The 57,671-nt window shown below is 32.2% G+C and carries 50 protein-coding genes and 5 tRNA genes (1 of these 55 cut by a window edge); 19 read left to right on the top strand and 36 right to left on the bottom strand.

Annotation, left to right across the window (positions count from 1 at the left end):
• A protein-coding gene (locus tag M2651_RS11375; RefSeq protein WP_252132469.1) for a hydroxymethylglutaryl-CoA lyase-like TIM-barrel protein crosses the window boundary here: on the top strand, positions 1-972 show its 3' portion. 390 nt of this gene lie to the left of the window's left edge; the window shows 972 of its 1,362 coding nt (coding positions 391-1,362); the start codon falls outside the window, past its left edge; the stop codon is at positions 970-972.
• 155 nt (positions 973-1,127) lie between these two features.
• Positions 1,128-3,059: an aconitate hydratase gene (locus tag M2651_RS11370; protein WP_252132468.1), complete on the top strand. Its 1,932-nt coding sequence runs from the start codon at positions 1,128-1,130 to the stop codon at positions 3,057-3,059.
• 88 nt (positions 3,060-3,147) lie between these two features.
• On the opposite strand, the gene M2651_RS11365 is transcribed toward M2651_RS11370, so the two are convergent.
• The 7 genes from M2651_RS11365 to M2651_RS11335 form a co-directional block, all read right to left on the bottom strand.
• The gene (locus tag M2651_RS11365) at positions 3,148-4,785 is read right to left on the bottom strand and encodes a SulP family inorganic anion transporter (RefSeq protein WP_252132467.1); all 1,638 of its coding nucleotides are present in this window, start codon (positions 4,783-4,785) and stop codon (positions 3,148-3,150) included.
• Between the two features lie 173 nt (positions 4,786-4,958).
• Positions 4,959-6,215, bottom strand: a complete 1,257-nt coding sequence (locus tag M2651_RS11360) for a glutamate-5-semialdehyde dehydrogenase (RefSeq protein ID WP_252132466.1) — start codon at positions 6,213-6,215, stop codon at positions 4,959-4,961.
• 17 nt (positions 6,216-6,232) lie between these two features.
• Entirely contained in the window at positions 6,233-7,360 is a 1,128-nt protein-coding gene (gene proB / locus M2651_RS11355) for a glutamate 5-kinase (protein WP_252132465.1), read from the bottom strand.
• A gap of 335 nt (positions 7,361-7,695) precedes the next feature.
• On the bottom strand, positions 7,696-7,842 hold the full coding sequence (locus M2651_RS11350; protein WP_252132464.1) for a YvrJ family protein: 147 nt from the start codon (positions 7,840-7,842) through the stop codon (positions 7,696-7,698).
• A 57-nt stretch (positions 7,843-7,899) separates the two neighbouring features.
• The gene (locus M2651_RS11345) at positions 7,900-8,796 is read right to left on the bottom strand and encodes an HD domain-containing protein (RefSeq protein WP_252132463.1); all 897 of its coding nucleotides are present in this window, start codon (positions 8,794-8,796) and stop codon (positions 7,900-7,902) included.
• A gap of 227 nt (positions 8,797-9,023) precedes the next feature.
• Positions 9,024-9,620: a DUF1836 domain-containing protein gene (locus M2651_RS11340; RefSeq protein ID WP_252132462.1), complete on the bottom strand. Its 597-nt coding sequence runs from the start codon at positions 9,618-9,620 to the stop codon at positions 9,024-9,026.
• 274 nt (positions 9,621-9,894) lie between these two features.
• Complete coding sequence (locus tag M2651_RS11335; protein WP_252132461.1) at positions 9,895-10,371, bottom strand: hypothetical protein; 477 nt, start codon at positions 10,369-10,371, stop codon at positions 9,895-9,897.
• A 248-nt stretch (positions 10,372-10,619) separates the two neighbouring features.
• Between M2651_RS11335 and M2651_RS11330 the strand changes: the two genes are divergently transcribed.
• The 9 genes from M2651_RS11330 to M2651_RS11290 all read left to right on the top strand — a co-directional run bounded on the left by M2651_RS11330 (position 10,620) and on the right by M2651_RS11290 (position 19,344).
• Positions 10,620-11,270 (top strand): PspA/IM30 family protein, encoded by a 651-nt coding sequence (locus tag M2651_RS11330; protein ID WP_252132460.1) that lies wholly within the window; start codon positions 10,620-10,622, stop codon positions 11,268-11,270.
• Positions 11,271-11,278: 8 nt separating this feature from the next.
• Entirely contained in the window at positions 11,279-11,935 is a 657-nt protein-coding gene (locus M2651_RS11325) for a DUF1292 domain-containing protein (protein WP_252132459.1), read from the top strand.
• 415 nt (positions 11,936-12,350) lie between these two features.
• Complete coding sequence (aroF, locus tag M2651_RS11320; protein WP_252132458.1) at positions 12,351-13,364, top strand: 3-deoxy-7-phosphoheptulonate synthase; 1,014 nt, start codon at positions 12,351-12,353, stop codon at positions 13,362-13,364.
• A 9-nt stretch (positions 13,365-13,373) separates the two neighbouring features.
• A complete protein-coding gene (locus M2651_RS11315) occupies positions 13,374-14,234 on the top strand; it encodes a prephenate dehydrogenase (protein ID WP_350338299.1) in 861 nt (286 codons plus the stop codon).
• The gene (gene aroB / locus M2651_RS11310; RefSeq protein WP_252132456.1) at positions 14,234-15,301 is read left to right on the top strand and encodes a 3-dehydroquinate synthase; all 1,068 of its coding nucleotides are present in this window, start codon (positions 14,234-14,236) and stop codon (positions 15,299-15,301) included. The genes M2651_RS11315 and aroB overlap by 1 nt, the downstream gene beginning before the upstream one ends.
• Positions 15,302-15,316: 15 nt before the next feature.
• Positions 15,317-16,600, top strand: a complete 1,284-nt coding sequence (gene aroA / locus M2651_RS11305; RefSeq protein ID WP_252132455.1) for a 3-phosphoshikimate 1-carboxyvinyltransferase — start codon at positions 15,317-15,319, stop codon at positions 16,598-16,600.
• The gene (aroC, locus tag M2651_RS11300) at positions 16,572-17,651 is read left to right on the top strand and encodes a chorismate synthase (protein ID WP_252132454.1); all 1,080 of its coding nucleotides are present in this window, start codon (positions 16,572-16,574) and stop codon (positions 17,649-17,651) included. Before aroA ends, aroC begins: the two co-directional genes overlap by 29 nt.
• Positions 17,652-17,670: 19 nt before the next feature.
• Entirely contained in the window at positions 17,671-18,780 is a 1,110-nt protein-coding gene (gene pheA / locus M2651_RS11295) for a prephenate dehydratase (RefSeq protein WP_252132453.1), read from the top strand.
• 42 nt (positions 18,781-18,822) lie between these two features.
• On the top strand, positions 18,823-19,344 hold the full coding sequence (locus M2651_RS11290) for a shikimate kinase (protein WP_286207990.1): 522 nt from the start codon (positions 18,823-18,825) through the stop codon (positions 19,342-19,344).
• A 139-nt stretch (positions 19,345-19,483) separates the two neighbouring features.
• On the opposite strand, the gene M2651_RS11285 is transcribed toward M2651_RS11290, so the two are convergent.
• The 7 genes from M2651_RS11285 to M2651_RS11255 form a co-directional block, all read right to left on the bottom strand.
• The gene (locus tag M2651_RS11285) at positions 19,484-20,494 is read right to left on the bottom strand and encodes a TRAP transporter substrate-binding protein (protein ID WP_252132452.1); all 1,011 of its coding nucleotides are present in this window, start codon (positions 20,492-20,494) and stop codon (positions 19,484-19,486) included.
• 10 nt (positions 20,495-20,504) lie between these two features.
• Positions 20,505-21,797, bottom strand: coding sequence for a TRAP transporter large permease (locus M2651_RS11280; RefSeq protein ID WP_252132451.1), 1,293 nt, complete (start codon positions 21,795-21,797; stop codon positions 20,505-20,507).
• Positions 21,798-21,800: 3 nt separating this feature from the next.
• Positions 21,801-22,280: a TRAP transporter small permease gene (locus M2651_RS11275; RefSeq protein WP_252132450.1), complete on the bottom strand. Its 480-nt coding sequence runs from the start codon at positions 22,278-22,280 to the stop codon at positions 21,801-21,803.
• A gap of 97 nt (positions 22,281-22,377) precedes the next feature.
• Positions 22,378-23,145, bottom strand: a complete 768-nt coding sequence (gene aroD, locus M2651_RS11270; protein WP_350338300.1) for a type I 3-dehydroquinate dehydratase — start codon at positions 23,143-23,145, stop codon at positions 22,378-22,380.
• A gap of 86 nt (positions 23,146-23,231) precedes the next feature.
• Complete coding sequence (locus M2651_RS11265; RefSeq protein ID WP_252132448.1) at positions 23,232-24,482, bottom strand: MFS transporter; 1,251 nt, start codon at positions 24,480-24,482, stop codon at positions 23,232-23,234.
• Between the two features lie 29 nt (positions 24,483-24,511).
• Positions 24,512-25,384 (bottom strand): shikimate dehydrogenase, encoded by an 873-nt coding sequence (locus M2651_RS11260; protein WP_252132447.1) that lies wholly within the window; start codon positions 25,382-25,384, stop codon positions 24,512-24,514.
• A 138-nt stretch (positions 25,385-25,522) separates the two neighbouring features.
• Positions 25,523-27,625 (bottom strand): oxidoreductase, encoded by a 2,103-nt coding sequence (locus tag M2651_RS11255; RefSeq protein WP_252132446.1) that lies wholly within the window; start codon positions 27,623-27,625, stop codon positions 25,523-25,525.
• Positions 27,626-27,896: 271 nt separating this feature from the next.
• Between M2651_RS11255 and M2651_RS11250 the strand changes: the two genes are divergently transcribed.
• Together M2651_RS11250 and M2651_RS11245 are read left to right on the top strand one after the other, a co-directional pair.
• On the top strand, positions 27,897-28,793 hold the full coding sequence (locus tag M2651_RS11250) for a LysR family transcriptional regulator (RefSeq protein ID WP_252132445.1): 897 nt from the start codon (positions 27,897-27,899) through the stop codon (positions 28,791-28,793).
• Positions 28,794-28,881: 88 nt separating this feature from the next.
• Positions 28,882-29,841 (top strand): YbgA family protein, encoded by a 960-nt coding sequence (locus M2651_RS11245; protein ID WP_252132444.1) that lies wholly within the window; start codon positions 28,882-28,884, stop codon positions 29,839-29,841.
• A 232-nt stretch (positions 29,842-30,073) separates the two neighbouring features.
• Here M2651_RS11245 and M2651_RS11240 read toward each other — a convergent pair whose 3' ends face one another.
• Positions 30,074-31,372 (bottom strand): ABC transporter substrate-binding protein, encoded by a 1,299-nt coding sequence (locus tag M2651_RS11240; RefSeq protein WP_252132443.1) that lies wholly within the window; start codon positions 31,370-31,372, stop codon positions 30,074-30,076.
• Positions 31,373-31,514: 142 nt separating this feature from the next.
• The gene (locus M2651_RS11235) at positions 31,515-33,218 is read right to left on the bottom strand and encodes a carboxylesterase/lipase family protein (protein ID WP_252132442.1); all 1,704 of its coding nucleotides are present in this window, start codon (positions 33,216-33,218) and stop codon (positions 31,515-31,517) included.
• 166 nt (positions 33,219-33,384) lie between these two features.
• Between M2651_RS11235 and M2651_RS11230 the strand changes: the two genes are divergently transcribed.
• Together M2651_RS11230 and M2651_RS11225 are read left to right on the top strand one after the other, a co-directional pair.
• Positions 33,385-34,902 (top strand): ATP-binding protein, encoded by a 1,518-nt coding sequence (locus M2651_RS11230; protein WP_252132441.1) that lies wholly within the window; start codon positions 33,385-33,387, stop codon positions 34,900-34,902.
• A gap of 55 nt (positions 34,903-34,957) precedes the next feature.
• Positions 34,958-35,635, top strand: coding sequence for a response regulator transcription factor (locus M2651_RS11225; protein WP_252132440.1), 678 nt, complete (start codon positions 34,958-34,960; stop codon positions 35,633-35,635).
• 158 nt (positions 35,636-35,793) lie between these two features.
• On the opposite strand, the gene M2651_RS11220 is transcribed toward M2651_RS11225, so the two are convergent.
• The 14 genes from M2651_RS11220 to M2651_RS11155 all read right to left on the bottom strand — a co-directional run bounded on the left by M2651_RS11220 (position 35,794) and on the right by M2651_RS11155 (position 51,729).
• Positions 35,794-36,315, bottom strand: coding sequence for an HD domain-containing protein (locus M2651_RS11220; RefSeq protein WP_252132439.1), 522 nt, complete (start codon positions 36,313-36,315; stop codon positions 35,794-35,796).
• Complete coding sequence (locus M2651_RS11215; protein ID WP_252132438.1) at positions 36,266-36,988, bottom strand: putative ABC transporter permease; 723 nt, start codon at positions 36,986-36,988, stop codon at positions 36,266-36,268. Before M2651_RS11215 ends, M2651_RS11220 begins: the two co-directional genes overlap by 50 nt.
• Positions 36,989-37,327: 339 nt before the next feature.
• Entirely contained in the window at positions 37,328-39,871 is a 2,544-nt protein-coding gene (locus M2651_RS11210; RefSeq protein ID WP_252132437.1) for a YhgE/Pip domain-containing protein, read from the bottom strand.
• A gap of 21 nt (positions 39,872-39,892) precedes the next feature.
• Positions 39,893-40,051 (bottom strand): hypothetical protein, encoded by a 159-nt coding sequence (locus M2651_RS11205; RefSeq protein ID WP_252132436.1) that lies wholly within the window; start codon positions 40,049-40,051, stop codon positions 39,893-39,895.
• Positions 40,052-40,065: 14 nt separating this feature from the next.
• Entirely contained in the window at positions 40,066-40,632 is a 567-nt protein-coding gene (locus M2651_RS11200; protein WP_252132435.1) for a TetR/AcrR family transcriptional regulator, read from the bottom strand.
• 35 nt (positions 40,633-40,667) lie between these two features.
• Positions 40,668-41,774, bottom strand: coding sequence for a glycoside hydrolase family 113 (locus tag M2651_RS11195; RefSeq protein WP_252132434.1), 1,107 nt, complete (start codon positions 41,772-41,774; stop codon positions 40,668-40,670).
• Positions 41,775-41,811: 37 nt separating this feature from the next.
• Entirely contained in the window at positions 41,812-42,783 is a 972-nt protein-coding gene (locus M2651_RS11190) for a LacI family DNA-binding transcriptional regulator (protein WP_252132433.1), read from the bottom strand.
• 109 nt (positions 42,784-42,892) lie between these two features.
• Positions 42,893-44,362 carry a sucrose phosphorylase gene (gtfA, locus tag M2651_RS11185; protein WP_252132432.1) on the bottom strand — a complete coding sequence of 490 codons (1,470 nt, stop codon included), beginning with the start codon at positions 44,360-44,362 and terminating at the stop codon, positions 42,893-42,895.
• 12 nt (positions 44,363-44,374) lie between these two features.
• Positions 44,375-45,331, bottom strand: coding sequence for a carbohydrate kinase family protein (locus M2651_RS11180; protein WP_252132431.1), 957 nt, complete (start codon positions 45,329-45,331; stop codon positions 44,375-44,377).
• Between the two features lie 101 nt (positions 45,332-45,432).
• Positions 45,433-46,896 carry a glycoside hydrolase family 32 protein gene (locus tag M2651_RS11175; protein ID WP_252132430.1) on the bottom strand — a complete coding sequence of 488 codons (1,464 nt, stop codon included), beginning with the start codon at positions 46,894-46,896 and terminating at the stop codon, positions 45,433-45,435.
• 11 nt (positions 46,897-46,907) lie between these two features.
• Positions 46,908-48,584: a glycoside hydrolase family 13 protein gene (locus M2651_RS11170; protein WP_252132429.1), complete on the bottom strand. Its 1,677-nt coding sequence runs from the start codon at positions 48,582-48,584 to the stop codon at positions 46,908-46,910.
• A 21-nt stretch (positions 48,585-48,605) separates the two neighbouring features.
• The gene (locus M2651_RS11165) at positions 48,606-49,439 is read right to left on the bottom strand and encodes a carbohydrate ABC transporter permease (RefSeq protein ID WP_252132428.1); all 834 of its coding nucleotides are present in this window, start codon (positions 49,437-49,439) and stop codon (positions 48,606-48,608) included.
• Positions 49,439-50,323 (bottom strand): carbohydrate ABC transporter permease, encoded by an 885-nt coding sequence (locus tag M2651_RS11160; protein WP_252132427.1) that lies wholly within the window; start codon positions 50,321-50,323, stop codon positions 49,439-49,441. Before M2651_RS11160 ends, M2651_RS11165 begins: the two co-directional genes overlap by 1 nt.
• An 89-nt stretch (positions 50,324-50,412) precedes the next feature.
• A complete protein-coding gene (locus M2651_RS11155) occupies positions 50,413-51,729 on the bottom strand; it encodes an ABC transporter substrate-binding protein (protein ID WP_252132426.1) in 1,317 nt (438 codons plus the stop codon).
• Between the two features lie 298 nt (positions 51,730-52,027).
• Here M2651_RS11155 and M2651_RS14465 point away from each other — a divergent pair, with 298 nt between their 5' ends.
• Positions 52,028-52,288, top strand: a complete 261-nt coding sequence (locus M2651_RS14465; RefSeq protein WP_350338298.1) for a site-specific integrase — start codon at positions 52,028-52,030, stop codon at positions 52,286-52,288.
• Between the two features lie 133 nt (positions 52,289-52,421).
• A complete protein-coding gene (locus tag M2651_RS11150; protein ID WP_252132425.1) occupies positions 52,422-53,615 on the top strand; it encodes a S8 family serine peptidase in 1,194 nt (397 codons plus the stop codon).
• 32 nt (positions 53,616-53,647) lie between these two features.
• On the opposite strand, the gene M2651_RS11145 is transcribed toward M2651_RS11150, so the two are convergent.
• A complete protein-coding gene (locus M2651_RS11145; RefSeq protein WP_252132424.1) occupies positions 53,648-54,856 on the bottom strand; it encodes a M23 family metallopeptidase in 1,209 nt (402 codons plus the stop codon).
• A 256-nt stretch (positions 54,857-55,112) separates the two neighbouring features.
• On the opposite strand from M2651_RS11145, the gene M2651_RS11140 reads away from it, so the two are divergent.
• Both M2651_RS11140 and M2651_RS11135 read left to right on the top strand, forming a co-directional pair.
• Complete coding sequence (locus M2651_RS11140; protein WP_252132423.1) at positions 55,113-56,099, top strand: DnaD domain protein; 987 nt, start codon at positions 55,113-55,115, stop codon at positions 56,097-56,099.
• Entirely contained in the window at positions 56,092-57,072 is a 981-nt protein-coding gene (locus M2651_RS11135; RefSeq protein WP_252132422.1) for an ATP-binding protein, read from the top strand. The genes M2651_RS11140 and M2651_RS11135 overlap by 8 nt, the downstream gene beginning before the upstream one ends.
• Before the next feature lie 82 nt (positions 57,073-57,154).
• On the opposite strand, the gene M2651_RS11130 is transcribed toward M2651_RS11135, so the two are convergent.
• The 5 genes from M2651_RS11130 to M2651_RS11110 form a co-directional block, all read right to left on the bottom strand.
• Positions 57,155-57,231: transfer RNA gene (locus tag M2651_RS11130), tRNA-Asp, on the bottom strand.
• A gap of 28 nt (positions 57,232-57,259) precedes the next feature.
• Positions 57,260-57,335, bottom strand: a tRNA-Val gene (locus M2651_RS11125).
• A gap of 4 nt (positions 57,336-57,339) precedes the next feature.
• Positions 57,340-57,414, bottom strand: a tRNA-Glu gene (locus tag M2651_RS11120).
• A 9-nt stretch (positions 57,415-57,423) separates the two neighbouring features.
• A tRNA-Thr gene (locus M2651_RS11115) sits at positions 57,424-57,498 on the bottom strand.
• A 5-nt stretch (positions 57,499-57,503) separates the two neighbouring features.
• Positions 57,504-57,580: transfer RNA gene (locus tag M2651_RS11110), tRNA-Asp, on the bottom strand.
• Between the last annotated feature and the right edge of the window lie 91 nt (positions 57,581-57,671).

Here is a 57,671-nt window from a genome sequence, read left to right as displayed (position 1 = left end):
ATGGAGATAAAAGAAACAGGTATTCTTATGTCCTGCTCTGATTATCACATATTTAAAAAGCTTAACATGACCAGAGAGGAAGCTATGAATAAATACTTATCTATTGCAGAGGACGCACTAGCTAATGGAATTACGCCAAGATGTCATCTTGAAGATATAACAAGGGCAGATTTTTTTGGTTTTGTTATTCCTCTTGTTCAAAAGCTTATGGAATTAGCTAAGCAATCTGGTAACAAGATAAAAATACGCGCCTGCGATACTTTAGGACTTGGGGTTTCTCATAGCGGAGCTTCCCTTCCAAGAAGCGTTCAAAAAATTATGCATGGCCTAAGACACCATGGAGGCGTTCCATCAGAATGGCTGGAATGGCATGGCCATAACGATTTTTACGGTGTGGTTTCTAACGCTTCAACTGCTTGGTTATATGGCTGTGCCTCAATAAACACTACCTTGTTTGGTATTGGAGAAAGAACCGGTAACTGTCCTCTTGAGGCTATGGTTATAGAGTATGGACAGCTTAAAGGCAACACAAAGAAAATGAAATTAAATATAATTACTGAAATAGCCGAGTACTTTCAAAGTGAATTTGATTACAATATACCTTCTAGAACTCCTTTTGTAGGAAGCGAATTTAATGTAACAAGAGCCGGAATACATGCAGATGGAGTTTTGAAAGATGAAGAAATATATAATATATTTGATACTGAAAAAATATTAGATAGACCTGTAGTAGTAGCTGTAAATGAATATTCTGGCCTTGCCGGTATTGCAGCCTGGATAAATACCTATTACAGGCTTAAAGATGAAAATAAAATAGATAAAAAAGATTTAAGAGTTAAACTTATAAAAGAATGGGTAGACGAGCAATACGAAAACGGCAGAACTACTATTATCACTAATGAGGAACTTGAACTTTTAGTAGAAAAGTATATTCCTGAAGTTTTTAACACTAAAGGAGAAAGAGCGAGCTAGTATTTTTAATCTACTGATATACTAAAGAAAATATGTTACACAAGCAGGACGTTTAACAAAAGTTTAAACTCCGGTTCACATATTTTCTTTATTTTCGCTGCTTTGGCAAATAATCTGCCATAACAATAATTAACACTAACATAGGGGGAGTAGCAATGGGCTTAAATTTAGCACAAAAGATTATTAAAGCACATCTTTTAGAAGGAGAAATGGTACAGGGCAAAGAAATTGCCTTAAGAATAGATCAGACATTAACACAGGATTCTACAGGTACCATGGCTTATCTTCAGTTTGAAGCCATGGGAATTGACAAGGTTAAAACCAAGAGATCCGTAGCATATATTGACCACAATACTTTGCAGACTGGCCCTGAAAACGCAGGAGACCATGCTTATATACAATCCGTTGCAAAAAAATATGGAATTTATTTTTCAAAGCCAGGTAATGGAATATGCCATCAGGTTCATTTAGAAAGATTTGGAGTTCCAGGAGAAACCTTACTCGGTTCTGACAGCCATACACCAACCGGCGGAGGAATCGGAATGCTTGCAATTGGTGCCGGGGGACTTGACGTAGCTGTTGCTATGGGCGGCGGTGCTTATTATATCAATATGCCTAAAATAGTAAAAGTAACTCTTAAAGGCAAGCTTCGTCCATGGGTTGCCGCAAAAGATATAATATTAGAGCTTTTAAGAAGACTGACAGTTAAAGGCGGAGTGGGCAAAATATTTGAATATACCGGCGAAGGCGTTAAATGCTTGTCTGTTCCTGAAAGAGCTACAATCACAAATATGGGTGCAGAACTTGGAGCTACTACTTCCATATTCCCTAGCGATGAAGCAACTTACGAGTTTTTAAAAGCTCAAGGAAGAGAAAAAGATTATGTAGAATTAAAGGCTGACGATGATGCAGTTTATGACGAAGAAGTAGTAATAGATTTAGACTCTTTAGAACCGATGATTGCTCTTCCTCATAGTCCTGATAATGTAGTTAAAGTAAGTGACCTTAAAGATGTTAAGGTAAATCAAGTTCTTATAGGAAGCTGCACAAACTCATCTTACATGGATATGATGAAAGTTGCAAAAATACTTGAAGGAAAGACTATCGCTGAGCATGTTTCCTTAGCAGTTTCACCAGGCTCTAAGCAGGTTCTAACAATGCTTGCTCAAAACGGTGCTTTAGCTTCTATAATTGCATCAGGAGCCAGAGTTTTAGAATCAGCCTGCGGACCTTGCATAGGCATGGGACAGTCACCAGCAGAAGATGCAGTATCATTAAGAACTTTTAACAGAAACTTTGAAGGAAGGTCTGGAACCACCTCAGCCAAAGTTTACCTGGTTAGTCCTGAAATTGCTGCTGCTTCTGCGCTTACAGGATATATAACAGATCCAAGAACCTTAGGAGATTCTATTAACGTAGAGCTTCCTAAAGAATTCTTAATCAACGACAACCTTGTAGTACCTCCTGCTGAAGACGGAACTACTGTAGAAGTAGTCAGAGGAAGCAATATAAAGCCATTCCCTCAAGGAAAAGCTGTTAGCAGCGAAATAGCAGGCAAAGTATTAACAAAGGTTTCAGACAATATAACAACAGACCACATTATGCCATCAAATTCAAAACTGTTACCATTTAGATCTAATATACCTTATTTATCAGACTATTGCTTAACTCCTTCTGACAAGGATTTTCCAAAGAAGGCAAAAGAACTTGGAGGAGGTTTCATACTTGGCGGAAGTAATTATGGACAAGGCTCCAGCAGAGAACACGCTGCACTAGTTCCTCTATATCTTGGAGTTAAAGCAGTTTTGGCTAAATCCTTTGCTAGAATTCACATGGCAAATCTTATAAACAACGGTATACTTCCTTTAGTTTTCGAAAACGAAAAGGATTATGATGATATAGATATGCTTGACGAACTTTTAATAAAGAATGCTGAAGAGCAAATTAAAGCTGGTGTAGTAGAAGTTGACAATATAACTAAGGGCAGAAAATACAGAATGCTTTTAAATGTTACAGAAAGACAAAAACAAATGCTTCTTGCGGGAGGACTTTTAAACTTAACAAAACTGCAGGGAGAAAAGAATTAATACTTACTTTGCTGAAATTTCCTATTATATAAAAACAGAGCTATGTGCTTATTTTAAGCCCATAGCTCTGTTTTGTGTATATTGAATTTTATACAGCTTCTCTTTCAAGCATTGCCTCAATAGCCTCATCTGTACTCCAAAATATATTTTCATCCCCTATAACGTTAGAAGGATCTGTCTTTTTAAGCATATCAGCAACCTTTGGATGTACAGCTGAAAAAACAACCCTGATACCTTTTTCTCTTAATTCCTTTATACATTCGTGAAGAACCAGCGCACCCGAAATATCTATCATAGGCATACCACGCATTGATAAAATCACGAGGCTTACATTTTCTAATTCAGACAGCATGACAGAAAGCCTTTCTGCTGTACCGAAAAACAGCGGACCTGTAAAATACACTACTTTTGCATTTTTCAACCTTTTCACATCAATATGTTTTATAGACAGTTTTTCAGGATATACATCGCTTATTGTTATATCAATATCTGAAATTCTCACAACAAATAAAATAAGTGAAAATATAATTCCAATAATTATTGCTAGAGTTAAATCAAAAACTATAGTTGCTGTCATGGTAAGAATAAACTTCCATATAGCTCCCCTGAATTTTTTGCTAAATATATTTTTAATACTTTCCCACTCATTCATTCTCCATGCAGTCATCATTAAAACTCCTGCAAGAGCTGAAAGTGGTACTCTTGACATTACTGGAGCTAATAAAAACATAGATATTATAAGCCCAACTGAATGAATTACTGAAGTTAACCTAGTCTGAGCCCCTGACTTTATAGCAACACTTGTCCTTGCTATAGCTGCTGTAGCAGGCACACCTCCGAAAAGCGGTATAATCATGTTCCCAATACCTTGAGCTATAAGTTCTTTACCTGCATTTAACTTTTCATTCTTCATCCTTCCCCCAGCTGCTCCGCAAAGAAGACTTTCTATCATTCCTAAAGCTGCAATGCTTATGGCAGGCATGATAAGCTCTTTTACTTTATCTATTGTAAGAAAAGATAAACTTAATCTATCGTCTAATATAAGCTTAGCAGGTATTTCTCCAACTACAGCTACATTAAGATTTGCTGCAAAACTTACAATAACTGCAGCTATTATCCCCGCAAGAGATGATGGAAAAACAGCATTTAACTTTTTAGGCCATATAAGCATAATAATTATAACAAGCACTCCTATACTTAGTGCTGAAAAATTAGGTTTAAACCCTAGATTAAAGTAAGATATAATCTTCTCTACAGCATTTTCACCTTTACTTATTGTTCCAAACAAGTTGTCTATTTGTCCAAGTGCTATAATAACAGCAATTCCTGAAGTAAAACCAGTTATAACAGGCATAGGTATATAATTTACTATTCGTCCAAACTTTAATAAACCTGCTATAAACAAAATAGCTCCAGATAAAAATCCTGCCACAAGTATTCCTTGTATACCATATTTCATTGCAACAGGTATAAGCACTGCAGTCATAGCTCCAGTTGGTCCTGATATTTGATAGGAAGCTCCTCCTAAAAGCGCTATAACTATACCTGCAAAAATCGCCGTTATCATTCCAGAAGCTGCAGTAGCACCACTGCTTACACCAAAAGCCAAAGCAAGAGGAAGTGCTACAGCAGTAACAGTAAGTCCAGAAAACAAATCCTTAATAAACGCAGTTCCATTGTAACCCTTAAATTCCTTTCTCAAATCAGATACAAAATCGCTAACCAAATCCCATCCTTCTTTCTATAAGTTTATACAGTTTTTTTACAACCCTTATAAAAATTGTAACATAGAAATTTCATATTTATATATTTGTAAAAAAAATTAAAATATTATTATAATTCTTATAATAATATTGCTTGTTAAAATAAGACAGTACACTTAAGCATACTGTCCTTTCATTACTTACGTATCTGTCCTTCTCCGTATATTATATACTTGTTAGTAGTAAGCTGTTCAAGACCCATAGGTCCTCTTGCATGAAGCTTTTGAGTGCTTATACCTATCTCTCCTCCAAAACCAAACTCAAATCCGTCTGTAAATCTTGTAGAAGCATTAACATATACAGCTGCAGCATCTACTTCCTTTAAAAATCTTTGAGAATTAAAATAGTTGTTAGTTATTATAGCTTCTGAATGTTTAGTTCCGTATTTATATATATGATCTAAAGCTTCATCTAAGGAGTCTACAACTTTAACAGCCAATATTAAATCAAGATACTCTACTCTCCAGTCCTCTTCACAGGCAGCTGCAGCTTCATTAACTAAAGCTTTTGTTCTTTCACAGCCTCTTATCTCTACTCCAAGCTCTATAAGTCTAGGTGCCAGACTTTTTAAAAATTCCTCATAGCAGTCTTTATGAATAAGCAGTGTTTCCATAGCATTGCAGACTGCCGGTCTCTGAGTTTTTGCATTTATAACTATTTCCTCTGCCATCTTTAAATCTGCATCAGAATCTACATACACATGACAGTTTCCTACACCTGTTTCTATAACAGGAACTGTAGCATTTTCTACAACAGTCCTTATAAGCCCTGCTCCACCTCTTGGTATGAGCACATCAATATATTCATTAAGTCTAAGCATTACATTAACTGCTTCCCTATCTATTATATCAATATATTGAATAGAGTTTTCAGGAAGTCCTGCTTTTATTGTAGCTTTTGAAATAACCTCTGCAAGAGCTCTATTAGAATTTACTGCTTCTGAACCTCCGCGAAGCAGTACTACATTACCTGCCTTTATACAAAGGGCTGCAGCATCTACAGTTACATTTGGTCTTGCTTCATAAATAATACCTATTACACCTAAAGGAACTCTAATTGAGCCTATCTGTATTCCATTTGGTCTTTTCCACATCTTTGTAACTTCACCTATAGGATCACTTAAGGAAGCTATCTGCCTTACTCCTTCTGCCATATCTGCAATTCTTTTTTCATTAAGCATAAGCCTGTCAAGCATTGCTTTTGATAAACCTTTTGCTCTGCCCGCTTCCATATCCTTTTCATTTGCAGCTAAAATTACCTGTGCATTTTCAAGAAGTGCTTCAGCCATATTAAGAAGAGCTTTGTTCTTTACATTTGTTTCGCAGCTTGCAAGTCCTCTTGCTGCTGCCTTTGCTAATTTCCCTTTTTCTGCAATACAAGCTTTAATATCCATTTATATTTGCCCCCTTTTTAGAATATTACCATATTATTTCTATGTACTGCTTCATCAAAATGTTTATGCCCCAATACCTTTTCTATATCCCTGGACCTTTTTCCTTGTATCAGTTCCAGTTCTGAAGAAGAATAATTTATTACTCCTCTTCCAATTTCTCTGCCGCTTAAGTTATATATAGACACTACGGAGCCATCACTAAAACAGCCTTCCACCTTGCATATTCCGCTTGACAAAAGACTGCACTGCTCCTTTATAAGAGCCTTTTCTGCTCCTTCGTCCACAAAAACTCTGCCGCTAATATCTGTACTATATGCAATCCAGTGTTTCTTAGCCTGCAGCGGATGCTCCTTAGGTTTAAATAAAGTCCCCACTTCTTTGCAGTCGATAATTTCCTGAAGTATAGACGGCTTTGCACCATTAGCAATAACCATAGCTGTTCCAGAAGCTGTAGCAATCTTTCCTGCACTTAACTTTGTAGTCATACCTCCTGTACCTAATTTTGTACCAGCACCGCTTGCTGCCTTTTCTATATCTGAATTTATAACCTCCACAAAAGAAATAAGCTTAGCAGCTGGATTTGTATTTGGATTATCATCATATAATCCATCAATATCAGATAAAAGTATAAGAAGATCAGCTTCTACCAAGCTTGCTACCAGAGCTGACAAAGTATCGTTATCTCCTACCTTTATCTCATCTACTACTACGGCATCATTTTCATTTATTATAGGTATAACACCTTGCTCTAAAAGAGCAAAAAAGGTATTTCTGGCATTTAAAAATCTATTCCTGTTTGAAAAGTCATCCTTTGTAAGAAGCACTTGAGCAATAGTTTTTCCATACTCAGAAAATATCTTCTCATACATATGAAGAAGTATTCCTTGCCCTACAGCTGCTGCAGCCTGCTTCTCCGGAATAGTCTTAGGTTTTATTTTAAGTCCAAGCTTTCCCATGCCTGCTCCTACCGCTCCTGAGGTAACCAATATAACCTCAAGGTTTTGATTATGTAAATCCGCAAGCTGCCTGACCAAGCTTTCTATACGGGCTAAATTTAAAAGTCCGCTGGAATGAGTAAGTGTAGAAGTTCCTACCTTAACTACCACCCTTTTCACGTTTCCTAAAAAATCTTTCCTGTAATTCACAGCCTAACCCCCTAGTATTTCTCGTTATACATAAATATATTTATAAATCGTTATAACTCTTATTCATATTTCGGAATTTTAAAATTATTAACTTTTTGATTTGTTATTCATTCATTATACAACAAAAAAAGATGCCAGAACAAGTCTAGCATCAATTTATTTTAGAAATTATATCTAAGGGGGATCTAACTTCTATGTTTAGTATAACAGGATAATATTAAGAAATTATGAATATACAGTTACTTATTCATGAACCTTGATTTTTCATAAGTTCCCCCAAATTCCAGCCTGCTTTTTTGAATTTTTTCATAAGTACAAGCTTCATTTTCAACATATTACTTTTGCATTGTATTTATGACGCTGGATAGATTATTAATACTGTTTGTAAGACTCTCAAGCTTGCTCTCTATCCTAACTAAAAGATATATAGACACAGCTATAGGAAATCCTACATTGCCTATTAAACTAACTATTGCATCCATAATTTATCACCTCAATAGGTATATATGCAGCAAATGCCAGATTTACTCGGTATATAATCAAATATATAATCTAGTTCCAATTCTTCTATCGTATTCCGACCAAGTTCCTGGTTCTGCTGTATCTTTTACCTGACCTATTTTATTAAAGGTTGCATCAACAAAATCCGCATAATGGACTATAAAAGCTTCCTCTGTATTTGGAGCCTTAGGAGAGCCATATTCTTCTTTGCCATGATGCTGAACAATGCAGCCTTTTATTCTGTGTTTAAAATCCTCACTGTATATATTGCCGCCTTTTTTAAAAGCTTCTTCTATCATAGTAACACCTATTACTATATGCCCTTCCATCTCACCTCTCATAGATACAGAAAATGGACCTTCTACACTATATTCTTCTATTTTCCCTATGTCATGAAGCTTTGCAGCAAGTATTGCCAAATCTTTATATCTGCAATCATATCTATAAGCCATTACCTTAGTCAAATACATAACATTTAAAGTATGCTCAGCCAAACCGCCTATATAATTATGATGCTGGTTAAGTCCCCCAATTCCTCTTACAAATCTATCAACAAAGCTTTTGTTTTTAAAAAAGTAGTCGTTTAAAGCCATACACTCTACACTTTTAAATTCTCTTAGGGATATATCTTCTATTTCATCCATAATATCATCAATTGGTTTGCTTAAAGCTGGCAGATAATCATTTAAATCAAATCCCGTTTCCTTTTTGTATTCACTGACCTGAAGTCCTGCCTCATTGACTCCCTTTATATATATTACATCCCCTACTTTAATCTCTTCTTCATTTTCCGGTATGTACGCTTTAATATCACCAGTTTTATCTCCAATAATAGCAACTATAGTTTTCCCTTCTCTAGCAAGCTTTTTCATTATCATAAAGCTGCCTTCTATATATTTATCATTTCTTATATCTTTAATAAATCTTTCCTTCATGCTTTTCCACCTCTCGTAAAACTATATCTCCCATATATAATTTATTTTTTTCACAGAAGTGGATTTTATCCAATGTTTTTATAAATCTTAACAAAGAATATTCAATATGTACATAAAATCTTCATATTTATAACTTAATATATAAATATAGAGAAGAAAAAAACCCCCTTTATAATAAAATAGATTTTTAAAGCAGTTGGTGTTCCCCTTTCCAACTGCTTTTTCTTTTATTCCTGATTATATCCATCCACTATTTTCTTAGCCAGCTTTTTAATAGCACTAGCCTGTGCAATTAAGGTCATAACCGTAAGAAATACTAAAATTCTCTCTTCATCTGTACCTTTTAAATTGCTTTCTTTTATTATCTTCTTAAGCTTTTCTTCTTTAAAGTTGTTTTCTGATAAGAAGTTATCAAATACTTCCTTTTGAAAATCAGAAAATATTTTATAAGCATTCTCCCAGGATAAAATATCATCTGCTCTGTTGTTTATATTATTAAAAGCAAGGGCAAAAACTTTTTTTATTTCCTCTGTAGTTAAAATAGGTCTCATATAACTTAAAAGAACAAGCTGTGCTAGATGCTCTTTTGTATAACCTCTTTTTTTACCATCATCAGGTTTTGAAATGACTTCACCTTTTATATAGTTTTGAACTATATTGCTTGTGTACTTTTCATCTTCAAATCTATCATTTAAAAAATCGATTACTTGAGATAGAAATAAATCATAACGGGGCAAATCTTCATAAGAAACTATGGCATTTTGTGCTATTTCTGCTGCTAAACTTTTAATAAAGTCAATATTAAATTTATTTTCCTTTTTCATTTAAATCCCTCCTGTATTCCTTAAAAGCACGTAAAGATTATCAATCTTTACGCCTCCTGTTAAGCTTTTATATTACATTAAAGTTTTGATAATATTTTACAATTTTAAACTTTCAATATACTTATATTATAAGGTATATATAAACTTATTACAAGTTATAACTAACGAAGAATTTTTGTAAAATATGAATCAATAATGAGCTAATTAAAGATTTATCGAGTTTTTGTTATATTTTTGTAATAAATAGTTGTAATTCATGCTATATAAGTTATTTTTAAATTTGTAATACAGTATTATATACTATATAATAAAAACATGATTTGATTAATACATATTCAATATAATTTTTTCCAGATAAGTTGTATAATATATATATAATTGTATTAATCTTCTTGGGGGTGTAAAAAATTAATAATAAAAAGCGCTTTTTATTTATTTTATTACTAGCTTTCTTATTTGTTTCTGTTGACTTTATCATACCAGGAACAATAAATACCTTTACAAGTGGAAGCACAAACAACATTGTATATGCAGCACCTAGAACAACCAGCAGCTTTAAATCTGGAAGTTTTAAAAGTACTACATCTAAATCCTCATCATCTAGCAGTTTTAAATCTGGAAGCTTTGGCAAACCAAAATCCTCCACCAGCTCTAGCAGCTCCAGCAGCAAATCTTCTTCAGGAGGATTTAAATCAGGTATTTTTAGTACACCAAAGTCATCCAGCAGTACAAAATCAAACAATACTAACACTAATACTACTACACCAAACTATAACTCAAGCAGCAGTAAAAGAAGTATTTTGCCTATACCAATACCTTGGGGCTCTCACAGATATTACGGTCCCTCATATTATGGAAGCTACAGCTCCGGAATAGGCGGTTTCTTTTCAGATTTATTAAGACTTATTTTTTTAATTATTGTCCTAATTATTATCTATAAAATAATTAAAAATTCAAGAAGAAGATTTTAAAAAATAAAAATTCAGGAGGAAAATAATAATGGGAGTATTTAACAGATTATCAAACATTTTTAGAGCAAAAGTTAATAACGCAATAGACAACATGGAAAATCCAATTGAGCTTTTAGATCAAAAAATAAGGGATATGGAAGAGAGCTTAAACAATGCTAAGCTTTCCTCTGCTCAAATCTTGGGAAACGTTCATGAAATTGAAAAGAAAATGCAAAATGCAGAAAAAGAATCAAAGGATTATGATGCTAAAGTTAGACTTGCTATGAGCAAAGGTAATGAAGAGCTTGCAAAAAAAGCCCTTGAAAAGAAGCTTGAAGCTGACAGAAGTTATAACAGTCTAAAGGTTAGCTATGATGATGCTCGCGCAAAAGCTGAAGCTGTTAAAGCTAAACTTAAAGACCTTGAAGAAGAAATTGAAAAAACAAGAAGATATAGAGATGAAGCTGCTGCAAGATATAACAATGCTGAAGCTGCTGGAAAGGTTAATGAAATACTTGCAAATGTTGATACTAAAAATAATAAAATTAACTTAAATGATATTGAAAGAAAGATTCAAAAAAAGGAAGCCTATGCTGAAGGCCTTGGAGAGCTTAAAGAAGACAACTCCTTGGAAAATGAGTTTAAAAAGCTTGAAGAGATTGACCTTGATGAAGAACTGAAAAAATATAAACAGCAGTAAGGTGAAATATGAGTAAGGCAGAAGATTTTTTAAAGAAAGAAAAAGAGCATTATGGTAAGGTCTATGTTGACCTTACCTATGCAATAGACAATGTTTCTCCTTTTTTAGAAAAGGAGCAGCTTAACAAAAGAAAATATGTAACTAAGCTTCCAGTTTTAAAAAAATATATTGATCTTATAGAAGCAGCTGAAAGAGAAGTTAATAAAAAAGGAGGCTTTTTAAGCTTATTTAGTGATGACGGCAAGTATATTAAGTTACTAAATTCTTATAAGCATGATAACAGTCATGCATTAAATCAACTTGAGCATTGCAGCAAATGTGTTCATATAAACTGCAGCGAAGATAAATTTGATGGCTGCTTAGGCTGCAGAGAAAACTCAAGGATTGTATACTGCGATCATGTAAGAATAAATGTAACCTTTCATGACAATTGGGTATTAACTTTAAATAATGACAGAACTTCTGAAACTGATAGATACAAAGTGCTTGCCACTCTTCAGGATATAACCAAAGACCAGAAGTATATAATCATTGAAAATATGAGAACAGATGAAAAATTTGTTCTATACTACTATCCAGGTATTTCTGAAGACAGCTATGGTGAAATTACTGATGCTGAAGAGTTTGATTTTATAGTTTTTACTTATCAAAGTGTGGAAGAATAAAATTCATGCAGCTTGTTAAAGCTGCATCCTTCATTTTTTGAAATTTTCTCATGTTATTTTACTAAAATCTATTGATTTTTTAAATGTGTGTGTTATAATAACAATAACACTTTGAAACATAAAATTTGGAATTTCTCAAAATGGAGGAAATCAAAATGGAAAACTTAATTAGAAAGGATTTTGTAGGACAATTTTATTTTAGCTTTTATTTTTACTGGGGCTTTTATTTTAGCGCTGGTTTATTGTCGTACAAAAAAATATTGAAGCATCCTTTTCTAATGAGTTTGAAAAGAAACACATACAGCTTGTGTGTAAACAGCTTTATATAATTTAGATTTAACGTATAAGCATATTAAAAGGAAGACTCATTGGGGTCTTCCTTTTTTATTTATAAAATATAAAGGGGGCTACATTTATGGTAATTATTATGAAACCTGAAGCTACAGAGGAGGCAATTGAAATGCTGAAACTTAAAGTAGAAAGCTTAGGAGTTAAAGTTAGCAGAACTCAAGGTGAAAACTGCTCCATATTTGGTCTGGTAGGGGATACAAGCAAGCTTGATCCAAATCATTTTTTAGTAGAGGAAATTGTAGATAGAGTTTTTCGTGTACAAGAACCTTTTAAACTTGCTAATAGAAAATTTCATCCTCAAGATACTGTTATTGAAGTTGGAAACAGCATTATAGGCGGAGATAAAATTGCTGTTATGGCTGGTCCCTGCTCCGTTGAAAGTGAAGAACAGATTGTTACTATCGCTAAACAAGTAAAGGAATCAGGGGCAACCTTTTTAAGAGGCGGTGCTTACAAACCAAGAACATCTCCTTACAGTTTTCAAGGACTTAGAGAAAATGGGCTTGAGCTTTTAAAACTTGCTAAAGATAAAACAGGTCTTCCTATTGTAACAGAGGTTATGGCAGTTAATCAGATTGAAGGAATGTTAGAATATGCAGATGTATTTCAAATAGGTGCAAGAAACATGCAAAACTATGATTTGCTAAAAGAAGTTGGAAAGACTGATAAACCAGTTCTTTTAAAAAGAGGTTTTTCTGCAACTATTGAAGAGCTCATTATGTCTGCAGAATACATTATGGCAGAAGGAAACCAAAATGTTATTCTTTGTGAAAGAGGCATCAGAACTTTTGAAACTTACACAAGAAATACGTTAGATATAAGCGCTATACCTGCACTCAAAAGATTAACACATCTTCCAGTAATTGTAGATCCAAGCCATGCCGCTGGTATGTGGTGGATGGTTGAACCTCTTGCAAAAGCAGCTATAGCAGTTGGAGCTGACGGTTTAATAATCGAAGTGCACAATGACCCTGCAAATGCAAAATGTGATGGTGAACAATCCATTAAGCCAGAAAGATTTGATTCTCTAATGAATTCTTTAAGAGAAATAGCAAAAGTAAATGACAGAAGTTTATAAAATAATGAGGTGATTGCATTGGAGGGCTTAGACTTTAATATCACTATAGTTGGCCTTGGGCTTATTGGCGGTTCTTATGCTATGGCTTTAAAGGAATTAAAACCTAAAAATTTATGGGCTGTTGATGTAGATGAAAACGCCCTTAATACTGCTTTAAATATGAAAATCATTGACAAAGGATATAAAGAAGCAGAAATACCATTAAAAAAATCTGATATAGTCATTATTGCCTTGTATCCTAAATTAACCTTAGATTTTGTGAAAAAACACATAAAAGATTTTAAATCCGGGGCAATTATAACAGACGTAGGTGGTATTAAAGAAGAAATAGTTAATAATATTAATTCCTTTATTCCCGAAGACTTGGATTTTATTGGAGGGCATCCTATGGCAGGGAGAGAAAAGCAAGGATTAAATTATGCTTCCAAGGATATATTTAAAGGAGCAAGCTATATATTTACTCCTGTAGAAAGAAACAAAGAAGAAAACATTCAGCTGTTAGAAAGAATAGTAAAGAGTATGGGCTGTAAAGCTACCGTTAGAATTGATCCAAAACATCATGATGAAGTTATAGCATTTACAAGCCATCTTCCCCATATACTGGCAGTTGCCTTAGTAAACAGTGATTTATTAGGCGTAGAAACTTCTTTATTTGCTGCAGGAAGCTTTAAAGACAGCACAAGAGTGGCACAGATAAATGCTGATTTATGGACAGAACTTTTAACTTCAAATAGAGATAATATTATTAATAAACTGGAGATTTTTGAAGAAAATATTAAGATACTTAAAAATGCTATAGCAGAAAATAACTGCAGCCTTATTAAATCTGAATTTGAAAAGGCTCACTTAAGGAGAAAGGAGATAGTTTAATGCTTAAACTTACCGTAAATCTTCCTGATAAATCCTATCCAATATATATAGAGAAGGGAATTATCCAAAATATTGGAGAAAATATAAAAAAAATATACAAAAATAAAAAAATAGCCATAATAACTGATTCTAATGTTGAAAAGTTATATGGCCAGAAACTTGAAAATAATTTAATTAAAGAAAATTTTATAACCAAAATGATTATAATAGAGCCTGGTGAAAAAAGCAAATCCTTTGAGGTACTTCAAAGGGTTTGCGATGAACTTTTAGAATTTAACCTTACAAGAGGAGATTTAATTATTGCTTTTGGAGGAGGAGTTGTTGGAGATTTAGGAGGATTTGCTGCTTCTATAATATTAAGAGGCATTCCTTTTATACAAATCCCAACCTCTCTTTTAGCTCAAATCGACAGCAGTATCGGAGGAAAAGTGGCTGTAAACTCAAAGCACGGAAAAAACCTTATAGGAAGCTTTTATCAGCCTGTTGCTGTATTTATTGACCCTGATTTGTTAAGAAGCCTTAAGGATAGAGTTTTCTATGATGGCATGGCAGAGGTTATAAAATATGGAGCAATAAGAAATAAAGAGCTATTTTATAACCTATTACAATACAAAACAAAAGAAGAGCTTTTGCAAAATATAGATATGGTTATTTATTCCTGCTTGAGTATTAAAAAGGATGTTGTTGAAAAGGACGAAAAAGATACTGGAGAGAGAATGCTTCTTAACTTTGGACATACCATAGGGCATGGAATTGAAAAATGCTTTAACTATGAAAAATTCACTCACGGAGAAGCAGTAGCAATAGGTATGGCTGCAATCACCGAAGCTAGTGAAGAACTTGAAATTACTGAAGAAGGTACTTCAGCCTTACTTAAAAAACTCATTGCTAAATACAATCTTCCTTATGAGCTGCCAGATATTAATAAAACTGAACTTTTTAAAGCTATGAATATGGATAAAAAAAATATAGGAAAAAGTATGAATATTATTTTACTAGAAAGTATAGGACAAAGCTTCATTAAAAATATTAAACCTGAAGAAATAGAAAAATATATTAAAAGCTAAAGGGGGAACTCCATTTTGAGCTCTATAAAAATTATACCCTCAAGACTTAAAGGCAGTATTAAAATTCCACCATCAAAAAGTCTTTGCCATAGAGCAATTATTGCTGCTAGTCTTGCAAATGGAAAAAGCAATATAGAAAATGTAATATTTTCTGAGGACATTACTGCCACCTGTAATGGCATGAAGTCCTTAGGAATAGAAATAGAAAAAAACTTAGACCGTCTAGACATTAAAGGAGCTTCCACACTTCAAGCAGTAGCTGAAGAAATTGACTGCATTGAATCAGGCTCAACTTTACGTTTTCTTATTCCTATCGCTCTCTTAACAGGAAATAGAATAACCTTTAACGGAAGAGGAAGATTGAAAAGCCGTCCTCTCACTCCTTACTATAAACTTTTTAAAACCCAAAATATTAAGTATTGTAATGAAGAAGGCTTGCCTCTTACTTTGCAAGGAAAGCTTAAACCTGGAGATTATGAAATAGAAGGAAATATCAGCTCTCAATTCATTACTGGTCTTTTGTTTGCCCTTCCCTTATTGGAAGGAGACTCCAGAATTATTGTAACTACAGAGTTAGAATCCAAAGGATATGTGGATTTAACCTTAGATATTTTACGTCAGTTTTCTGTAGAAATAGAAAATAACTCTTATAAAGAGTTTTATATACAAGGAAATCAGAAATATAAAGCTAAAAATTACAAAGTTGAAGGTGACTTTTCTCAGGCAGCTTTCTATCTTGCAGCCGGAATTCTTGGTGAACAAGTGAATTGCATGGATTTAAATATTAATTCACTGCAGGGAGATAAGGTTATTGTAGATATTATTAAAGAAATGGGCGGAAATATATCTGTTTCAGAAGATATAATAACTACAAAAGCTTCAAAAACAAAAGGAATTACAATTGATGCTTCCCAGTGTCCCGACCTTGTTCCTATATTAGCAGTTTTAGGAGCCTTAAGTGAAGGTACAACAAGAATTATAAATGCAGCAAGACTGCGCATAAAAGAATCTGACCGTTTAAAATCAACTACAACTGAATTAAATAAATTAGGAGCAGATATAAAAGAGCTTCAGGATAGTTTAATTATTCATGGTAAGAAAAAACTTAAAGGTGGAATAGTAGACAGCTGGAATGACCACCGCATCGCAATGGCACTTTCTATTGCTTCTATAAAATGTACAGAACCTGTAATTATTACAAACAGCGATGCTGTAAAAAAATCTTATCCTGAATTTTTCAAAGATTTTGCTACATTAGGAGGTAAATTGGATGAGTGGAGTCTGGGGACAGAGAATTAAATTTTCAATTTTTGGTGAATCTCATGGAAAAGGAATCGGCATAACAATTGACGGACTACCTTCTGGAATAAAATTAGATTTAGAAGAAATACAGTTTGAAATGGGAAGAAGGGCTCCAGGAAAAAATGAGTTTTCAACCCCAAGAAATGAAAAGGATAGTTTTGAAATATTAAGCGGGTATTTTAATGAGTCTACAACAGGCACACCTCTTTGTGCTGTTATATGGAATAAAGACCAGCATTCAAAAGATTATAGTGAGCTTAAAAATGCTATGCGTCCAGGCCATGCAGATTATACAGGATTTATTAAATACAAAGGTTTCAATGATTATAGAGGCGGAGGACACTTTTCCGGCCGCTTAACAGCACCGCTGGTTTTTGCAGGAGCTATTGCAAAACAGATTTTAGCTGAAAAAGATATTTATATTGGAAGTCACATATATCAAATAGGAAATATATATGATACTCCTTTTGATAAAGTAAATATTGAGCTAACCTCTTTAAAAGAACTTCATAAAAAAAGCTTCCCTGTTATAAACGAGCAAAAAGAAGAAGAAATGAAAAATGCAATTTTAGAGGCAAAAAAAAATTTAGATTCTGTAGGAGGAGTAATAGAAGCAGCTGCTATTAATTTACCTGCCGGTTTAGGTTCACCTTTCTTTGATTCTGTAGAAAGCACCTTAGCCCATCTTTTATTCTCTATTCCTGCAGTTAAAGGTGTAGAATTTGGAGCTGGATTCAGCATTTCAAGCTTAAGAGGCTCACAGGCAAATGATGAATTTTATATAGAGAACGGCAAAGTACAGACTCTAACAAATAACAATGGCGGTATTTTAGGCGGAATTACAAACGGAATGCCATTAATTTTCAAAGCTGCTTTTAAGCCTACTCCCTCTATAGGTAAGCCTCAAAAAACTGTTAATATTTCTAAAATGGAAAATACTGAACTTGAAGTTAGGGGCCGTCATGACCCTTGTATTGTTCAAAGAGCTATACCTGTGGTTGAAGCAGTAACAGCTATGGCTGTTTTAGATTTACTATATTCTAACTAATATCGGGGTGGTGTATAAAATGGACGATTTATCAAAATTAAGAGAAGAAATTGACAGCGTAGACAAAGATCTTGTTAGATTGTTTGAAAAGCGCATGGAGTATGTATTAAAGATTGCAGAATACAAGAAACAGCATAATTTAACAATACTTCATAAAACTAGAGAAGAAGAAGTTATTAAAAGAGGATTACAAAGCTTAAATAATAAAAACTTTGAAGGTGCTCTTGAAGAATTTTTAAATTCTCTTATGAAAATAAGCAAAGAACTTCAAAATCAACTTTTATCTTCCTATGAAAAAAATAAAATAGTTATCGGCTTTCAGGGAGTACCTGGCTCTTTCAGTGAAGAGGCTCTAATTGAATATTTCGGAGATGATGTTCAAAGAAAGGCAGTAGAACATTTTGAAGATGTATTCATAGAGCTTAAAAACGGCAAAATTGATTATGGAGTACTGCCAATAGAAAACTCTTCAACAGGAGCTATATCTGAGGTATATGACCTGCTAAACAAATATGATTTTTATATTACAGGAGAAGTCTGCTTAAAAGTAGCTCAGAACCTGCTTGGTATAAAAGGTGCAAAATTAGAAGATATTGAAGAAGTATACTCTCATCCTCAAGGTTTTAGTCAATGCAGCGAATTTTTAAAGCATTGTCCTAGTTGGACACTTATCCCTTACTTAAATACTGCAAAAAGTGCTGAATATGTAAAAAAACAAAACAATAAAAAATTGGCAGCAATAGGCAGCAAGAGAGCAGCTAAGCTATATGGACTTGATATTCTTAAACCAAGCATTAATTTCAACAGTAACAACACTACAAAGTTTGTAATTATATCAAGAGATATGAAGGAAGATTCATACAATAATAAAATTAGCGTAGTATTTTCCACTTCCCATAAGGTTGGTTCATTATACAATGTTTTAAGATGCTTTGCGGAAAACTATTTAAACCTTCTTAAAATTGAATCAAGACCACTTCAAGACAAACCTTGGGAATATTTCTTCTATGTAGATTTTGAAGGAAACCTTAAAGATGAAACGGTACAGTTAGCCATTGAAGCTGTAAAAAACAACAGCAGGTATTTCAAAATTTTAGGTAATTATAAAAAGTTTGACGAAAACTATTAAGGTTATATCCTTGAAGTGTTCTATTAAAAAGGGGGAATTAAAATGAATAAAAATATTGTTTTCATAGGAATGCCTGGGAGCGGCAAAACAACTATGGGAAAGGCTGTATCTGAAAGACTTGGACTTACCTTTTATGATGTAGATGAATATATCATAAAAAAAGAAGGATGTTCTATAAAAGATATTTTTAAGCATGGTGAAGATCATTTTAGGAAAATAGAAAGCGAAGCCATAAAAGAATTGGCTGAAAATTATCCTTGCGTTATATCTACCGGAGGAGGTGCGGTAAAAATTCCCTCCAACATGGAAGTACTCCACAAAAATTCAGTAATAATTTTTATAAATCGTCCTGTAGAAAAAATACTTGGAGATATTGATGCATCTACCAGACCACTATTATCCGGAGATGTATCCAGAATTCATAATCTTTTTAAAGAAAGATATCCTTTATACAAAAAATACTGTGATATTGAAGTTATGAATGATAAATCTTTTGATGAAGTTGTAGACAATGTAATACAATGCATTGAACAACAAGAACTGGTTAGTATAAGCTGCAAATAATAAATTAACAAACAATTAATAACTTCGTAAATTTTAAATTATTTGTTAAAACTTCAAATGAATATGAGATTTATTTTAAACTATAAAGCGATAACTGAAAAAACTTATTTTTCAGTTATCGCTATTATATTTAATATTATTATTTTTTACTTAAATATGCATCCACAATTTTATCCCCAGCTTGCTTACGAATGCTGTCATAAACAGGTTTTGAAGCTTCTTTAATTTCTTCTCTCAGCTTCTCATTAACTTCTATAATCTCTGTCCCCTTTGATTGTATACTCTTTATTTTTTCAGCAATACGTTTATCTGCTGCTTCTCTTGCATACTCTTTTGCACTTTCTGCTGCTTTATCAATAATCTCCTGCTTTTCCTTTGGCAGTTTTTTATAAAACTCATCACTTACTATAAGAGATATAAGATGAGGAAGATGATTTGTATCTACAGCATATTTCTGCTGCTCATAAATTTTACTTGATACAATAACTTCATAAGGGTTTTCCTGTGCATCTATAGTTCCTTGCTGAAGTCCTATGTAAACTTCGCTGAAGGTCATAGGTGTAGGATTTGCACCTAATGATTTCCAAAAGGCTATATGATTAGAGTTCTCCATGGTTCTTATCTTCTGTCCTTTAAAATCCTTTAAAGACTCAACTTTCTTATTTGTAGTCATAACTCTAAAGCCTTGATCTGCGTAGCCTAATAATTTATAACCTGCTTTTTCATATACCTTTTCAATCAAGCTGTAAAATTCTTTATTATCAATAGCCTGTCTTGCCTCTTCTATGTTGGAAAAAACTGACGGAATATCAAATACTGATATCTCTTTCATAAAAGTTACCTGCGGAGCAGTATTTTGAACTACAAAAGGTATATCCCCATCTTTACAGGTTTCAAGTAGCTCTCTGTCTCCACCTAGTACACTATTTGGATATACTTCTATTTTCATCCTGCCGCCGCTTAAGCGGTTTACTTCCTCTGAAAATTTCTTCGCATAAATATGTGTAACAGTATCCTCTGGACTTGCTGTTCCAAGTGGCCATGCATAACGCTGTACCTCTTCTTTATTTCCACTACTGCTGCATCCCGCTGCTGATAATAGGATACCTGTCATTAATATAAGAGTTATTATTTTTTTTGCTTTTTTCATATTCAGACACCTACCCTACTAATACTAAGCTGATTGATGGTATATATGTTATAAAAAGTAATGCAATTAAGAAATATATGATAAGAGGTATAGCCTTGCTTGCAATCTTTACAACAGGAATATCCATTAAAGAACTTGCCACAAATAAATTTACTCCAATAGGCGGTGTTACAAAACCAATAGCTAGGTTAACTACCATGATTACACCAAAATGAATAGGTGAAACTCCAAAACTTGCTACAATGGGCAGCAGTATCGGTGTTAATATTAAAATAGCTGGAGTTGTATCCATTACCATTCCAACAAACAGCAGTAAAATATTAATTACAATAAGCATAATTATCTTGTTTGATACATTAGCCGATATCCATGTGCTAATTGTCTGTGAAACCTGCATAAGTGTAAGAACCTTTGAAAAAGCTGCTGAAGCTGCAAGTATAAACAAAATTGGCGAAAAAGTTCTTACCGCTTCTACAAGTATAAGCCACAAATCCTTTAACTTTATAGTTTTATATACAAAAAGGCTTATAACCAAGGCATAGAATACTGATAATACTGCGGCTTCTGTAGGAGATGCTATACCGCTATAAATACTTCCTAAAATAATAACCGGAGTTAAAATTGCCCAAAAGCTTTCTGCTAATATTTTCTTTAACCCTTTTTTATGAAGTTCACATACAACAGCGTTTATCTTTTCTTTATCTTCACCATTTTTCCTGCAGTAATAATAAGCATAAACCATTAAAAGTCCGCCGATTAAAAGCCCTGGAAGTACACCAGCTATAAACAAATCTCCTATTGATTGACCGGAAGCCATTCCATAAAGTATAAAAGGAATACTTGGAGGTATAATAACCCCTAAGCCTCCTGCCACTGCTACAAGCGCCGTAGAAAAAACCTTATCGTATCCTAAACTATTAAGTACAGGAATTGTCATACTTCCCACAGCTGCTACTGTAGCTGGTGCAGAACCAGAAATTGCACCATAGAAAAGACAAGTTACAACAACAGCACAAGGCATGCCTGCTGTAAGCTTTCCTAAAAAATATGAAAAAACATCAAAAAGCTTCTTTGAAACCCCTCCTCTTGCCATTATTATTCCTGATAATACAAACATAGGAATAGCAAGAAGCGGAAAGCTATCCATTCCTCCAAGCATTGAACGAATAATATATTTACCGCTGGCTGTAAAGGATGGGTCAAAAGCTCCTGGAAGAACTGATGCTATTCCAAGAGATATAGATATAGGAATTGCTATTATCAAAAATATAAAAAATAACAAAAATACTACGTATGCTGACATAATTTATCCCTTCCTGACAATATTAAATTCAATAACCCATCTTTGAACTATTCGAAAGGCTGCTAAAGTAAAACTAAAAAGCGGTGCAGCTTGAACAAAATACATAGGAATTTTAACAGCTGGACTTAATTGTCCGCTCTGTATAGAAGATTGCAAATACGCCATGGCATAAGGTATCATATATATAAAAAATATAATTTCGATAGTATGGTTAATAAGTTTTATAAATGCTTTCCCTCTCTTTGACATTAATTCAGCCACTTGTTCTATTTTAATTGAAATACACTTTTTTGTACAATAGCTTACGCTCATAAAGGCTGACCATATAAACAAATATCTTGTCACTTCTTCAGACCAGGATAAAGAATAATTAAATACATACCTTGCACAAACTTGTATACCCATTATTATTGTCATTAGTGCTAAAAGAGTTACCATTAAAAATTCTTCAAAATTAGCATCCAGCCATTTTAATATTGCCACTATAACACCTCCAAAAAGGGCAGTTAACAACCTTAATCAATTATATAGTTTAATCAAGTCATTGTTAACTGCCCATATACCTTTACTATATCGCTATTTAGTTCATGCTTTTATGAAGTAACTGTAATACTCCATATAAATCTTCTACACCTATCTGTCCAGGTGCTGAAGCCTTCTTTGCTGCTCCAAAGGTTAATGCAGAACCAAATACTTCACCTGCCAGACGGCTTATAACACCTGTTCCTGCCATAGACATAGTGATTATTGGTCTGTCTGCATATTTTTCTGACATAATAACTGTAGCCTCTAATAATTCTAAAACATCTAATTTGGATTTTGGCATTACTGCAATTTTAGGTATATCTGCTCCTAAATCCTGCATCTTCCTTAAACGATAGATTATATCATCTTTAGAAGGTGTTTTACTGAAATCATGATTTGAAGCAACAACCTTTACACCAAAGCTGTGAGCACTTTCAATTATATCTTTTACAACATCGTCTCCTGTAAAAGCTTCAACATCTACTAAATCTACAAGACCAGTAGCTGCTACTGATTTATTAAGCTCTGCATAAGCTTTTGCATCTATAGCTTTTTCTCCACCTTCTTTAGAAGTACGGAAAGTAAATAATAAAGGAATACCATTTAAAGCATGTACCAAATCCTTTAAAACATCCTCAACCTTTTCTATGTCAAAAACATCTTCAAACCAATCTACTCGCCATTCTACTACATCTACATGTAAACTTGCAATACTTAAAGCTTCTTCTATTATTTCTTTTTTAGTTTTTGCTACTATAGGTACGCAGATTTTTGGTATACCATCACCTAATACTACATTTTTAACTTTTACTGTGTTCATAATTCTCTCCAGACTCCTTAATATATTTTAAAATATTATATTGGAAAAACAAGAAGAATACTTAAGCCATATTCTTCTTGCCTAAAATACTATTCTAGCACAGCTGCACCGCTATCTGCCTTAGCTGTAGCTTTAGCATAACTCATATTAACATATAATGCAAGTAAAACTCCCACAAATGTAATACCTATGTTAAGTAATAATACATATTTTGGACCTTCAACACCATAAGCTCTAGTAATAGCACCTGCTACTGATAAAACAGCATAGTTTGCAGCACTTGATGCTATCATAATAATGCTTGTGATAGTTCCTTTAATAGTAGGGAACATATCATTGATTGTTGCAGTAGCCATTTGAAGAACTCCGCCTGCTGCTGAATAACCAATTACAAATCCCCCAATTATAGTGATTTGCGGTGTCTTTACAACATAAACAATTACAAGCATAATTAATGCAATAAGCGGATATACAAACAAAATCTTAACAGGTTTTACTGATTTTCCTACTAATGCAGCTGTAACTAAAACCGCAATGATTGTACCTATTGAATAATATGACTGAATAACACTTGGGTTCTTTAGTCCTGTTGATTTAGCAAATTCCTGAATACAATTTAACCATAACTGGAAAGTTGAGGTACAAGTAAAACCAATTAATATTAATGCAATGCTTGTTGGTGTAAACTTAACTGATTTAATCTTCTTAAGCAATGATTCCTCTTTAACGCTGCTATTTTTAACAGAAGAAGATTTAGGCATTGGCATAATTGCTGTGAAAACAGCTATAATAACAAATAATGCAGGCATTACAAAGAATAAAGTTTTATAGGACATCTGGTTTCCTGCTACATAGCCAAGCATCATAGGAAGTACAAACTGTCCTAATGATACTCCAAGCTTTGTTAAAATAGTTGCAAGTCCAGTTGACTTAACTAATATTTCCATACAAGCAGGTATAACTCCTGTATCAAGGAATGAGTTAGCAATACCACCCATTAAAGCAAACAAATAAGCAACAGATGCACTTGGAGATAATGCAATACCTACGAAGAATATAATGTAAGATACAATACCTATTAAAGAAGCTATTCTTCTTCCAAGTTTATCTGAAAGAGGTCCTGCAATAGGAAGAGCAATTAAACGTCCAAGACCTAATGCAGCAATAACCATAACAACTGAACTTACATCAAAGCTGCCATTTGCTAGTTTCTTTGCTCCCCATTGCATGGCAAACTGCTGCTTATATTGAGCTAATATAGAAACTCCAATACCGTGGATAAAATAGTTTAAATAAAGTACAAATGCTGTTAAATAGTATTTCTTATTATTCTGTTCCATTTTGTTCTCCCCCTCAGTTTTTATTAAAATTAATATTTAATATTCATAACTTCTTTAATATGAGCAATAGGCATAGGCTGTCCTGTCCATAATTCAAAAGCTGCTGCTCCTTGGAAAAGCATCATGCCAAGACCATTCATTGTTCTGCATCCAACTTCTTTTGCCATCTTAAGCATAGCTGTTTCTGTTGGTGAGTAAATAATATCTACTACAACTAAGTCAGGACGGAAGAAAGATTTATCTGGAATATAAGTCTGTCCTTCCAGCGGCTTCATTCCAACTCCTGTTGCATTTGTGAATATAAAGCTGCTCTCTATTTCTCTCTTTAATGCATCTAAATCAGCTAAATCATATAATGTAGCTTTACAGTTTGTCTTTTCATTTATGTCTTTTACTGTTTTTTGTGCTCTTTCAAAGAAACTGTCCTTAACATTGAATATAGATATTTCAGCTACTCCATCTAAAGCCGCCTGAACTTGTATAGCAGTTGCAGCACCGCCTGCTCCAACTATAGTCATTTTCTTTCCTATTATATCAATGCCTGCATCTTTTAAAGCTGACATAAATCCAATTCCGTCAGTAATATGTCCAGTTAAAACTCCATTGTCATTTACAATTGTATTTACTGCTCCGCAAAGCTCAGCTGCAGGTGATAATTTATCAAGATACTTATGAACAACTGTTTTATTTGGCATAGATACGTTGCATCCTCTTACCTTCATTGCTCTAAAGCCTTTAATAGTATCTTCCAATGTGCTGTTATCAACTTCAAATGCTAAGTATGCATAGTCAAGTCCTAGCTTTGCAAATGCTTCATTGTGCATTCTAGGTGAACTTGAGTGTCTTATAGGATAAGCAATTAATCCAATAAGTTCTGTGTGTCCTGTTATACGTTCTGCCATAATAAATCTCTCCTTTTATAAAAATATTACTTCTATGAAACCTTTAGTGTGTTAAGTTATTAACTTAACATATAATGTTATTATTCTTGCTATTCTGCTGCAGCTTATGCAAAGCAGAATAGCAAGTTATTATAAATATTATATTGCTTTTATGTTTTGAACGGCTATTGAATTATCTTCTTTTGTCTTTCTAGGCTTTACAATATTCCCTATATTAATTACATGAACTGCTGCATCTGTATTATATTCCTGCAATGCACCTATCTTTTCTAATGTAAGTATTATATCTCTGCCTTCTGCCATACCGTCTATTATCTTTCTTGTTCTGGCACTATCACCGATATTAATTATTTCTACATTTTTATCTCCAAAATACTCAAGCAGTTCATTCAGTCCTGAATTTTCAGATCTCATACCAAGACATACAAATCCATAATCAAACTCTAAGTTTAATTCTATATCATCTTTCTTTACTTTAAAATGATCTGAAGCTACTTCAACTAGTGCTGTACTTGTATGGACATCTACATTATGTTTCTTAATAATATCCATCATTGAAAGCTTAGTTATTACGTCTAAGTCTCTTCCAAGCATAGGCATCATTTCAACTATTGAAACCTCTGCTCCTCTTTCTGCAAAGAACTCAACAACATCAAGTCCTACAGCTCCTCCGCCTACAACTGCTATTTTCATGCCTTTAACATTTTCAAACTTATCAATATTATTTAAAAGTCCAATAATTGAGTATATCTTTTCTCCTTCTTTATCGATACGTTCTAACAGACCTTTAATAGGAGGCAGTAATGGTTTGGAACCAGTAGCATTTACTATAACGTCAGGTTTAAGATTTTCAATAGCTTTTACATGTGCTTTTGTATCGGTATAAACAATTAAATTATTTAACTTTCCAGCTCTATTTATTAAATATTTAGGCAGGCATGAAATTCTATTCTTGTCTGGAAGCTTGGAGATTTCTCTTGCAAGTCCGCCTAACTCTTTCTTTTGTTCAAATAAGAAAGTTGTACATCCTACTTCTGCAGCAGTGCAGGCTGCTTCAAGTCCAGCAGTTCCGCCACCGATAACTACTACATTTGTTGGCTTTTTAACTCTTCTGCTCTTATAAGCATCTTCATATATAGTATCTGGATTCATAGTACATCTTATAGGTCTGTTTAAACCTATTCTATGCCCAGCACATCCTATATTACAGGAGATACATTTTCTTATCATATCTTCCTGGTTAGTTCTAACTTTTAAAACCCAATTAGGATCTGCAATTAATCCACGACCAATTCCTATTAAATCAGCATGTCCTTCAGCTAAAAGTTTCTCAGCAACTTCTGGATTTCTTATATTTCCTGTTGTTATTGTTGGTTTATTGAATTTTTCTCTTACTGCCTTAGACATATATGAACGCCATCCGTCTTCAAGATTCATGTTGTCTATTTGATATTGAAGAGAATCATTAAGCCCTGCTGAAACATTAAATACGTCTACTTCATCATTTAAGTACTCTAATATTTTTAGAATGTCTTCTAAAGTGTTTCCTCCCTCTAGAAGCTCATCTGCACTAATTCTAAGGAAAATCGGAAACATTGGTCCTACATTTGCTCTTACACTGTCAATTACCATTCTTGCAAATCTAGCTCTATTTTTAAGACTTCCGCCGAATTCATCCTCACGCTTATTATAAATAGGGGATAAGAATTGACAAATCAAATATGAGTGACCAGCATGTATTTCTACCGCATCAAATCCGGCTATCTGCACTCTTCTTGCTGCTTTTCCGTACTTTTCAACTATATCTAATATTTCTTCTTTTTCTAATGGTCTTGGAACTGCTCCTCCAGTTTTAGAAGGAATATTTGAAGATGAAACCGGCTGGCAGCCTATTCTGTCTGGAACTGCAGAAGCACCTGAATGGTTAATCTGCATTGCCACACAAGCACCATATTTATGAAGTCTTTCTGTAAGCTTATAAAGTGCTGGTATAAAACTGTCATGGTCGATTCTAAGCTGTGTTGTACCATTTGATCCTAAAGGAAAATCAACTGCTGCATTTTCTACTATTATTAATCCTGTTTCCCCTTTAGCTCTTTGCTCATAATACTTAATATGTTCAGCGTTAATCTCGCCATTTTGTCCTGCATAATTTGTACCCATTGGCGGCATTATTATCCTATTTTTTATTGTCATGTTTTTAACCTTAAATGGGCTAAAAATATTAGGGTATTTTGTCATATTTTTACCTCCATATTTAATTCTAACTAATATGAAACTTACTATATGTTACTGATTTTCACGTATACAGCTTACTTTTATTATTCTATAAATCAGTTTAGAAATTGAACATCTTTATCAAAACCATTTTATGTTGTTAAATCATTAACGCAATTCTATTATAATATGAATTTTATTATAAATCTAATCGATATTTTTAGCTTAATTAATAGAATTTTTCTATGAATTTTGTTATACTATTGATATATAAAAAAGGAAGGAAGGAAATTAAGTGAACTTAAAACATCTAGAGTATTTTAGAGTTTTAGCAAAACTTGAACATTATACACTGGCAGCAGAAAAGCTGTCTATAACCCAGCCTACTTTAACTTATGCTATTTCTGAACTGGAAAAAGATTTAGGAACTTATCTCTTTGAAAAGCGGGGAAGAAACGTTCGTTTAACAAAGTATGGCCGTTTTTTTCTTAATTATGTAGATAATGCACTAAGCGAACTTGAAAAAGGTGAAAAAGAACTAAGAGAGCTTATTAGTCCCTCTCATGGTACTGTTGATTTAGCTTTTATTTATACTTTAGGCCCGCATTTTGTACCTAAAATGATACAAAAATTTTTCAGCAACAAGGACTTTGAAAATATATCCTTTAACTTCAGCCAGGGAACTACCCAAGCTATTATTAAAGGTCTTAAAGAGGAAAAATTCGATTTGGCATTCTGCTCTTTTGCAGCAAATGAACCTGATATTAATTTTATACCTTTAATTGAGCAGGAACTTGTACTCATTGTTTCAAATAAACACCCTCTTGCAGCTTATGACAGCATTGATTTAAAAGATACTGCTCCTTTCCCCTTTGTATATTACAGTAAAGAAAGCGGTATTCGCCCCATAATAGACAATCTTTTTAACAAAGTTAATATTACTCCAAAAATTATATGTGAAGTTGAAGAGGACAGCGCTGTTGCGGGACTTGTCTCTATAAATTACGGCATTGCTGTTGTACCGCATATATGGATGCTGAATCATTTTGATGTAAAAGTTCTGCCAATTTTAAATCCGCCTCATGAACGTTTTATTTATATTGCTTATATGAAGGATAAATATATGAGTCCTACTGTTCAGCTTTTTCGTAATTTTGCAATAAATTACAGCAAAACCTATACAGAAAATTAATAATTCCATAGAATTATTACCTAAGATTGCATATATTACTTAAATTTTGGTAAAATAAAATCATTAAAAAAATGCACGAGGTATAGCAATGGAAAATAATTTAAAACCAACTGTAGTTGTAAGCAGATGCCTTGGATTTGACTACTGCAGGTATAACGGTGATATAAAGCCTGATAAATTTGTCCAAAAATTAGGTAATTTTGTTAACTATATAACAGTTTGTCCCGAAGTAGGCATAGGGCTTCCAATTCCAAGAGACCCTATTCGTGTTGTTTCAGAAAAGAATAATCTTATTCTCTATCAGCCTTCTACTGGCAAGGACTTAACTGCAGATATGAACAAATTCTCAGAAGATTTTTTATCCTCTCTGCCTGAAATAGATGGCTTTATATTAAAGGGACGTTCACCTTCCTGCGGTATAAAAGATGTAAAAATATTTTTAGGAAAAGAAAATACCAGCGGCTCTGTAAAAGGTTCAGGCCTATTTGCCAAAGCTGTTTTAGAAAAGTTTTCTGAAAAGGCTATTGAAGAAGAAGGAAGGTTAACCAATTTTAAAATAAGAGAGCATTTTTTAACTAAGCTTTTTCTTTTTTATAGGTTTCGCCAAATAAAAAAATCAAACTCTATGGCAGAATTAATAAAATTTCAAAGCGATAATAAATATTTATTCATGGCTTATAATCAAAAGGAGCAGAAACTCCTTGGAAGGATTATTGCAAATCATGAAAAAAATAGCTTCGATGAGCTGATAAAAGATTATGAAAAGCACTTATCCTCAGCCTTTGCTAAAACTCCAAGATACACAAGCATAATCAATGCTCTTCAGCATATATTCGGCTATTTTTCCGATAAGCTTTCTTCTAAGGAAAAAGATTTTTTTCTGAACACTTTAGAAAAATACAGAGAAAATAAAATTCCGCTGAGCGTATTAATTCATCTTTTAAAAGGCTATGCTATTGAGTATAACGAAGAATATATATTGCAGCAGACTATTTTATCTCCATACCCTGATGAATTGGTAGATATAAGCGATTCGGGGAATAGTTAAAATTATATTTTCCAAAATTAACAGCAAAGAGAAAAAGCACCCATCCTCCAATGATTAGTGCTCTAGTCTCTATTAATTAAATACCTATTCAATTCGTCCAATAACCCTAAAACAAAATAAATGTTCTTAGGATGCTTAGTGTTTTACCAGCACTAAGCATTTCTTATTTATATAATATCATAATTTATTTAAAAATAAACAATTTTTTATAATTGATTTAAGTTGCTGTATTTTATTTCATTAATTCCTTCCGCCGTTTTTCTACTGCACGTACTGCTTCTTCTGGAGTTTTTATTCCATTCATTGCAAGTTGAAATTCTTCTTCAACTAATTTTGAAAGCTGGCTGGATTTTGGAAATACCGGCATACAAGGCTCTATTACGGAATTTAAAAATGCTCCTATATTTTTAGGATCTTTCGTGTTATCACCTACGTATATCTTTTTCACATGAGATGTTACAGCTCCAGGAATACTGCCATTTTCAGCATATATACAAGCCCCTTCTTCACCACAATAATATTTAAGAAATTCCCAAGCTGCTTCTTTATTTTTAGAATTAGCATAAATACCCATTAAAGTTGATGAACCTATAGTCACATTTGGACTGCCTCCTTTAGGATATGGCATTGGGGCAACATCCCATTGAAAATTTTCTCTGTTTTTCATAGCCCGAAGCTGCCATGCTGTCCATTCCCCCATAGGCATCATTGCAACTTTATTACCTCCAAACATAGTAACCGACCCCCCTTTAATCAGCCCCTGTTCTTTAATTTGTGCTGCTGTAAGCACACTGCCGTCATTTTGAAGATCAACAGTAAACTGTAAGGCATCTATAAAAGGAGTCAAATCATCATCTAGTAAGCTTTTTCCATTTTGAAGTGCAGAAATCGTCCATAAATACGGATATGCTTGAATAAAAGCTCCCCAGATTTTATCCTTTCCAGAACCTTTGGTCAATTTTTTAGCAGTTTTTCTAAAATCATCCCAGGTAAAATTTTCTGTAGGATATGGTATACCTGCATTGTCAAATATAGTTTTATTGTAATACATAAGAAATACATTATTTCTATAAGGAACAGCATAATATTTTCCTTCAAAAGTTAAATCATTTATAACATTTCCATATGGAGACATATCAAATTTATCTCTGTAAACAAAATCATTAAGTGGTTCTAGTTGTTTATTATCTGCAAGCTGAGAATACATATCGGGAGAAACTATGCAAATTAAATCTATATTCTCCTTATTAGCAAGAAATTTATTTATACTGTCTACATAATCTATTGATGATATTATAGTACATTCAACAGTAATATTAGGAAATTTTTTATTAAATTCTGTAATTATTTTTTCCATTGGAATCTTTTCGTCAGTCCAAGTAATTACTTTCAATTTTACATTTTTTTCAGAAAATTGAGCCTGTCTATCAATTAATTCTTTTGATTCATTCGTTAAAAAATTACTACATCCTATGACTAATAAAATAACAATAAATAATAAAGTCATATATGCAATATATTTTTTTACCATTAAAATTCCCCTTTTTAAAATATTTATTTTAAGCAATAGTTTACATTTTATTTACATTATAACATAATCAATATAAAATTGTGTAAAATTAAAAACAACAGGAATATATTCAATCCTGCTGTTTTTATAATATTACTTATTATTAATACTCCCAAAAGAAACGGCCTTTTAATAGTTTTTCAATAATTATATCCTTTTCGTTCTTTGGTAAATTATCATTCATTTCTTTTATTATTTCTTCTTTTACCAAATGTTCTTTTGACATAACAGCTGTTGCTTTTGTAGTATCAGCATCAAGTCTTAAAATTTTATCTGAATCAGCAGCAGTCTGCCATTTTGTCCATTTAGGCAAATTATCTCCATTTGGATCTCCTGTGTGTAAAAAATTCTTTATATAAGTCATCATCATATTAGATAATTCTGTTCTTCCTGGTTTATTTTCCTCTGTATAAAAACCTTTAAAGTAATTTCCAAAAGCATAATTTGCTGTTATTAAATCTACATCAACACCATGAGCAGCCGCAAATAATTTAGTATTATTCGTAATAACTCCTTCCTGAGTTCCCCATGCACATCTATATGCATATACAGATGGTTGATCTTTATTAACAATTAATAAATCTGCTACTTTATCAGCGTTAAATCCTGCATACATCTTACTGCCATATGTTACAGCATCGTTTAATATTTTAAGTTTTTCTGGATCACTATATATTTTTCCATTTAAAACAGCTCCTTCAAAATAGGGATCCATTGCAGCAAAACCAGCAAATTCATTTGCCATACTTCCTATTATAATTGGAACCTTATTGTAATTACCTGTTTTTAACAATTCAAAACCTTCTTTAGGAATTACATTTCCGTCTTTGTATAAATGAGGGAATTGACCCATTTTTATAGCCACAGTACCATATAAAGGTACAATTTCTTTAGCATCTTTTCCTCTTAAATAAGCAGCTAAATCCTTTGAAGACTGTGATTCAATCCATTTTTGTGCTTCTTCATCATTTGAAGCTTTACCATCTTTAATTACTAACTTTTTAATTATCTCTTGAGTGAATTTTTTACCTTCTTCTGGTTCTGCTAAAGTTAATCCTCCGCTTAAAGGTATAGCTTTTTGATACAAACCTTTTGAATATGGAGAAATTAAACTAGCTAACACATCTCTTGCTCCTGCAGATTGACCAGAAAGAGTAACATTTTTAGGATTTCCTCCAAAGCTTGCAATATTATTTTGTACCCATTCTAAAGCTTTAAAAATATCTAATAATCCATAATTTCCTGAATCATTAAGCTTATCACCGTCTTTTAAAGCGTCATTTAAAAACCATCCCATAGGTCCTAAACGATAATTTATTGAAATAATAATACTGTTAGATTTTTGAGCAAGTACATCTCCTTTAAAAGATTCACCAGAACCTGTTATATTACCTCCGCCATGTACAAAAACCATTACAGGAATATTTTCATCTTTAGTATTTGGTCTCCAAATATTTAAATAAAGACAATCTTCACTTCCTATAACCTCTTTCCCTGATAACTGTACAGCTTTATTTTTATATTGTTTTGTTTCTAATGTATTATTCCATTTTTCTGGATTTTGAGGTGCTTTCCATCTCAATTCCCCAACAGGAGGCTTCGCATAAGGAACTCCTAACCATTGTAAAGTATTTGTAGTATTATCAAGTAATCCTTCAACTGTACCATACTGCGTAACTTGTAATACAGTACCTGAGTACTTATACTTTTCTTGATTTGAAGAATTATTACTTGGAGTATTATTCTTGCAGCCTGCTAAGTTAAAAAGCATAAATACTGCAAGAATAAAAAGACAAATTTTTTTCATCACTTTTCCCCCTTACTTTATACTTGTTGCTAAAGACAATAAAACATTTTATAATTAAATTGTCCTATCGTCTCCAACTGTTTTGTTCAATGTAATTATAGTTTTTATTATACACTTAATAAAGTTGATATTTTTAAACCTTTACAAAATTCAGAGGTGCAAATCTATGCTTTTTATATCTATTTTATTTCTTATTTTCTTTATGTTGGTAATATTCAATGATAATGAAAAAAATCTATTTTTATGGTTTTTATTATTATCGGTTTTAGGATGGTTTTTATCTATATTAAGCTTAATCTTTTATATTGGAAAACTTAATTACTATAGATTTATAGCTTTTCATCTTTTTTCAATACCTAATGACTTATGGAAAATTGTCAACTCTTTAAATCCAGATATTATTTTAGTAAACCGTTTCATAAATGCCGGAGTTTTATTATTTTTATACAGCATACTTAGCTTTGCTTTAACATTTACTAATATTTTTCCAAAAAATAGAACTAAAAAAATATTAATTTATCTTCTTATTGCTCCTTTTTTTCAATTTATTATATATGATCCTATTATATATAAAAATGTTTATCTATTTTTATTTAGCAGAGAATATATTTTAATTTCATTTCACAATTTTTATATAATTATTAATATATTACATACTGTTACATCAATCATTAACGCCTGTTATCTTATTGCAACTTTAGGTATTTTTATATACAATGCTCATTTACAGCGTAATTATTATTTTCTGAAAAATTATGCTGTTTTTCTTATTATTGCTATGACTTCAATCATAATTCCTTATTTTGTTATTTTTTCATGGGCACCTAAAATACTTATTAATATTTCTGCTATCGCAGGAACTATAAAATTTATTCGAATAGATTTAGTAAAAAACAGAGCTATATACAACATATTCCCTTATTTTGTTATAGTGTCATTTATTATTACTATTTTTTCAATATATAAATTAAAAAGAATTGATGATGCTTATAAAAATCACACTATTCAAATTTCAAAAAGTATAGAAACTGCAAATATTGGAGCTAAAATTTTTTCTCACTCTATGAAAAATCAGTTAATATCCATACTAAGTGACGCAGAATATCTGAAAGAAACTTATGAAAATTACGATGAAATTAAAAAAATTACACAAAATATTATTTCTACTGTAAATCAAAGTATTGATAGATTAAATACCCTTCATCAGCGCTTTAATACAATATACATAAACATGAATGCTGTCAAATTATCTATGCCTGTTGAAAACGCGTTAAATTATCAATGTAAAATACCATCTAATATCTCTTTAATAAAAAAGTATGACAGTAATTTACCAATATGTCTTATAGATATAGAACATATGACAGAATGCATATGCGTTATTCTTAATAATGCTATTGAAGCTATAAAAGGAAAGGAAGGAACAATAACAATTACTTTACAAAAATTAAATAACTGGGGTATTATATCAATAGAAGATACCGGCTGCGGAATAGATAAAAAAATTTTAAATAAAATTTTTGAACCTTTTTTTACAACTAAATCTTCACGATTGAACTGGGGCATAGGTTTATCCTATGTTCATAAAATTGTATGTGCTCATAAAGGGAAGGTAATCGTTGAAAGCGAACTTGAAAAAGGAACTATATTAAAAATCTTTTTACCTGTAATGAAACATGGTTGATAAAATTTCAACCCTATATGGCAATCATTTTCATTAAATTCAAGAGGTGAAACATTTGAATAATACTTATTCTATAAAAGTCTTAATAGTTGATGATATTGAAACAATATGCCGAAGAATAGAAAACATTTTAAAAAAGAATGAAAATATTAAAGTTGTAGGTACTGCTAATAATGGGTATGAAGCAGTAATAATGACTGCTATACATCAGCCTGATGTAATCCTTATGGATATTGATATGGAGGACAGCCATGCTGGTTTAAGAGCTTCAAAAGAAATATTAGAAAAATTCCCAGATATTAAAATAGTTATCCTTACAGTCCATGAAGAAGATCAAACTGTTTTTTCAGCTTTTAAATTAGGTATAACTGATTATGTATTAAAAAATGCTAAACCTAGCGAAATTATAAATGCAGTAAAAGATGCATATTTTGAACAGTCCCCCATTAGACCTGTCATTGCTAAAAAAATACGAAATGAATTTGTACGTGCAAAAACAAATGAAGAAAATTTAATGAATTATATTAATATAATAAGCCGTCTCACTCCTGCTGAAACGTCAGTTATAAAACTTTTTATAAAAGGAATGACTCGTCTAGAAATATGTAACCATCGTCATATTGAAATATCTACTTTAAAAACTGAAATAAATAGTATTTTAAAAAAATTTAACTGCCGAAATATTAATGAAGTAATTTGTAAAATAAAAAATATGAATCTGCCTGATTTTTAATTGAGTAAATTTTACAAACAATGCCTATTTCCCTTTGAAGATAGCTTTATCATCAGGTACTATTGCTTTAAATTTAAGTCATTAGACTTCTAATTAACAGCAATAGTACCTTATAACAATGCAGCATTTTCACTTAAAAATACTTAATACTTACAAATTCAAATTTCTAATATATTTTTTAGTTTATGAACTGTTCTTATACTTCCAAGTTTGATAATCTCTATGGATGCACAATATTTATCCACCATTAGCACAACAAAAGCTTCTTTATACCTTGGCAATCTAAAGGTTAAAGGCCACATATGCTTATGTATTATGTCCTTTTCCCTATTATTCAAATTGAAATATTTGTTTGCATTTTGTAATGCAATATATGGATGAATAAATCCATGTAATCCTTTATATGGCTTCCCTATATGCCAGTCATACAGGAAAAAGTCATGCAGCAGTCCACCTCTGGCTGCTGAACGGTAGTCAAGTCTCAGCTTTCTGCATATCATAAAGCTGATATATGAAACATATAAACTGTGCTCAAGACAGTTTATATCACCATGCTGTATAAAATTTTTCATTGATTTTACCATATCGTGTTGAATCAAATCACAAATACATTCTTTATATTCTTGTTCACTAGCGGAATCTGCTTTTAATTTCAACTTTGATTTTATCAATTTTATCATTCAGAATGCTCCTTATATCACGGTTTAAAATACCTGCATTTAAAATTAACAGTCGTGGAAATGCAAGGAAAAACCTTTTATATTTAATAATTTTTTCATAATATTTATTCACCGGTAAATCTGTATAATTAATAATCACTTTCCTTAAATCCAAAGCTTCAAGTACCGACTTTGTAGTATCTATAAGAAAGTATAAGATTATAACTGCTGCAATATAGCCCTTTGTTGACACAGGTACGGAAAAAATCAATTTTGAAAAAGTAGGATGTACCACCTGTACTAATAAAAACGCCAGAATACCCCATAGAAGTGAATATTTCAAACATATATATCCCTTAACATTCATAGCATTATTGCTGTAATCCCACCATTTGCAGTTAAATACCTTCTCTAAAGCAAATCCTGTAATATATTCCAATACAGTAACCAAAATAGTAGAAAACACTATGCTTATTAATAATGATGTTGAATAATCTTTAAAAACAAAAATAATCCACTTTGAAAATTGAACTATCAGTATAGCACCAAATCCATAGATTGGACAAAAGAATCCATTTAAAAACCCTCTATTGATAAACTTTCTTTCATTTATGCTTGCAAATATTGTTTCCATCAACCACCCTAAAAATGAATATATTGCAAAAAACAATACCAAATCCCAAAAACCATTCACTTTTCTAAACCCCTTTCATTTATAATTTACGCTCTCATAAACTCCATTTAGAAAAATTTAAAGCTATGTTTAAAACGAAAACCTATGTGAAGCATTCAAACAAATGTTTGAAGAAATTTCCGTTGCTTTTAAGTTACCTTCTATTTTTATTATTATAATATCACATATATACTTGTATAAAAATATATATTCCTTAACAAAATAAGCTGAAAATATAAATGCATAGTTTGTAATTAAATTCAACATAAAAATAAACAGATTGTATATAAAATAAACTATTTCATACAATCTGTTTTTTTAATTAAAAATATAATAATTTTATTAAAATATGCTTTTTATCTATACTATTGCTTCTTTTTTCTCTTGTATTTTTAATTGAATTTTATCAGCATGCCCTTTCATTAACACAGATATTACTAAAAATACAACTAAAAACCCTGCCAATATACCTATATCATATCCATATATAGAAATATCTAATCCAGATATAACTTCTCTTAAAGCTGATACACAGTAAGTAAATGGCATAAATGGATTTAGCACTTTAAACAACTTAGGCACCACTTCTAATGGGAATGTTCCTGCACAAGAAGTTAATTGTAATATTAAAAGTACAATAGAAAGTAATCTTCCAACTTGACCCATTAGGAATATCAAACTTTGAATTATTGCTATAAATACAAAGGACATAAATATATTTGTTAAGAAATATAAAAGAACATTATCCGGCTTAAGCCCTAAAGTCATTACAACTACACTAACTAAAACTGCCTGTAGTATACCTATATATCCATAGGATAAGAATTTGCCTATAACTATTGAAAAATTACTTGCCTCTATATCATCGTCTATCTTATCTGTAATTACGAAAAACATCATTAATGCACCAACCCACAATGAAAGAGGTATAAAATATGGCGCAAATCCTGTTCCATAATCCTTTACTGGATTCAATGGTTTTTCGTCCATAATTAATGGTTCAGAAACAAATTCACCCATAGTGTCGCTATCATTAATTAAATTCTTTGTTATTTTATCTGCACCTTCCTGCAGCTTATCACTTAATTTAGAAGCCCCATCAGTAAGCTCTACAATTCCATCAGAAAGTTGTATTGAGCCATCTTGAAGTTTATTAACACCATCTTGAAGTTCTGGTAGTTTACTATTAAACTCTCCTAATCCATTACTTAACTGTAAAGCTCCGTCTTTTAGTGCGGTAATACCCTCAAATAGATTTTTTCCACCACTTGTACTGCTCGATTGTAAGTTTTTAACTTGTTCAGGTTTAGCTATAGCCTCCTTTAGTCTAGCAGAACCTGAGTATAATTGTTCTAACCCTGAAACCAGATTCTTTGATCCATTACTTAGTTTAACTACACCTGCTGATAATTCTGGTACTTTACTATTCAATTGTCCCAAGCCATTATTAATAGCTTTTGCACCGCCTGCTAAAGCATCTAATCCATTTGATAATTCACCAGAACCTTTATAAAGTTTATCTGCTGCTACTTTTACGCTAGGCATATTAGTATTCAGACTATCAAGACCTGTTTTGAAATCTCCATTAAGATTACTATAAACTAATTTTAATCCATCACTAACCGTCTTAGCACCTGTTTTTAATGCATTTACTTTTTGTTGATTGTCTGGTGTGTTAGAAGCATTTAATATTGTTCCTATTGATGTTATGATTTTTTCCACATCATCTGCTGTAGCAGTACCCTCAACTACTTTTTGTTGATAAACTGCTAATACATTTGCCATTGATGTCTGAGAAGCTGTCATATTACTTATTAACTCATCAATTCCTGCAGAAACCTGTGCTGCACCATCATTTATTTTTTTCATGCTAGGCAGTACTTGATCATTTAATGCTCCATCAAGTTGCCCTATTCCTGACGCTACAGGAGTTAAGCCCTTATCAGAAAAATCCTTTATTCCTTGATTTACCTGAATTGCTCCGTTAGAAGCTTTATCTATACCAACTTTCAAATCTTCTGAACCTTTGTAAAGATCAGATACTCCTTTCTCAAGCTCTGGCATTTTTCCATTCATAGCATTTAATCCATCGCTTATTTGTATTGCACCAGACTTGGCATCTTGAAGTCCTCCATTTATCTGAGTTACCCCTCCATATAATGACCCAACTCCTGCTTGAACTTGCCCTAGTCCATCCTTCAACTTGATTGAGCCATCATACAACTGCTTAATACCACTTTTCATCTCAGGAAGTTTTCCATTAAGAGTTTTTACACCATCACTCAATTCCTTACTTCCATCTTTAGCAGTAATCATGCCATCCTTAAGTTTTTTACTGCCATCTGCTGCATTTATCATTCCATCCTTTACTTCGTAAAGACTATCGAAAGCACCGATAGTATATTCCTTAGCGATGTTTTTGTTTAATTCTAATTTTAATTCACCTAGTACTTTACTATTTATTTGGGCGGCCAAAAAGTTTTTCTTATCATTTTCAATAAAGGTAATTATTGCTTTCTCTGGTTTTCCATCCTTTGCACTTATAATCTTTTTAGAAAAATCCTCTGATATTATGAACATACCATAATACCCATCTTTTTCTTTAAGCTTTTGCTCTGCCTCTTCCAGCGAAACAAATCTCCATCCGATTTTATTATTATCCTTTAGTTTTTCTACCAAATCATTGCCATAGTTGACAGCTGTACCATCTTTAGTAGCTCCAGCATCTAAATTAACTATAGCTACTGGCAAGGAGCTCAACTTGCTATAAGGATCCCAGAAGGCCGCAAGATAAAGTAGACTGTATAAAAGAGGTACGACTATTATTGCAGTTACAGAAACTCTAAGTATTCTGTTTTTAAATATACTTGATATATCTCGCCAAGCTATTTTTATAAAATTCATGCTACTCCTCCTTTAAATTTACTAACCAGTCATTATGAACTGACCAGTCAGTTTATTTATACTCCTTTTTTCTTCCCCTGTCAATATATATAATTCATGAAATTCTTTCATTTTGTATAAAATAAAAAGATTATGGCAAAATATCTGACTGATACTTCCATAATCTTGAATAAAAATCATTTAAATCCTCTTGATTATAACTGTATTCCCTTTAGAACATACTCCATAAGGCTCTCTATAACATCATCAACATTATTTAAATCATTATTTATAAGTTCATACACAGCAGCTGAACATAATGTTCCGAAAAAAGCATATGAAAAAAATGATGGTTCACCTTTTTTAATAACGCCTTTTTCCATAGCTTCATTAAGATATGTCTCAATTACTGATATATACCGCTTAATACTTTCACGCAATTCTAGATGCCTAAGTTCCTGGCCCCAAAGCTGGCTCATTACTACCTTAAAAAAATCTCGGTTTCTATGTACCATCTCTAGTTGAACTTTACAAATAGCTCTCAATTTATTAAGAATATCTTCTTGGGAATCGGCTGCATTTTTAACTTCCTCGTTCATTAATCCCATTCCTGCTGTAATAATATACTTAAATATTTCCTCTTTACTTTTAAAATGATAATAAAGAGTACCTTTTGCTACACCTGCACTTTCAGCAATATTATCCATAGTAGCTCCACTATACCCATTTTGAGAAAACTCCTTAATAGCAGTCTCAAAAATAACTTTTTTAGTTTTATTCATTAGAATCACTCCATTAAATTATTTACAACTACAAATCATCTCTCGCTTATATTATTATTTTTATACCACTTCCTGATTATATCTATGCTCTCTTCACTTGGATAATAGTTTTTATTTTCACTAGTCTCCCCGATTGCAAAAACAGAAAAACCTAAATGCCAAGGCTTATCTTCAAAAATCCTTCTGTAAGCTTCAAAACAGTTTGCCTGCTCTAAAACATTTTCTATTTTTGTAGGCTCAGGATTCCACGGCTCTCTTGCAGCCCCATTTCTTCTTGGAAACCCAAGTTCTCCAAAAAATATAGGCTTTTGCCACTTATCATGAAACTCCTTTAGCTGCTGTTCTATATTTTGTTTTCTTTTATGAGCAGTTGTAGATTTTATTGCCTCTGTCAGCTCGTAAGCAGTATTTATATCTTTATTTGAAAGCTCAAAATAAGCAGCAATGGAAATAAAGTCTACTTTTGAAAAAAGCTTATTATTAAGCTTTTTATTAAAATCCTCAGTTTTATACCACCAATTAGTTCTATAAGTTATAAGCCCCTTATAATACTGTCTTACATAATCTATTATATCTATCCAGGAAGCTTCATAAGATTCCATATTTATAAAATTTGACGCTACATTAAGTGCATCCACATGATAAGGTACTGCTATATCATCAATAAGATTTTTAATAACCTTACTTTTCCAGTTGTCAAAAAACTTATTTATATCCACAGGTTTCCACTCGGTTTCATACTGCTTTCCATTGTCTATCCAGGGATACGCTTCTAAAATAATATTTATCTTTTTCCATCTTAATCTTTTTATAAGCTCTACAGCCTTTTTCTTACTCTCTTCATCAACTGTCATATCCGTTGCTTTCAAATCCTTAATATGTATAACCACTGGTATATTAACTGTATTTAACTGAAGTTTATCAATATCCCTAAGTGCCTGTTCAATTAAATAATCAGTGCTGAGATTTCCTGCTTTTATTTTTGTTTTAAATTCCTTATTTAAAGTTTTTCCATAAAATTTATTTTTAAGGTCATTCACTTTTCCATTAAACACAGGACTTTTGTTTGATAAAGTTAAGCTTATTATAAAAATTGCAACTAAAATTATAAACATGAATAATACTTTATTAATTCTTCTCATGGCCTTTTCCTCCATGCGAACTAATTATTTTATACCTTTAAGTAGTTTTTCTTTCTACTAACCTTATAGGCAATATATTTTCAATTTCTACTTTTTTCCCTTCTATTTCATTAATTAATAAGCTTACAGAAAGCTCAGCCATTTCTTTAATGGGTTGTTTTATAGTAGTTAAGGAAGGTACAATTAAAGAAGCCAAATTAATATCATCATAGCCCACTATTTTTAAATCCTTTGGAATTTCTTTGCCAAGCAAACTAGCAACATGTATTATTGAAACAGCTATCATATCACTGCTGGCAAATATACCATCTATATCAGGATACTCCTCAAACATTTTATAAACAAGCTTTTCATAGCTTTCAAATATATCCAATTTTGCTTCTTTAATAACATAATCAACCTTTCTTTCATCTGCTGTATCAACAAAAGCCTGATAACGATTATTTGCTGGTGTACTTAATTCAAGAGGCCCGCTTATATGTGCAAGTTTTCTGCAGCCTTTATCTATTAAAAGATTAGTTGCAAGCCTGCCACCTTCATAGTTGTCTGAAGTAACAAAAGGTATACCGTTTAAAAAGTCTCTATCAAGAGCTACAATAGGCAGGTTTGGAATAAGATAATCTGAAGTCTCCATTGTATGACTTCCCATTATAATACCGTCAACCTGATTTCTTTTAAGCATTTCCACGTAATCCTTTTCCTTAACGCTATCTTGATAAGAATTACATACTAATACCTTATAACCTGATTGATAAGCATAAAATTCTACATAATTTGTTAATTCCGCAAAAAATGGATGAGACACATTTGGTACTATAAGCCCTAAAATATTAGACTTTCTTCTAAATAAGGAACGTGCTATTTCGTTAGGTTGATAATTCAATTCTTCCATAGCATCATATACCTTTTTTCTAGTTGCCTCGCTTATATATCCTCTGTTGTTTAACACTCTTGAAACCGTAGTTACAGTAACTCCGGCTATTTTAGCTACATCCTTTATTGTCGCCATAAAATCATTCCTATTCCATTTCTAAATACAAATTTATTATATTATATTAGTAAAAATTTGTCTATAAACGTAAAACAAAACCAAGGGATTAAGCCCCTTGGTCATACCGCTATACTAAATATTCAGTTTCTTTACCATTATTATCTATATAATTGATTACAGATTTATTAGTTTTTAAATCTATAAACAATGTACACTTCTTATCCTCCTTTTCCCAAGAAAGACTGACTTCATCTTTAGCACAATCTAAAACCTTAAATTCTCCATTAAAAGCAGGATATTCGTTTCTAAATCGTATAAGCTCTAGAAGTCTTTGAACAACTGGCTTTTTTATCGACTGTTCAATTTCTTCAAGAGTAAAGTTATGGCGGTTTATCTCTCTGCCTTCTCCAGTTCTTTCTACAGCCTCAATATCATTTTCTCCTGCCAGTAGTCCTACATAATATACTTGAGGTATTCCAGGAGTAAAGAATTGAATAGCTCTTGCTGCTAAGTATGCATCATCATCCTTGTTAAGTACAGAATAATAAGTACATCTTATTTGATGCACATCAAAACCATCTGGTGCCTTATGCTCATCTGATACTATAAGGCTAAGGTTTGAACCTCTTTCTAAAGCAATGTCAACTAGCTTTCTAGCTTCCTTAGTATCTATTAAATCATCCATATCTGGTTTTACAGGAATACCATCGTGACAGTCAAGCATTGTAAACTGCTTGCTGGGACGATTTTTTAAATATTTGCAAAGCTCTTGGCTATTTTTATTTATTAATGTGTCAAGAACTCTATATGGCAATATAAAATCATATATAAAAAAGCCATGCTCTGCAAGCTTATATTGAATTGTGTAGTGTGAGTGAACCTCTGGAAGAAGCTCTATTCCTAAAGAATCTGCCAGTCCCTTAATAAAGTCTAGGAATTCATATATTTCTGGTTCTACAAAAAAGCAGCTTGTTCCCAGCTTTTTAATAACATAGCCTACAGCATCTAATCTTACTATTTTTACGTTATTTTTACTAAAATTAATAAAGAAATCCGTAAGGAGCTGCTTTACTTTTTCTGATTTCACATCAAGGTCAATCTGCTCTGAAGGATCAGTCTTTCCAAAAGTAGTCCATACTTTTTCTTCTTCACCAGTTTCTTTTATTGTAAAAGCAGAATAAGGCACCTGCCTTCTAAGAAACATCTTATCTATATCTTCTTTAACAGGCTTTCCATCTTTCCAAAGTTTATCTAAAGTAATAAATAAATCAGCATATTCTGATTTTCTGCCCTTTAAAAGAAAATCCTGAAAATACTTAGATTTTTGAGAAATATGGTTAACCATTAAGTCTACCAGCACATCAAAATTTTCGCCAATAGCCTTTATATCCTCCCAAGTACCAAACTCAGGCTCTATTTCTAAATAAGTAAGCGGCGCAAACCCTCTGTCTCCTGAGGATGGGAATGGAGGAAGAATATGAACCCCACCTTTAAAAATATCAGAAAAATACTTTAATAATACGTTGTTTAAAGTTTTTAAATTTCCACCAAGTGAGTCTGGATAAGTAATAAGCTGTACTTGATTTTTTACTGCCATAATTGCCGCCTCCTATAAACCATACATCTTTTTTATTTCTTCAAGCTTTGGTAAATCAACCACTGCTCCAGTATACTTTAATTTGTATGCACTAACTGCAAAACCCAATTTTAACGCATCTTTAATAGTATACCCTTTTATAATGGAAGCATAAAAACCTGACCAAAAAGCATCTCCTGCTCCTGTAGTGTCTGCTACTTCTGTTGCCAAAGTGTTAAATTTAATAGTTTCTACCCCATTTGAAACTATTGCTCCGTCTTTTCCAAGAGTCATAATTACAAGCTTAGCACCAAGCTTTAAAAACTTTTCTATCTGATTCTCATTTGTATCTTTTCCAAACAATCTTTCTGCATCATCCTCCGATGGTTTTACAATATCAACCTTACTTACTATTGACTTAACATATTCAATCCCATTTTCACCTTTCTGCCATATCATCGGATGATAATTAGGGTCAAAACACACTAACATATTATTTTTTCTCGCCTGCTCAATAACTTTTAAAATAGTATTTCTAACTGGCGTTCTTGATATTGGCCAGCAGGAAAAATGAACTATTTTAGAATTTTTTAAAGCCTCTTTAAGCTCATTTGTATATTCCATATAATAGTCTGCTTCTCTATAAAATATAGGGATTGGTGTTGCTTTACTCTTTGTAACTACAACCATGCTTGTTGAGTAATCTACTTGCTGAATACAGCCAGTATCAATATTAAACTGTTTCAAATGATTTATTAAAAATCTTCCAAATCCATCTTTACCAACTGCTGAGGCAACGAGTGAATTTATTCCCAGCTTTTTTACATTCATAGCAATATTAGCTGGAGAACCACCAAAAAACTTATTATAAGTATTGCATTCAAAATTATCACCGTAATCTGCTGAAATCATATCAATTAAAATTTCTCCTACGGTTAGAATATCATTTGACTTATCTTGAAACTGTATCTTATCTTCAAACTTAAACATACTATCCCTCCAAAGCGTTTATGTAAACCGATTGACATATGCAGTGTTTATATAACAAGCCAGTTGTACAATATTTACATACAGCTTGTTACTTATAAACTCTATTTTATATCCCATTTTATAAGGGATAATATATTACAATCACCTTTTGAGAAAACCTTCAAGTTAATAGACTCTCTGCTTGGATATATTCTTCCTGTCATAACCTTCTCTCCTTCATTGATAAACACTTCAACGGAAGATTTATCAACAAATATTTGCAAATTTAACTTATTGTCTATAAGCTCTACTTCTGTTTTTCTTTCTCCCTTAGGACCTATTCCTGATTTATCACGATTAAATATAAATAACTTATCTTCTACACTATATGTCAATACTGTTTCTTCAGTCTCAGAAGTTCTAAGTTTTATTCCGAACTCTTTTGAGTGCTTCGCATCAAAAATTATTTGAAGCTCATAGCTGTCTCCAGTTATAGGAAGCAAGTTTTCTCCATTAACGCTTATATTTTCTAAAGAAACTTCATTCTTTCTATAATTTTCTATTTCAGAAACGGGTTTAAAAAATAGTTTATTATCTTTTAATACAACCTCTCTTGGAAGAGTCATAGCTCCACACCAATTATCTCCTCTCTCTTGAGTGGGAAACTTACTTTCCCACATTTCCATCCAAGCTACTACTATTCTTCTGCCTTTACTATCTAAAGCAGTTTGTGGAGCATAAAAGTCAAAGCCGTAATCAACTGGATTATAACCATTTATATTAAATATACCTTTTTTTAAATCTAAATTACCTGTTATATAAACTGTAGAATGGATATTATGATAATTATTCCCCTGTGGCTTCATGTATTGCGGTGAAACCATCAATATATCCTTACCGTTTATCTTGAATAAGTCAGGACATTCCCATGTTGTTCCTATGTTTCCATCACTTTTAGCTAATATATTTACAAAATCCCAATTTATTAAATTCTTAGACTTATACAAAAGAACTTGACCATTTCCTTTTTCATCATTTGAACCTAATACCATATAATAAATATCATCTATTTTAAAAACCTTAGGATCACGACAATCTTTTTTGTTAGCTGCTTCTGGAATTTGATTACTATTTATTACAGGATTCCCATGGTATTTTTCAAAAAAAATTCCGTTTTCTGAATAAGCAATTCCCTGAGTTTGCTTATAATCTTTTGATTTATCCACTCCAGTATATACATGGCCTGTATATACAAGATAAAGCTTTCCGTCCTTTTCAATAGAAGTACCTGAAAAACAGCCATCTTTATCAAAGTTTGTATCCGGAGCTAAAGCTATAGGTTCATAGCTCCACTTAACTAAATCCTCGCTTACAGCATGCCCCCAGTGCATAGGCCCCCAAACCGCTTCATAAGGATAATGCTGATAAAACAAGTGATATTTACCCTTATAATATATAAATCCATTTGGATCATTAATCCAACCATACTCACCCATTAAGTGGTAGTTCAATCTATATTCCTTATTTAACTTATGTTTGTTATTTTTTATAAATTCATTAGCTTCCTGTAATTTATCTCTTACCATTAAAAGCACTCCTAGACAAGCTCTAAAACCACTGCTTCATAAGCTTTTAGTTCTATATTTTTGTTATTTAAATCAATATTTTCATAATTAGATATAATGACTTCTCTTACATTATAATCAAGCTTTAACTGAATATTTTTATCAGTAAAATTAGAAAGTATTAAAATTTGTTTTCCATTATATTCTCTTATATATCCAAATACATCCCCATGTTCTTCTAAAAACTTTATATACTTGCCATATACTATTACATCTGTATATTTACTGAACTTACGAAGTCTAATTAAATTCTTATAAAAGTTTAATAGAGAATTTTCATTCTTTAAATTAGCTTCTACATTTATATCTTTATAATTAGGATTTACTTTTAGCCATGGTTTACCCTTGGTAAATCCAGCATTTTCACTGTTATCCCACTGCATTGGAGTCCTTGCATTATCTCTGCTTCTTCTATGAAGTGCTGCTAAGGCTTCCTCTTTTGAATATCCTTCACTTAAAGCATCTTTATATTGACCAATCGAAGCAATATCGTCATAGTCTTCTATAGATTCATATTTAACATTAGTCATTCCTATTTCTTGTCCTTGATAAATGAATGGAATTCCTTTCAAGAAAAAATAAGTCACTGCTAACATTTTTGCAGATACTAAACTAATATCCTCTTCTTTAATAAATTTATTTAATGATCTTGGCTGGTCATGGTTTTCAAGATATAAGGCACCAAAACCAATTTCATTATAAACTTCCTGGCTTTTTTTAATAGCACTTTTAAAATCTAAAATAGTCCATTTTCTAGGTTTGTACCATTTTCCATCCGCATTTATGTCTAAATCCACATGCTCAAATTCAAAAAGCAAATCAAAGAAACCATCTTTTCCAGCATACCTGCTAAGTTTCTCCTTAGGAACACCAGGCGCTTCAGCTACAGTTAAAATATCATACTTAGCAAAAGTATTTTCTTTAAGCTCGGCTAAAAACTCTTCTATTCCTTCTTGATTTAAGCAAGCACCATTTACATGAACTAATTTTTCCTTCCCATTAGGTTTTAAATCTTTAAAATCATTTCCTTTTTTTATATAAGTTATAGCATCTACCCTAAAACCTCCGATGCCTTTATCAAGCCAATAATTTATCATTTGGTATAAATCTTTTCTTACTTTCGGATTCTCCCAATTTAAATCTGGCTGTTTTTCAGCAAAAACATGCAAATAATACTGATTAGAAACTTCGTCGTACTTCCATGCAGAACCGCCAAAAATTGATTCCCAATTATTTGGCTGACTTCCATCTTCTTTTGGATCTCTCCATATATAATAATCTCTTTTAGGGCTGTCTTTTGATGCTTTAGATTCTATAAACCATGCATGTTCATCAGAAGTATGATTTATAACTAAGTCCATAATTATTTTTATGTTTCTTTTCTTACCTTCTTCTATTAAAGCATTCATATCTTCCATAGAGCCAAACTGTTTTTCTATATCATAGTAATCTGAAACATCGTAGCCATTGTCAGCCATAGGACTTTTATAAACAGGACTTAACCATATAACGTCAATACCTAAATCCTTTAAATAATCTAATTTTGAAATAATACCCTTTAGGTCACCTATTCCATCGTTATCTGAATCATAAAAACTTTTAGGGTAAATTTGATAAACTATACTTTTTTCCCACCATTTTTTATTCAAAATAACATCATCCTTTATACTTTATTTAATAGCTCCTTCTATTACACCCTTAATAATTTGTTTTTGCATCAATAAATAGAAAATAATTACCGGAATAATTGTTAAAATTAATGCTGCCATAGCCATTCCATAATCTGAAGTATATTTACCAAAGAAGTAGAACATTGATAACGGAAGTGTTCTTTGATCCTCTCCTATTAAAACTAATGATGGAAGCAGGAAATCATTCCATATCCAAAGAACATCAAGTATTGCAATAGTTATAGTTGTAGTCTTTAATAGTGGTAATATTATCTTAAAAAACACTTGAATAGGTGAAGCTCCATCTATAATTGCTGCTTCTTCTAACTCTACAGGTATGCTGGTTATAAAACCATGATACATAAATGTAGCCAAACTTAATCCAAAACCTAAATAAAAGAAGCATAACATCCATTTACTGTTTAGAAGGTTTAAGCTTCCATATATCTTAACGAACGGTATCATTAAAGCTTGGAAAGGAATAATCATAGAAACAACTAAAGTTACAAATATAAGTTTATTTATTTTCCAGTTCCATCTTGCTAAGAAATAAGCCAGCATAGCTGAAAATATTATTATTAAAGACACTGATACTACTGTTATAATTAATGAGTTAAAAAATCCATTCATAAAATTCATTGTTCTAAAAGCATCAGTATAATTTTTAAAATTTATATTTTCTCCTAAAGTAAGCGGACTTTTAATAATTTCAGCTCTTTTCTTTAAAGAGTTTACTAATACCATAAAGAAAGGATATAAATAAAGTAAGAGCAATATTGTAGACAGCACAAGTACTAGCCCTGCTTTAATTCTTTTAGCAGCCTTTACCCCCATTATTCTGAAACCTCCATTCTCTTCATTATAACTACTTGAGTTACTGCAATTATTGCAACTATTACAAACAGAATTAACGCTTTAGCTTGACCTGAAGAATAATTTTGTGATAAGAACGCATCATTATAAACGTGCATTGCTATAAGCTCAGTTGATCTGTAAGGACCTCCTCTTGTAAGAGAAAGGTTTGTATCGTAAACCATAAAGCTTCTTTGCAAAGTTAAAAATAAACTTATAGTAAAGGCTGGCACCATTAGAGGCATTTTTATGCTGATAAGCTGTCTTAAAGATGATGCTCCATCTATATATGAAGCCTCCATAACACTTTTTGATATACCCATAATTCCAGCAATATATATAAGCATCATATAGCCTGAGCTTTGCCATACTCCAACTATAACTAAAGTCCAAAAAGCCTTTTGCGGCTCAGCCAACCAGGAAGTAGACAATATCTTAATATCCAGTGTTTGTCCTACTGATACAAATACTCTTGAAAATATGAACTGCCATATAAATCCTAGTATTACTCCACCTATTAAGTTTGGAGTAAAAAATCCGGTTCTAAAGAAATTTTGTCCTTTAAACCCGCTTGTAACAAGCAGTGCTAAAGCAAAGGCTATAACATTAGTTAGTACCACTGTTATAATTACATATTTAAAAGTAAATCCTAAAGAACCCCAAAAATCTGCATCTTTAAAAGCAACTATATAATTACTAATTCCAACAAAATCTGCTGTTTTAGACGCACCCGTAGAACTAGTAAAAGTCATATATAAACCTAATAAAAATGGTATTACTATTACAACTAAAAAAGCTGATAACGGCACAAAAGCAAATAACATAAATATTTTCAGCTTTGAACTGAAGCTCTTTTCGTTATACATTCTTTCTCTCCTTCATAAATAATAATTAATATTATTAATAATGGAATAAGAATTAATTCCTATTCCATTATTACTTATTATTTAAATTTCTATTTTGCAGTCTTCCAATATGTCTCAAACTCTGATATAAGTCCAGCTCTGTCAATCTTATCAACTAAATATTTCTGCATTGAAGCACCCATCTTTGGCCATCCATCTGCTGGATAATAAGTGTTCATCCACTCTAAAGTCTGCTTGCTGGACATATACTGTAGAATATTGTTTGAAAGCGGATCAGTTGGTTTTGCATTAAAATTAGTATATACAGGTATGAAATTTAAGCTGTTAACATAAATTTCTTGACCCTTTTTATCATTAACTAACCAATTTAAGAATTTCTTAGCTTCTTCCTGTTGCTCTTTGCTTGATTGTGAAGCATCCACACACCAATAAGAAGGAACTCCTACAGATATTTGACTGTTTCCATAGTCAGCTGCATTATTACTAATTGGTACTGGTAAGAATCCATATTCACCTGAAGCATCAAGCTCCTTAATTTGTGGATAAGCCCAATTTCCCATAAACCATAATCCAACTTCACCTGTACCAAGCTTTTCTGGTCCTTCTTCATATTGAGGAGCTAATGGTGATGCTTTTGCTGAATTATACTTCTTCATAACATCAAAAGTATCTAACCAGCCATTAAATTGCTTATTATCTTTTAAACTAACTTTTCCAGCCTTTAAATCAGCCATGAATTTATGTCTTTCATCTCTGTTTTGAGATTGTGTTGTGAAAAACACGTTAGTAAAGTGAGCCCCTAAAGACCAATCCATTGGTGATATGTGAATAGCTTTCTTTCCTTTAGCTTCTATTTTTTTAAATAAATCTTCCAAGTCTTTTGTTGTTTTTATTGAAGCTGGATCAAAGTTTCCTCCAACTGCTTCATCTAATACTTTTTTATTATATATAAAACCGAAAGCTTCTACAGTTACAGGCATACCAAGAACCTTGTTATCCACTTTTACGTAGTCAAGCGTTCCTTCCATAGCATTTTTTACCCAAGATTCATTTGATAAGTCCAAATACTTATCTTTAAAGCTTCCAAATTCTTGTCCAACCATCATTATAGTAGGAGCATTACCTGAAGCATATAAAGATGTCATCTTTTCGTAAGCATTTTGACCTGCTAAAGGTATCATAGTTATCTTAGCATTATTGCTTTCCTTGTTATACTCAGCAAGCATTTCTTCAAACTGTTTTGCCACTTCAGGCTTACCCATAAGAATACTTATCTCAACTTTTTTACCAGGAGCTGCTTGATTATTACTTGTATTATCTTGAGCTGCTTTCTTACCGCATCCAGCCAATACTGAAGCTGCTAAGCTTACTGATAATACTAAAGATAATATCTTTGTTCTTTTCATGTTTTTCCTCCTCATAATTATTAAATTATACTTTATCTTGGCGGCCACCATTTATCTTTTGAAAACCTTTAATGTACAATTTAATTATATGACTATTATTAATATATGTCAACCGTTTAACACATATCTTTCAGAAAATTTTATATATAAATAAAATAATAGCTGCATTTAATACAAATAAATTTAACTTTACTGTAAAGTGTATAATATGATAAGATTAAAAGATATAAACATTATAGTTAAAATACTAAAGTATTTGAAAAATATCAAGCTATCTTATTAGAAAAGGTGAACATTAATGATAGAGGAGTTCATAAAGTATCTAAAGAAATATAAAAAAAGCCAAAAAACAATATCATTATATACAAATGTAGTTGAAGAATTCGAAAAGTGGTATAACGAAAACCATAACTGTGAATTACGTCGTTTAAAAAAGAGTGATTTAATAGAATTTGAAAAATATTTAGAGCATAACAAGCACTATAAACTATCTACAATTAAAGTTAAGATTAGTATATTGCTTCAATTTAGCATTTTTCTTCTGTATTATTATGTTTAATTTATTTTGTATTTAACTATATGTATTTTGCTGAAAAATAAATTCTTAAAAAATAATAAAATTCTTATTAAACCGTATCAATACAACAAAGTATTCATAATATATAATGGTATCAATTTTTCAGGAGGATTGAATGTTCTCTCTAAAAAGCAAACTGGACTATAATCTTAAATCAGCTTTAGCTTCTAATAACTATAAACATTACAGAGTAATAATCCATTGCAAAAATTTAAGAGAAAATATAGAGAAAAAAATAAACTCCTTTAAAGCAGAGCTCATTAGATCCATACCTTCATTAAATTGTATAAGTGCCAGCTTATCAGCAAGTGCTTTAGAAAGACTTTTAGAACTTCCAGAAGTATCTTATATAACTTTTGATACAAATGCTTTTTTATGCGGAAGCAGTGTATTAAGTGCTAATGGTATAGCATTTCAGGAAAGATACAAACTGACCGGAAAAGGAATTGGAATAGGCTTGATTGACAGCGGTACTTATCCTCATGTAGACCTTTCTGCTCCAAATAATAAAATAAAAAAATTTATTGACATATTAAATGGCATAAAATATCCCTATGATGATAATGGACATGGAACCTTTATGAGCGGTATAATTTGCAGCAACGGTTCCGCCTCAAAAGGAATGTACAGAGGAATTGCTGAAAACAGCCATCTATTCTCTGTAAAAGCCTTCAACAGCATAGGCAGAGGATTTATATCAGATATTCTCTATGCCATAGAGCTTATACTTAATGAAAGCAAAGAATATAACATAAAAGTAATATGTCTACCCTTTGAAGTTGTGGACTATAATCCATTCATACTTTCACTTTTTTCAAAACTGTTTGATATAGCAGTACAAAAGGGTATTGTAGTTGTTGTTCCAAGCGGAAATAGCGGAAATAAAGAAAGCTCTATAAAAGGCATTGCTACTTTAAGTAATTGCATTACCGTAGCTGGATTAGACACTAGAAAAGGCATAAAACCTTATATATATTCCTCCTGCGGTCCTTATGGAAAACTTGAAAAACCAGATATAGCTGCAGCATGTGTGGATATATGCTCTTTAAATACCAATAAAGACTATGTTTCAGAAAGAAACGGCTCAAGAGTGTATGCTTATCCATTGGATAATCCTTATACTACTTATACAGGCACCTCCTGCGCCGCTGCTTTTATAAGCGGTGTTTGTGCACTACTTTTTGAAAATAAACCCGACTTGCCTTTTAAAGATATTATTGCTCTTTTAAAAGTTTCCTGCAAACTTTTAGATATGTTCAAATGGTCTCAAGGTGCAGGAATGCTAGAAATAAACAAGCTTTTACCTTAAATAAAAAGACCTCGTTTTGAGGTCTTTTTATTTTAACTGCCTTTTATACTCTTTAAATAAGGAGCCGGATCCTTAGGTATACCATTTACTCTTACCTCAAAGTGAAGATGAGGCCCTGTACTGTTTCCTGTGCTTCCAACTTCCCCTATCTTATCACCTTTCTTAACAGTTTGCCCCTCTGATACCAATAGCTTGCTGCAATGTCCATAGTAAGTTTCAAGGCCATCCTTATGCTTAAGCTTTATAAGCATACCATAGCCAGTTGCCCAGCCTGAATAGGTTACAGTTCCATCAAGGGCTGCGTATATAGGAGTTCCCAAGTCCGCCGCTATATCCAGGCCTTCGTGCATTCTGCCCCACCTCATTCCAAAACCTGAAGATATAGTTCCACGGGATGGTGAAGCTAAAAGAGTACTGTTAACAGCCGCAGCACTTTTTGTACCTTTTAACACAATTTTATCCTTTGGTGCTACAGTTATTTTTTCACTTATAATTTTAGACGAGATAATTTTACTATTTTCCATTGTTATCTGTTTTACTACTGTTTTTTGTCCATTCTTACCTTCACTCTGCACCTTAGTCTGCCCCAAAGGCAAATCATTTGTAGGCTGTACAATAGTTCTAGGTAATGCTGTTACTTTACTCTCAACAGTTCCTGTAATTTCTATAGTTACAACAGGCTTATTTGACTTTAAGTTTACATCTTTAATTCTTTCACTAACCCTATCTACAGTATCTACCTCTGAAAGCATCACTTTTTTCTTAGAATATGTAATCTTATTTTTTACCCTGCTTTCTTTAACTTTAAGACCACTTTTATCTGCATAATAATTTGCTACTTTATTAAGTGCCTGTTTTCCTTCTGATTCATTAGCTACTATAGCAATTTCTTTTCCATCGCAAAGCATTGACAGAGCATCTATTTGTATACCGCTGTTTTGTATTATGGCTTTATCTAAAAGCTTTTCATCAATAAAATAATCTTCAGTAACCGTTGACTTATATACAGCTATACTATCTTTTAATTTTGAAGTCTTAAATCTTTTTTCCACTTCATCGCCTAAAGCTTTAATTTTGCTGAAAATACTGTTATCAACTTTTACATATGCTACAACTTTATCTTCTACTCTAATCTCATAAGCATTAGGCTTATTTATCTTATAGTAAACAGAGGATACTGCCAGGGTTATAACTATAACTATGAAACTTAAAAACTTACATTGCTTACTGTTAGAATTCAAAAATACATCCTCTCCTCTCACCTTATGTAATATACCCAATATTTTCACAAAATATAATTATTTTTGTAATATATCCATGTTTATGAATAAAAATTAATTAAGTGTTCATATTCTATAGATATCCAATTATTAAATTAATCACTTAAGAAATAAATATTGATTTTGAACTTTGTTGAGTGCAGAACTATATTTTGTTATAATAAATTTATGCAATACTACATATTGTATAAAATTAGCAAAGAAAGGTTGTGGTGCTGTGAGCACTTTTATATTTAAAAGCAAGGCTCAGGCCTATACACCAGTAAGCAATATTTTCATAGACAATTACATGACAAAAGCTCGAGGAGATTTTGTTAAAGTTTATCTTTTAGGACTAAAATACTGTATGTCTGGGGAACTTGGCGTAAGTTCATCAATACTTGCAAGCACACTTCATCTTCTTGAAACAGATGTATTAAATGCCTGGAATTATTGGAATGATGAAGGTGTTATTAAAATGGTACCTATAGATAATATGGGAAACTTTAATATACAATTTTTAGATTTAAACGAGTCTATAGAAGAAAATATTGATAGTGTAAATCTTCTGCAGGAATTAAATAAAGATACTACAAAAGGCATGCTTCAAGAAATAGAAAAATTACTTGCAAGAACACTTTCGCCAAAGGAAATGAGTCTTTATATAGGATGGCAGAAGGAATACGGCTTCCCTCCTGAACTTATATTGCTTTTAATCCAATATTGTGTTTCTAAAGGAAAGACTGACTATAGATATATAGAAAAGATAGCAATGGCTTGGTATGATTCCAAGATTAAAACCGTTGATGAAGCTCAGTCTTATATAAAAAGACATGAAGACAAATGGATTAAAATCAGACGAATACTCACATATTTAGGAATAAAAGACGGAGAAGTAATGAAACCACAGGAAGATATGCTGGATAAATGGGTTAATGTATATAAGTTTCCTCTTGAAGTAATATATAAAGCTATAGATATATGCTTTGAAAGAATAAATAAAGCTGAATTTAAATATATTGATGGAATTTTGAGCAGCTGGTTTAAGGAAGGTCTTTTTACACTTGAAGATATAGCTAAAAAAGATGTTAAAAAAGCAAACACAAAGAAAAATAATAATTTTAGACCTAACCCAAACAGCACCTTTAACAACTTTGAGCAGAGAACTTATAATTTTGACGAACTTGAGAAAAAGTTATTAGGATGGGAGACTACCGATGATTAATGGTTATCAAGCTGAAATAGCAAAAATCTACGAAAATATAAGAGAAAATGAAGCCAAAGCACTTTCAAAACGAAGAAAAGAAATTGAAGAAAAGCTGCCTGAAGTTTTAGAACTTGAACGAAAAATAGGAAAGCTTTGCGTAGAGCTTTCCATAAGTGCTTTTAAAGATATTCAAAACAGAGATGAGTACTTAAAAAACCTGAGAGAAAGAATAACAGACTTAAGAGTTCAAAAATCTGAGCTTTTATTTAAAAACGGCTATCCTATAAATTATCTTGAACATAATTTTAAATGTGAAAAATGCCAGGATACTGGCTTTATAGGAAATCAAAAATGTTCCTGCTATAAACAGCATCTTGTTAAGGTATACTATAAAAACTCAGACTTAAACGAGTTAATTAAAGAAAATAATTTTGACAACTTTAATATTGAGTACTACTCTCCAAGAAAATCTGGCAGCGAACCTGAAAGCCCTAAAAAAAACATAGAAAAAATTTTTACAAGATGCATGAATTTTATAAGAAATTTTGATTCTACTAATGAAAATTTATTATTCTATGGAAATTCCGGCACAGGCAAAACCTTTTTATCAAACTGTATTGCAAAGGAACTGCTTGATAAAGGCTATCTTGTTGTTTACAGAACTGCTGAAAGCCTTATACAAAATTTAAAACGCGTACGCTTTGATGGAGATGAACTTTTAGAAGAGCTACTTATAAACTGCGACCTGCTCATTATAGATGACTTAGGAACAGAACAAATCAGTGATTTTTCAAAAACGGAGCTTTTTAATCTTTTAAATAAAAAGATTTTAAAAAATAAAAAGATGATTGTTTCAACTAACTGCAAGCTTGAAGAAATACTGCAAATTTATTCTGAAAGAATTAGTTCAAGACTTTTAGGCAATTTTTCACTTTACAAATTCTTTGGCGATGATATAAGAATAAAGAAAAATTTAAGCAAAGCAAAATAAGGCAGGAAAGAACCTGCCTTATTTTTATAATACAACATTCTTAAAAAAATAAAAATCCTAAACAAATGTTTAGGATTTTTATTGGCGACCCAGAAGGGGCTCGAACCCTCGACCTCCGGCGTGACAGGCCGGCACTCTAACCAACTGAGCCACTGGGCCATATTTAATTTTAGTGATTTAATCACTATGGTGGGCACAACAGGGATCGAACCTGTGACCCTCTGCTTGTAAGGCAGATGCTCTCCCAGCTGAGCTATGCGCCCATAGTGGTGACTCATAGGGGAATCGAACCCCTGTTACCACCGTGAAAGGGTGGTGTCTTGACCGCTTGACCAATGAGCCATATTTAATTGGAGCTGGCAATAGGAATCGAACCTACAACCTGCTGATTACAAGTCAGCTGCTCTACCGTTGAGCCATGCCAGCTTAAATGGCGACCCAGAAGGGGCTCGAACCCTCGACCTCCGGCGTGACAGGCCGGCACTCTAACCAACTGAGCCACTGGGCCATTTTAATTTTAGTGATTTAATCACTATGGTGGGCACAACAGGGATCGAACCTGTGACCCTCTGCTTGTAAGGCAGATGCTCTCCCAGCTG

This window comes from Clostridium caldaquaticum (genome assembly GCF_023806125.1).
In the GTDB taxonomy this organism is placed as follows: Bacteria; Bacillota; Clostridia; order Clostridiales; family Clostridiaceae; genus Clostridium_AT; species Clostridium_AT caldaquaticum.
Note: the sequence above shows the minus strand (reverse complement) of the source record. Positions and strands in the feature narration are given on the sequence as shown.

What these genes read in the sequence shown, in the direction of transcription:
- M2651_RS11165 (WP_252132428.1), bottom strand. Translation starts at nt 49,439, where the DNA reads ATGGGGGTAAAGGCTGCTAAAAGAATTAAAGCAGGGCTAGTACTTGTG.
- M2651_RS11195 (WP_252132434.1), bottom strand. Translation starts at nt 41,774, where the DNA reads ATGAGAAGAATTAATAAAGTATTATTCATGTTTATAATTTTAGTTGCA.
- M2651_RS11180 (WP_252132431.1), bottom strand. Translation starts at nt 45,331, where the DNA reads ATGTTTAAGTTTGAAGATAAGATACAGTTTCAAGATAAGTCAAATGAT.
- M2651_RS11265 (WP_252132448.1), bottom strand. Translation starts at nt 24,482, where the DNA reads ATGGAACAGAATAATAAGAAATACTATTTAACAGCATTTGTACTTTAT.
- gtfA (WP_252132432.1), bottom strand. Translation starts at nt 44,362, where the DNA reads ATGGCAGTAAAAAATCAAGTACAGCTTATTACTTATCCAGACTCACTT.
- M2651_RS11135 (WP_252132422.1), top strand. Translation starts at nt 56,092, where the DNA reads ATGATTAATGGTTATCAAGCTGAAATAGCAAAAATCTACGAAAATATA.
- M2651_RS11190 (WP_252132433.1), bottom strand. Translation starts at nt 42,783, where the DNA reads ATGGCGACAATAAAGGATGTAGCTAAAATAGCCGGAGTTACTGTAACT.
- M2651_RS11175 (WP_252132430.1), bottom strand. Translation starts at nt 46,896, where the DNA reads ATGGTAAGAGATAAATTACAGGAAGCTAATGAATTTATAAAAAATAAC.
- M2651_RS11280 (WP_252132451.1), bottom strand. Translation starts at nt 21,797, where the DNA reads ATGTCAGCATACGTAGTATTTTTGTTATTTTTTATATTTTTGATAATA.
- M2651_RS11230 (WP_252132441.1), top strand. Translation starts at nt 33,385, where the DNA reads ATGCTTTTTATATCTATTTTATTTCTTATTTTCTTTATGTTGGTAATA.
- M2651_RS11235 (WP_252132442.1), bottom strand. Translation starts at nt 33,218, where the DNA reads ATGAAAAAAATTTGTCTTTTTATTCTTGCAGTATTTATGCTTTTTAAC.
- M2651_RS11340 (WP_252132462.1), bottom strand. Translation starts at nt 9,620, where the DNA reads ATGAAAAAGGAAAATAAATTTAATATTGACTTTATTAAAAGTTTAGCA.
- M2651_RS11205 (WP_252132436.1), bottom strand. Translation starts at nt 40,051, where the DNA reads ATGATTTTTATTCAAGATTATGGAAGTATCAGTCAGATATTTTGCCAT.
- pheA (WP_252132453.1), top strand. Translation starts at nt 17,671, where the DNA reads ATGGACGATTTATCAAAATTAAGAGAAGAAATTGACAGCGTAGACAAA.
- aroF (WP_252132458.1), top strand. Translation starts at nt 12,351, where the DNA reads ATGGTAATTATTATGAAACCTGAAGCTACAGAGGAGGCAATTGAAATG.
- M2651_RS11220 (WP_252132439.1), bottom strand. Translation starts at nt 36,315, where the DNA reads ATGATAAAATTGATAAAATCAAAGTTGAAATTAAAAGCAGATTCCGCT.
- M2651_RS11325 (WP_252132459.1), top strand. Translation starts at nt 11,279, where the DNA reads ATGAGTAAGGCAGAAGATTTTTTAAAGAAAGAAAAAGAGCATTATGGT.
- M2651_RS11330 (WP_252132460.1), top strand. Translation starts at nt 10,620, where the DNA reads ATGGGAGTATTTAACAGATTATCAAACATTTTTAGAGCAAAAGTTAAT.
- M2651_RS11210 (WP_252132437.1), bottom strand. Translation starts at nt 39,871, where the DNA reads ATGAATTTTATAAAAATAGCTTGGCGAGATATATCAAGTATATTTAAA.
- M2651_RS11345 (WP_252132463.1), bottom strand. Translation starts at nt 8,796, where the DNA reads ATGAAGGAAAGATTTATTAAAGATATAAGAAATGATAAATATATAGAA.
- M2651_RS11150 (WP_252132425.1), top strand. Translation starts at nt 52,422, where the DNA reads ATGTTCTCTCTAAAAAGCAAACTGGACTATAATCTTAAATCAGCTTTA.
- M2651_RS11370 (WP_252132468.1), top strand. Translation starts at nt 1,128, where the DNA reads ATGGGCTTAAATTTAGCACAAAAGATTATTAAAGCACATCTTTTAGAA.
- M2651_RS11160 (WP_252132427.1), bottom strand. Translation starts at nt 50,323, where the DNA reads ATGTATAACGAAAAGAGCTTCAGTTCAAAGCTGAAAATATTTATGTTA.
- M2651_RS11155 (WP_252132426.1), bottom strand. Translation starts at nt 51,729, where the DNA reads ATGAAAAGAACAAAGATATTATCTTTAGTATTATCAGTAAGCTTAGCA.
- M2651_RS11360 (WP_252132466.1), bottom strand. Translation starts at nt 6,215, where the DNA reads ATGGATATTAAAGCTTGTATTGCAGAAAAAGGGAAATTAGCAAAGGCA.
- M2651_RS11260 (WP_252132447.1), bottom strand. Translation starts at nt 25,384, where the DNA reads ATGGCAGAACGTATAACAGGACACACAGAACTTATTGGATTAATTGCT.
- M2651_RS11285 (WP_252132452.1), bottom strand. Translation starts at nt 20,494, where the DNA reads ATGAAAAAAGCAAAAAAAATAATAACTCTTATATTAATGACAGGTATC.
- M2651_RS11290 (WP_286207990.1), top strand. Translation starts at nt 18,823, where the DNA reads ATGAATAAAAATATTGTTTTCATAGGAATGCCTGGGAGCGGCAAAACA.
- M2651_RS11200 (WP_252132435.1), bottom strand. Translation starts at nt 40,632, where the DNA reads ATGAATAAAACTAAAAAAGTTATTTTTGAGACTGCTATTAAGGAGTTT.
- aroC (WP_252132454.1), top strand. Translation starts at nt 16,572, where the DNA reads ATGAGTGGAGTCTGGGGACAGAGAATTAAATTTTCAATTTTTGGTGAA.
- M2651_RS11245 (WP_252132444.1), top strand. Translation starts at nt 28,882, where the DNA reads ATGGAAAATAATTTAAAACCAACTGTAGTTGTAAGCAGATGCCTTGGA.
- M2651_RS11255 (WP_252132446.1), bottom strand. Translation starts at nt 27,625, where the DNA reads ATGACAAAATACCCTAATATTTTTAGCCCATTTAAGGTTAAAAACATG.
- aroB (WP_252132456.1), top strand. Translation starts at nt 14,234, where the DNA reads ATGCTTAAACTTACCGTAAATCTTCCTGATAAATCCTATCCAATATAT.
- M2651_RS11240 (WP_252132443.1), bottom strand. Translation starts at nt 31,372, where the DNA reads ATGGTAAAAAAATATATTGCATATATGACTTTATTATTTATTGTTATT.
- M2651_RS14465 (WP_350338298.1), top strand. Translation starts at nt 52,028, where the DNA reads ATGATAGAGGAGTTCATAAAGTATCTAAAGAAATATAAAAAAAGCCAA.
- M2651_RS11350 (WP_252132464.1), bottom strand. Translation starts at nt 7,842, where the DNA reads ATGGATGCAATAGTTAGTTTAATAGGCAATGTAGGATTTCCTATAGCT.